At 61.9% G+C, this 57,671-nt stretch carries 49 protein-coding genes and 1 pseudogene (1 of these 50 running past the window's edge); 25 read left to right on the top strand and 25 right to left on the bottom strand.

The window, feature by feature from the left end; genetic code table 11:
- The 5 genes in view from EET67_RS10980 to EET67_RS10960 are tightly spaced (at most 23 nt apart) and all read left to right on the top strand, a layout consistent with a single transcriptional unit that may run on beyond the window.
- Window positions 1-777 carry the 3' portion of a UDP-glucose dehydrogenase family protein gene (locus EET67_RS10980; protein ID WP_128626224.1) on the top strand. Its footprint begins 612 nt before the window's first position, so 777 of the gene's 1,389 nt are visible here — the last part of the coding sequence; its start codon lies beyond the left edge, outside the window; its stop codon occupies window positions 775-777.
- 10 nt (window positions 778-787) lie between these two features.
- Complete coding sequence (locus EET67_RS10975; protein ID WP_128626223.1) at window positions 788-1,624, top strand: UDP-2,3-diacylglucosamine diphosphatase; 837 nt, start codon at window positions 788-790, stop codon at window positions 1,622-1,624.
- A 7-nt stretch (window positions 1,625-1,631) separates the two neighbouring features.
- Window positions 1,632-2,645, top strand: a complete 1,014-nt coding sequence (locus EET67_RS10970; RefSeq protein WP_128626222.1) for a glycosyltransferase family 4 protein — start codon at window positions 1,632-1,634, stop codon at window positions 2,643-2,645.
- A 23-nt stretch (window positions 2,646-2,668) separates the two neighbouring features.
- Entirely contained in the window at window positions 2,669-3,931 is a 1,263-nt protein-coding gene (locus tag EET67_RS10965) for a BtaA family protein (RefSeq protein ID WP_245450860.1), read from the top strand.
- Between the two features lie 2 nt (window positions 3,932-3,933).
- On the top strand, window positions 3,934-4,590 hold the full coding sequence (locus EET67_RS10960) for a class I SAM-dependent methyltransferase (RefSeq protein ID WP_128626220.1): 657 nt from the start codon (window positions 3,934-3,936) through the stop codon (window positions 4,588-4,590).
- A 52-nt stretch (window positions 4,591-4,642) separates the two neighbouring features.
- Here the strand turns inward: EET67_RS10960 and EET67_RS10955 are convergent, their stop codons facing one another.
- The 10 genes from EET67_RS10955 to EET67_RS10910 form a co-directional block, all read right to left on the bottom strand.
- Complete coding sequence (locus EET67_RS10955; RefSeq protein ID WP_128626219.1) at window positions 4,643-5,593, bottom strand: substrate-binding domain-containing protein; 951 nt, start codon at window positions 5,591-5,593, stop codon at window positions 4,643-4,645.
- Window positions 5,594-5,657: 64 nt separating this feature from the next.
- Window positions 5,658-6,662 carry an ABC transporter permease gene (locus EET67_RS10950; protein ID WP_128626218.1) on the bottom strand — a complete coding sequence of 335 codons (1,005 nt, stop codon included), beginning with the start codon at window positions 6,660-6,662 and terminating at the stop codon, window positions 5,658-5,660.
- A 10-nt stretch (window positions 6,663-6,672) separates the two neighbouring features.
- A complete protein-coding gene (locus EET67_RS10945; RefSeq protein ID WP_170313225.1) occupies window positions 6,673-8,208 on the bottom strand; it encodes a sugar ABC transporter ATP-binding protein in 1,536 nt (511 codons plus the stop codon).
- The gene (locus EET67_RS10940; RefSeq protein ID WP_128626217.1) at window positions 8,205-9,380 is read right to left on the bottom strand and encodes a Gfo/Idh/MocA family protein; all 1,176 of its coding nucleotides are present in this window, start codon (window positions 9,378-9,380) and stop codon (window positions 8,205-8,207) included. Before EET67_RS10940 ends, EET67_RS10945 begins: the two co-directional genes overlap by 4 nt.
- Before the next feature lie 2 nt (window positions 9,381-9,382).
- Window positions 9,383-10,444: a sugar phosphate isomerase/epimerase family protein gene (locus EET67_RS10935; RefSeq protein WP_128626216.1), complete on the bottom strand. Its 1,062-nt coding sequence runs from the start codon at window positions 10,442-10,444 to the stop codon at window positions 9,383-9,385.
- A gap of 29 nt (window positions 10,445-10,473) precedes the next feature.
- Window positions 10,474-11,799 (bottom strand): xylose isomerase, encoded by a 1,326-nt coding sequence (gene xylA / locus EET67_RS10930; protein WP_128626215.1) that lies wholly within the window; start codon window positions 11,797-11,799, stop codon window positions 10,474-10,476.
- Between the two features lie 79 nt (window positions 11,800-11,878).
- Window positions 11,879-12,904 (bottom strand): LacI family DNA-binding transcriptional regulator, encoded by a 1,026-nt coding sequence (locus tag EET67_RS10925; protein WP_128626214.1) that lies wholly within the window; start codon window positions 12,902-12,904, stop codon window positions 11,879-11,881.
- A gap of 63 nt (window positions 12,905-12,967) precedes the next feature.
- Window positions 12,968-14,206, bottom strand: coding sequence for an O-antigen ligase family protein (locus tag EET67_RS10920; RefSeq protein ID WP_128626213.1), 1,239 nt, complete (start codon window positions 14,204-14,206; stop codon window positions 12,968-12,970).
- A gap of 32 nt (window positions 14,207-14,238) precedes the next feature.
- Window positions 14,239-15,492, bottom strand: coding sequence for a polysaccharide biosynthesis/export family protein (locus EET67_RS10915; RefSeq protein WP_245450858.1), 1,254 nt, complete (start codon window positions 15,490-15,492; stop codon window positions 14,239-14,241).
- Between the two features lie 24 nt (window positions 15,493-15,516).
- Complete coding sequence (locus tag EET67_RS10910; protein ID WP_128626212.1) at window positions 15,517-16,200, bottom strand: sugar transferase; 684 nt, start codon at window positions 16,198-16,200, stop codon at window positions 15,517-15,519.
- Window positions 16,201-16,809: 609 nt separating this feature from the next.
- Here EET67_RS10910 and EET67_RS10905 point away from each other — a divergent pair.
- Window positions 16,810-17,103, top strand: a complete 294-nt coding sequence (locus tag EET67_RS10905) for an exopolysaccharide production repressor protein (RefSeq protein ID WP_128626211.1) — start codon at window positions 16,810-16,812, stop codon at window positions 17,101-17,103.
- A gap of 118 nt (window positions 17,104-17,221) precedes the next feature.
- Window positions 17,222-18,238 carry a glycosyltransferase family 2 protein gene (locus EET67_RS10900; RefSeq protein ID WP_165899863.1) on the top strand — a complete coding sequence of 339 codons (1,017 nt, stop codon included), beginning with the start codon at window positions 17,222-17,224 and terminating at the stop codon, window positions 18,236-18,238.
- Here the strand turns inward: EET67_RS10900 and EET67_RS10895 are convergent.
- Entirely contained in the window at window positions 18,235-19,179 is a 945-nt protein-coding gene (locus EET67_RS10895) for a polysaccharide pyruvyl transferase family protein (RefSeq protein WP_128626209.1), read from the bottom strand. The two genes, EET67_RS10900 and EET67_RS10895, sit on opposite strands and share 4 nt — an antisense overlap.
- A gap of 12 nt (window positions 19,180-19,191) precedes the next feature.
- Window positions 19,192-20,154, bottom strand: a complete 963-nt coding sequence (locus EET67_RS10890; RefSeq protein WP_128626208.1) for a glycosyltransferase family 2 protein — start codon at window positions 20,152-20,154, stop codon at window positions 19,192-19,194.
- A gap of 130 nt (window positions 20,155-20,284) precedes the next feature.
- Between EET67_RS10890 and EET67_RS10885 the strand changes: the two genes are divergently transcribed.
- The 8 genes from EET67_RS10885 to EET67_RS10850 all read left to right on the top strand — a co-directional run bounded on the left by EET67_RS10885 (window position 20,285) and on the right by EET67_RS10850 (window position 30,430).
- A complete protein-coding gene (locus EET67_RS10885) occupies window positions 20,285-21,757 on the top strand; it encodes a lipopolysaccharide biosynthesis protein (RefSeq protein WP_128626207.1) in 1,473 nt (490 codons plus the stop codon).
- A gap of 272 nt (window positions 21,758-22,029) precedes the next feature.
- On the top strand, window positions 22,030-22,851 hold the full coding sequence (gene exoK, locus EET67_RS10880) for an endo-1,3-1,4-beta-glycanase ExoK (protein WP_128626206.1): 822 nt from the start codon (window positions 22,030-22,032) through the stop codon (window positions 22,849-22,851).
- A gap of 11 nt (window positions 22,852-22,862) precedes the next feature.
- Complete coding sequence (locus tag EET67_RS10875; protein WP_128626205.1) at window positions 22,863-24,041, top strand: glycosyltransferase family protein; 1,179 nt, start codon at window positions 22,863-22,865, stop codon at window positions 24,039-24,041.
- Window positions 24,042-24,066: 25 nt separating this feature from the next.
- A complete protein-coding gene (locus tag EET67_RS10870; RefSeq protein WP_245450856.1) occupies window positions 24,067-25,065 on the top strand; it encodes a glycosyltransferase family 2 protein in 999 nt (332 codons plus the stop codon).
- The gene (locus EET67_RS10865) at window positions 25,062-26,015 is read left to right on the top strand and encodes a glycosyltransferase family 2 protein (RefSeq protein WP_128626203.1); all 954 of its coding nucleotides are present in this window, start codon (window positions 25,062-25,064) and stop codon (window positions 26,013-26,015) included. The genes EET67_RS10870 and EET67_RS10865 overlap by 4 nt, the downstream gene beginning before the upstream one ends.
- On the top strand, window positions 26,005-26,964 hold the full coding sequence (locus EET67_RS10860) for a glycosyltransferase family 2 protein (protein WP_128626202.1): 960 nt from the start codon (window positions 26,005-26,007) through the stop codon (window positions 26,962-26,964). The genes EET67_RS10865 and EET67_RS10860 overlap by 11 nt, the downstream gene beginning before the upstream one ends.
- A 54-nt stretch (window positions 26,965-27,018) precedes the next feature.
- The gene (locus EET67_RS10855) at window positions 27,019-27,912 is read left to right on the top strand and encodes a UTP--glucose-1-phosphate uridylyltransferase (RefSeq protein ID WP_128626201.1); all 894 of its coding nucleotides are present in this window, start codon (window positions 27,019-27,021) and stop codon (window positions 27,910-27,912) included.
- Between the two features lie 199 nt (window positions 27,913-28,111).
- Window positions 28,112-30,430 carry a polysaccharide biosynthesis tyrosine autokinase gene (locus EET67_RS10850; RefSeq protein ID WP_128626200.1) on the top strand — a complete coding sequence of 773 codons (2,319 nt, stop codon included), beginning with the start codon at window positions 28,112-28,114 and terminating at the stop codon, window positions 30,428-30,430.
- A gap of 117 nt (window positions 30,431-30,547) precedes the next feature.
- On the opposite strand, the gene EET67_RS10845 is transcribed toward EET67_RS10850, so the two are convergent.
- Window positions 30,548-31,327 (bottom strand): metallophosphoesterase, encoded by a 780-nt coding sequence (locus EET67_RS10845; RefSeq protein ID WP_128626199.1) that lies wholly within the window; start codon window positions 31,325-31,327, stop codon window positions 30,548-30,550.
- Between the two features lie 185 nt (window positions 31,328-31,512).
- On the opposite strand from EET67_RS10845, the gene EET67_RS10840 reads away from it, so the two are divergent.
- Entirely contained in the window at window positions 31,513-32,667 is a 1,155-nt protein-coding gene (locus tag EET67_RS10840) for an acyltransferase family protein (protein WP_128626198.1), read from the top strand.
- A gap of 136 nt (window positions 32,668-32,803) precedes the next feature.
- Here the strand turns inward: EET67_RS10840 and fdhF are convergent, their stop codons facing one another.
- The 3 genes from fdhF to EET67_RS10825 form a co-directional block, all read right to left on the bottom strand.
- Window positions 32,804-35,596 (bottom strand): formate dehydrogenase subunit alpha, encoded by a 2,793-nt coding sequence (gene fdhF, locus EET67_RS10835; RefSeq protein ID WP_128626197.1) that lies wholly within the window; start codon window positions 35,594-35,596, stop codon window positions 32,804-32,806.
- 1 nt (window position 35,597) lies between these two features.
- Window positions 35,598-37,271 (bottom strand): NAD(P)H-dependent oxidoreductase subunit E, encoded by a 1,674-nt coding sequence (locus tag EET67_RS10830; protein WP_128626196.1) that lies wholly within the window; start codon window positions 37,269-37,271, stop codon window positions 35,598-35,600.
- A gap of 286 nt (window positions 37,272-37,557) precedes the next feature.
- Window positions 37,558-38,814, bottom strand: a complete 1,257-nt coding sequence (locus tag EET67_RS10825) for a molybdopterin molybdotransferase MoeA (RefSeq protein WP_128626195.1) — start codon at window positions 38,812-38,814, stop codon at window positions 37,558-37,560.
- Window positions 38,815-38,988: 174 nt separating this feature from the next.
- On the opposite strand from EET67_RS10825, the gene EET67_RS10820 reads away from it, so the two are divergent.
- Together EET67_RS10820 and mobA are read left to right on the top strand one after the other, a co-directional pair.
- Window positions 38,989-39,882: a formate dehydrogenase accessory sulfurtransferase FdhD gene (locus EET67_RS10820; protein WP_128626194.1), complete on the top strand. Its 894-nt coding sequence runs from the start codon at window positions 38,989-38,991 to the stop codon at window positions 39,880-39,882.
- The gene (gene mobA / locus EET67_RS10815) at window positions 39,872-40,489 is read left to right on the top strand and encodes a molybdenum cofactor guanylyltransferase MobA (protein ID WP_128626193.1); all 618 of its coding nucleotides are present in this window, start codon (window positions 39,872-39,874) and stop codon (window positions 40,487-40,489) included. Before EET67_RS10820 ends, mobA begins: the two co-directional genes overlap by 11 nt.
- 86 nt (window positions 40,490-40,575) lie before the next feature.
- Here mobA and EET67_RS10810 read toward each other — a convergent pair whose 3' ends face one another.
- Together EET67_RS10810 and EET67_RS10805 are read right to left on the bottom strand one after the other, a co-directional pair.
- The gene (locus EET67_RS10810) at window positions 40,576-42,531 is read right to left on the bottom strand and encodes a molybdopterin biosynthesis protein (protein WP_128626192.1); all 1,956 of its coding nucleotides are present in this window, start codon (window positions 42,529-42,531) and stop codon (window positions 40,576-40,578) included.
- A 15-nt stretch (window positions 42,532-42,546) separates the two neighbouring features.
- Entirely contained in the window at window positions 42,547-43,671 is a 1,125-nt protein-coding gene (locus EET67_RS10805; protein ID WP_128626191.1) for a molybdopterin-binding protein, read from the bottom strand.
- Window positions 43,672-43,814: 143 nt separating this feature from the next.
- On the opposite strand from EET67_RS10805, the gene EET67_RS10800 reads away from it, so the two are divergent.
- From EET67_RS10800 to EET67_RS10775, 6 genes are all read left to right on the top strand, one after another.
- The gene (locus EET67_RS10800; RefSeq protein WP_128626190.1) at window positions 43,815-44,093 is read left to right on the top strand and encodes a metal-sensing transcriptional repressor; all 279 of its coding nucleotides are present in this window, start codon (window positions 43,815-43,817) and stop codon (window positions 44,091-44,093) included.
- 51 nt (window positions 44,094-44,144) lie between these two features.
- Window positions 44,145-45,047, top strand: coding sequence for a nickel/cobalt efflux protein RcnA (locus EET67_RS10795; protein ID WP_128626189.1), 903 nt, complete (start codon window positions 44,145-44,147; stop codon window positions 45,045-45,047).
- Window positions 45,048-45,210: 163 nt separating this feature from the next.
- Window positions 45,211-45,573, top strand: a complete 363-nt coding sequence (locus tag EET67_RS10790; RefSeq protein ID WP_128626188.1) for an RcnB family protein — start codon at window positions 45,211-45,213, stop codon at window positions 45,571-45,573.
- Window positions 45,574-45,836: 263 nt separating this feature from the next.
- Complete coding sequence (locus EET67_RS10785; protein ID WP_128626187.1) at window positions 45,837-46,139, top strand: hypothetical protein; 303 nt, start codon at window positions 45,837-45,839, stop codon at window positions 46,137-46,139.
- A gap of 150 nt (window positions 46,140-46,289) precedes the next feature.
- A complete protein-coding gene (locus EET67_RS10780; protein WP_128626186.1) occupies window positions 46,290-46,838 on the top strand; it encodes a formaldehyde-activating enzyme in 549 nt (182 codons plus the stop codon).
- A 130-nt stretch (window positions 46,839-46,968) separates the two neighbouring features.
- Window positions 46,969-47,496 (top strand): hypothetical protein, encoded by a 528-nt coding sequence (locus EET67_RS10775; protein ID WP_128626185.1) that lies wholly within the window; start codon window positions 46,969-46,971, stop codon window positions 47,494-47,496.
- A gap of 453 nt (window positions 47,497-47,949) precedes the next feature.
- On the opposite strand, the gene EET67_RS10770 is transcribed toward EET67_RS10775, so the two are convergent.
- The 5 genes from EET67_RS10770 to EET67_RS10750 all read right to left on the bottom strand — a co-directional run bounded on the left by EET67_RS10770 (window position 47,950) and on the right by EET67_RS10750 (window position 54,115).
- Complete coding sequence (locus EET67_RS10770) at window positions 47,950-49,665, bottom strand: MBOAT family O-acyltransferase (RefSeq protein ID WP_128626184.1); 1,716 nt, start codon at window positions 49,663-49,665, stop codon at window positions 47,950-47,952.
- Between the two features lie 8 nt (window positions 49,666-49,673).
- Entirely contained in the window at window positions 49,674-50,789 is a 1,116-nt protein-coding gene (locus EET67_RS10765; protein WP_128626183.1) for a hypothetical protein, read from the bottom strand.
- A 125-nt stretch (window positions 50,790-50,914) separates the two neighbouring features.
- Window positions 50,915-52,330, bottom strand: coding sequence for a class I adenylate-forming enzyme family protein (locus tag EET67_RS10760; protein ID WP_128626182.1), 1,416 nt, complete (start codon window positions 52,328-52,330; stop codon window positions 50,915-50,917).
- Window positions 52,331-52,573: a phosphopantetheine-binding protein gene (locus tag EET67_RS10755; protein ID WP_128626181.1), complete on the bottom strand. Its 243-nt coding sequence runs from the start codon at window positions 52,571-52,573 to the stop codon at window positions 52,331-52,333.
- Between the two features lie 21 nt (window positions 52,574-52,594).
- Window positions 52,595-54,115 carry a flavodoxin family protein gene (locus EET67_RS10750; protein WP_128626180.1) on the bottom strand — a complete coding sequence of 507 codons (1,521 nt, stop codon included), beginning with the start codon at window positions 54,113-54,115 and terminating at the stop codon, window positions 52,595-52,597.
- Window positions 54,116-54,512: 397 nt separating this feature from the next.
- Between EET67_RS10750 and EET67_RS10745 the strand changes: the two genes are divergently transcribed.
- Entirely contained in the window at window positions 54,513-56,180 is a 1,668-nt protein-coding gene (locus EET67_RS10745; RefSeq protein WP_128626179.1) for a D-glucuronyl C5-epimerase family protein, read from the top strand.
- Between the two features lie 94 nt (window positions 56,181-56,274).
- Here EET67_RS10745 and EET67_RS26625 read toward each other — a convergent pair.
- Window positions 56,275-56,415: pseudogene (locus EET67_RS26625) on the bottom strand (transposase); the annotation flags it as partial.
- Between the two features lie 284 nt (window positions 56,416-56,699).
- The coding region (locus EET67_RS10735) for a hypothetical protein (protein ID WP_210211116.1) at window positions 56,700-57,671 on the bottom strand (972 nt) is incomplete at its 5' end.

Here is a 57,671-nt window from a genome sequence, read left to right as displayed (position 1 = left end):
CTGATCAAATATGCAGCCAATGCCTTTTTGGCGGTGAAGATCTCCTACATCAACGAAATGGCCGATCTGTGCGAGAGCGTCGGCGCCGATGTCCGCGATGTGGCGTTGGGCATGGGCCTCGACCGGCGGATCGGTGCTTCATGCCTCAATGCCGGGCCGGGCTATGGCGGTTCCTGCTTTCCCAAGGATACGCTTGCCCTGCTGCGCACCTCGCAGGACCACGGCGTTGCGCTGCGCATCATCCAGGAATCGATCGTCGCCAATGATGCCCGCAAGCGGCGCATGGCGCTGAAGGTCATCGATGCGCTGGGTGGCCACGCCGAAGGCCGCAGCGTTGCCATTCTCGGCCTGACATTCAAGCCCGAGACCGACGACATGCGCGAGGCGCCGTCGATCCCGCTGATCGAGGCCTTGCAGCGGGTGGGCGCGCGCATACGCGCCCATGATCCGCAGGGCATGGCCAATGCGCGTGCGCTGCTGGACGAAGTCGAGTTCTTCGACGACCCTTATGAATGCGCGGCCGGCGCCGACATTGTCGTGCTAATGACCGATTGGAGGGCGCTGAAGGCGCTCGATCTCGGCCGGCTGGCCCGCGTGGTGAAAGAGCGCGTGCTGGTCGATTTCCGCCACGCCTTCGATCCAATCGAAGCTCGCAGGCACGGCTTCGTCCTGAGTGCGATCGGCGTGCCGCAGGACAAAAACACCGACATTTCGACAGGTCCGACGCCGGCAATTCGAAGCGCCCGCCGTCACTCGCCTGTCATGGAAAACAGGTGATATGCCGGCCATGAAAACTTCCGCAAACGACGATTCGACCGACAACCCGCAAGGCCGGAAATACCGGGCCCTGTTCATCTCCGACATTCATCTGGGCATGCGCGGAAATCAGGTCGAGGCGCTGCTTGAATTCCTGAAGCATCACGACGCCGAAACCATCTATCTGGTCGGCGATATTGTCGATGGCTGGCGGTTGCGATCGGGCTGGTACTGGCCGCAAAGCCACAACGACGTCGTCCAGAAATTGCTGCGCAAGGCGCGCAAGGGCACGAAGATCATCTATATCCCCGGCAATCACGACGAGTTTCTGCGCGAGTTCTATGGCTCGCATTTCGGCGGCATCGAGGTGCGCGAGACGGCGTTGCACGCGGCGGCCGATGGCAAGCGCTATCTCGTGATCCATGGCGACATATTCGACGTGGTGGTGCGCCATGCGCGCTGGCTCGCCTATTTCGGCGACTGGGCCTATGAGATCGCGCTGAGGCTCAGCACCCATATCAACCTGATCCGGCGCAAGCTGGGCTTTACCTACTGGTCGTTGTCGGCATGGGCCAAGCTGAAGGTCAAGAACGCCGTCAACTTCATCGGCAAGTTCGAGGAGACGCTTGCCGCGGAAGCGCAGCGCCAAGGCGTCGACGGCGTCATTTGCGGCCACATCCACAGCGCTGCCATGCGCGATTTCGACGGCTTCACCTACATCAATACGGGCGACTGGGTCGAAAGCTGTACGGCCGTTGTCGAACATGAAGACGGGCGGATGGAGATCATCCGCTGGGCTAGGATGAGCCGGCTGCTCAACGAGCAGCGGTCGCTTGCCATCGTGCCCTGGCGCCGCCGTGCAGCGTGACCCGTCTATGCGCGTTCTGATCGTCACCGATGCCTGGCGCCCGCAAGTCAACGGCGTGGTGCGCACGCTGGAAAGACTGGGCGAGGCGCTTGAGGAACGTGGCGTCGAGGTGACGTTCCTGACGCCCGAAGGCTACCCGACCCTGCCGCTGCCCTCCTATCCGGAGATCAGGCTTGCGCTTTCCTCCGTGCGGCGGATTGCGCGGCGGATTGAGGATGTCGCGCCCGACTGCATCCATATCGCCACCGAAGGGCCGCTCGGCTTGCTGGCGCGGCGCGTCTGTCTTGCCGGCGGCAGGTCCTTCACCACCAGCTATCACACGCGGTTTCCCGAATTCCTGCGCGCCCGCACGCCGGTGCCGGAAAGCTGGAGCTATGCCTGCATGCGCCGCTTCCACAATGCCAGTTGCGGCACGCTGGTGGCGACGCCCTCGCTGGCGGCGGAACTGGCGGCAAAGGGTTTCATCAATCTGCGGCCATGGACGCGCGGCGTGGACACCGAGCTTTTCAATCCGCGCAAAAAGGCCGATCTCGGCCTGAAGGGGCCGATCTTCCTCAATGTCGGAAGGGTGGCGGTGGAAAAGAACCTGCCTGCCTTTCTCGATCTCGACTTGCCGGGAAGCAAGGTAGTGGTGGGCGACGGGCCGGACCTCGCCCGGCTGAAGGCGCGCTATCCGCAGGTGCATTTCCTCGGCACGCGCACCGGCGAGGAACTGGCCGGCATCTATGCGGCGAGCGACGTCTTCGTCTTTCCCTCGCGCACCGACACTTTCGGCAATGTGCTGCTGGAGGCGCTGGCGAGCGGCTGCCCGGTCGCGGCCTATCCGGTAACCGGGCCGCTCGACATTGTCGGCGACACGCAATGCGGGGTGCTGTCGGAGGATTTGCGGCAGGCGGCGCTCGGCGCGCTGGAAGTGCCGCGCGAACAGGCCCGCAGTCGCGCCCTTGCCTATAGCTGGGACGAATGCGCCGCGCAGTTTCTCGCCCATCTTCGGCCCGCCGCAGACCAGGCGGCAGCCTGAATTCCAATAGGGATATGCAATCGATGTCAGGCGCTCTCACGCTCCGCAAGCCCGATGCCGCAAAGCCGGCGGGGCGCACAAGGCTCGACCGTGCCGTGCGGCAGAACCCGCTACTTTCCAGGGCCGGCCTTTCCGAGCGCCTTTTTGCCCATGTATTCAAGGGGCTGGTCTATCCGCAGATTTGGGAGGACCCCGATGTCGACATGCAGGCGCTCAGGATCAGGCCAGGCGACCGCATCGTCACCATCGCTTCGGGCGGCTGCAATGCGCTCTCCTACCTGATCGCCGATCCGGCGAGCGTCGAGGCCGTCGATCTCAATACGGCGCATGTCGCCTTCAACCGGCTGAAGCTTGCGGCGGTGGCCAATTTCCCGGAATACGAGACCTTCTACCGCTTCTACGGCAAGGCTGATGACCGCGGAAATATCGCGGCCTATCAACGCTTCATCCAACCGCATCTTGATGCGCAAAGCCGTGCCTATTGGGAAAAACGGACGCTGTCTGGGCGGCGCCGGATCTCGATCTTTACGCGCGACCTCTACCGGCACGGACTGCTCGGCTTCTTCATCGGCTGCGGGCACCGCGTGGCGCGCCTCTACGGCATCGACCCGCGCGACCTGCTCAAGGCCGAGACGCTTGACGACCAGCGCCGCTTCTTCGATGCCGCGATCGCGCCGCTGTTCGAAAAGCGGCTGGTGCGCTGGGCGACCTCGCGCAAATCCTCGCTGTTCGGTCTCGGCATCCCGCCGCAGCAATATAATGCGCTGGCGAGCGCCGGCGATGCGGGCATGGCCTCTATCCTGCGGGCACGGCTCGAGCGGCTGGCCTGCGATTTCCCCCTTTCGGAGAACTATTTCGCCTGGCAGGCCTTCGGCCGCAGCTACAGCCATGAAGAGGCCGGGCCGCTGCCGCCCTATCTGTCGCGGGGCAATTTCGCGGCGATCCGCGCCCGCATAGGCCGGGCGAGCGTGGTCAACGCCTCCTTCACCGAGTTCCTTGCCGCCAAGCCGGACGGATCCGTCGACTGCTTCGTGCTGCTCGATGCGCAGGACTGGATGACGGATGGGCAGTTGAACGAGCTGTGGCGCGAGATTACCCGGACGGCCGCTCCCGGCGCGCGGGTGATCTTCCGCACCGCGGCCGCCGAAAACCTCCTGCCCGGGCGGGTCGAACCATCGATCCTGCAGCGCTGGGCCTATCGCGAGACGGAATCGAAGGCGCTGCATGGGCGCGACCGCTCCTCGATCTATGGTGGCTTCCATCTGCATGTGCTGAAGGCGGATTAGGGATGGCGGTTGAGCTCGATCATGGCGGGTTGATGGATCGCGTCTACAGGCACCAGCGCCATGTCTATGACGCGACGCGGCGCTATTATCTGCTTGGCCGCGACCCGATGATTGCGGGGCTTAGGCCGCCGGCAAATGGCAGCGTGCTGGAGATCGGCTGCGGCACCGGCCGCAATCTGGTCAAGGCGGCGCGACGCTATGAGCAGGCGAATTTCCACGGCATCGACATCTCGCAGGAAATGCTGGCGACGGCCGGAAAATCGGTTGCTGCCGCGGGGCTTGAGAAGCGCATAAGGCTGGCGCGCGCCGACGCCTCCCGCTTCGACCCGGTGAAGGTGTTCGGCCGCGAGACTTTCGACCGGATCTTCATTTCCTATGCGGTGTCGATGATCCCCGGCTGGCAGGCCGTTATGCGCGAGGCCGTCGCGCATCTGGCGCCGGGCGGCGAGCTGCACATCGTCGATTTCGGCGACCAGCGCGAGTTGCCCGGCTGGTTCAGGGCAGCGCTCTACACATGGCTCGGCTGGTATCACGTGACGCCGCGCAACGATCTGTTCGAGGTCAGCGCCGGGATTGCCGGCAGCCATGGCGCGACAGTCGAGGAAAGGCGGCTCTATCGCGGCTTTGCCTGGATTTCGGTCATCCGGCGTGCCGCCTGAAAGAAAAAGGCCGCCCGGATAAGGCGGCCTCCCGTGTCAGTTGGCAAGGAGATCAGAAGGGCGAATCCGGGAAGTAGAAGCTTTCCGCATTGTCCTTGGTGATCAGGGTGGCGTCGAGGATATATTCGCCGCGCACCGGAACCTGGTCGTAGAAGCCGGCGGCGGTGAGTTCCATCGCCGTGCCGACCATTGCCGGCGGATAGAGCACATCGACCGGGATGAGCTTGTCGCCGTCCATGACCTTCTTGATCATGTCCTTGGAGCCGGCGCCGGCGATGACATATTGGATGTCGGTGCGCTTGGCCTGCTCGATCGCCTGCAGCACGCCGACGGCCATGTCGTCATCCTGGCACCAGACCACGTCGATCTTGGGATATTTGGTCAGATAGTCCTGCATGACCTTGAAGGCGTCGTCGCGGTTCCAGTTGCCGAACTGCTTTTCCAGCACCTTCACATTCGAGCCTTCGATGGCCTTGTCGAAACCGTCCTGGCGCTGCTGGTCGATGGGGATCGGCAGACCGCGGATCACCACCACTTCGGCGTCGGGCGTGTTGTCCTTGATATACTGGCCGGCGACCGCGCCGAGTGCCGGGTTGTTGCCGGCGACATAGAGATCACGCACGGAATTGTCATTGTTGGATGGGGCACGGTCGACCAGCGTGACGAAGGTGCCCTTGTCCTTGACCTCCTTGATGGCGTTGACCAGCGGGTCGGGATCGGATGGCAGGATGACGAGCGCGTCGATGCCCTGGATCGCCAGGTCCTGCAGCGCATTGGCCTGCGAGGCCGGATCGGGCGAGGTCTTGACGATGACGTTGAGGCCGGGGTGCTCTTCCATCAAGAGCTTGGCCGTACGCTCGGCGTGGTACACCACACCGGCGGTCCAACCATGGTCGGCGGCGGGGATTGACACACCGATGGTCACTTTCTTGTCTTGGGCGTAAGACACGCCCATCAACGCCGCCATGGCGACAGCGGCCAAGCCCAATATTCGCTTACGCATATTTTCCTCCCACGAGCTTTAGGTCAATTGAAACAGGGGGCCGGCGACCCGACGATCCGGCCATTCACGATTTCCGTACCAATGAACGTTGGACGAGCATCGCGATGATGATGATCGCGCCCTGGATGGCGACGATCAGATATTCGCTGATGAAGTTGGACAGCAGCATGATGTTGCCGACGATCTCGAGGATGAAGGCGCCGCAGACCGTGCCCCAGATGCGGCCCACACCTCCCCGCAGCGCTGTGCCGCCGATGACGACGGCGGTGATTGCCTGCAACTCCCACATCAGCCCAGTGGTGGCCGAGGTGGAGCCGAGACGCGGGATATAGAGCAGGCAGGCCACCGCCACGCACAGGCCCTGGATGATATAGGTGATGGTGCGCACGCGCTCGACCGGGATGCCGGAATAGCGCGCCACGTCTTCGTTGGAGCCGACCGCCAGCACATGGCGGCCATAGCGCGTGCGATGCAGGACGAAGGCGCCGATCGCCGCAGTGACGAGGATGGCGATGATCGGCACCGGGACGCCCAGCACCGAGCCGAAATAGGCCGGCCGGTAGAGCGTCTGGATTTCGGGTTCGCGCAGCGTGATGGCGCCGCCCTGCGACAGCCATGTGGTGAGGCCGCGATAGATGCCCATGGTGCCGAGCGTGGCGATAAAGGGTTCTATGCGCCAGGCGGTGGTGATGAGACCGTTGGCAAGCCCGCAGGCCGCCCCCATGGCGATCGTCAGGCCGAGCGCGGTGGCGAGCATGATCGATGAATCGGCGATGGCACCGCTGTTCATGAACAATATGGCGAGGCTGGCGACGAAGGCGACCATGGAGCCGACCGAAAGGTCGAGGCCGCCAGCGGCGATGACGAAGGTCGCGCCGACCGCGATGATGGCGATGAAGGCGCTGCGGGTCGCCACGTTGAGCAGATTGTCGATGCTGAGGAAATTGGGGTTGGCGAATGCCCCGAGCACCAGAAGCAAAGCGAGCGCCACAAAGGGGGCGACCGCCCTGAGGTCGATGTCTTTCCAGGACTTCCGGACTTTCTCGTTCGTTGCTGCAATATCGGTCATGCTCGCTCCGCTATGCGGCCTCCGCAGATTTGACGCCCGTCGCCAGCACGACGATCTCGTTCTCGTTCATGTGTTCGCCGCTCACCTCGCCGACGACATGGCCGGCGCGCATGACGACGATACGGTCGCAAATGCCGATCAACTCCTGCATTTCGGAGGAGACGACAATGATCGAGCGCCCTTCGGCGGCGAGTTCGGCGATGAATTTGTAGATCTGCTGCTTGGTGCCGATATCGATACCGCGCGTCGGCTCGTCGATGATGATGATGCCGGGATCGGTCATCATCATTTTGGCGAGCAGCAGTTTCTGCTGGTTGCCGCCGGAAAGCTGCCCGGCAAGCATGTCCTTGCGGCCGGCGCGGATGTCGAATTCGCCGATCGCCTTGTTAAGAGCTGCGCGCTCCCTGGCCCGGTCGATCTGCAGCCCGCGCTGGAATTTGTGCAGCGAGGCAAGCGTCAGATTGATGGAAAGCTCCTCGGCCAGAAGCAGGCCCTTGCCCTTCCGGTCCTCGCTGAGATAGGCGATGCCGGCCTTCAGGCTGGCATCGACATTGGGGAAGTGCGCGGCGGCACCATTGACGCGCAGGCCACCGCGACCGGGCCTGAGGCCGACAATGCCTTCCATGAGTTCGGTGCGGCCGGCGCCGACCAGGCCGGCAAAGCCGAGGATTTCGCCCTTGCGCAACGTGAAGGAAGCGTTCTGGGCAAAGCCGGGAACAGAGAAATCCTCGACCTCCAGCACCGCCTCGCGCGTGGCTTCGGCATGGCGGTCGGGATAGAGCTTGGCTACGTCGCGGCCCACCATCAGCCGCGCCATGTCGACCGGCTCCAATGTGCTTGCCGGATGGCTGGCGACCAGCCGCCCGTCGCGCAGCACGCTGACCTTGTCGGCGATCTCCTTCACCTCCGGCAGGCGGTGGGAAATGTAGAACACCCCCACGCCCTTGGCGCGGATGGCGGCGATCACCTTGAGCAGCGCCTCGGTCTCGATCGGCGTCAGCGAGGCGGTCGGCTCGTCGAAAATGACCACATGATGCGGGACGAGCAGCACCCGCGCGATCTGGACAAGCTGGCGCTGCGCGATGGAGAGGCGCCCCACCACCACTTGCGGATCGATGTCTGCGCCGAGATCGCGTACGGCCTGGCGCGCGCCCGCATTCATGGCGCGGTCGTCAACGGTAAGGCCCTTGCGCAATTCGCGGCCGAGATAGACGTTCTGCGCGACCGTGAGGTCGGGTGCGAGCAGGATTTCCTGATGCACCAGCACGATGCCGCGCCGCTCCGCATCGACCGGACCAGTCAGCGCCACGGTTTCGCCGCCGATGCGCATTTCGCCGCGCGTCGGCTGCAAATGGCCGGAGAGCAGCTTCATCAGCGTCGATTTGCCGGCGCCGTTCTCGCCGATGATGGCATGGACCTCGCCCGGATTGACGCCGAGGCTGACCTCCTTCAGCACCTCGACGGGGCCGAAGGACTTGGACAGCCCGACCGCTTCCAAAAGCGGCATGCCGGTCTTTTCGGGGGCCAAGTCGACGGAAGGGCTCATGCAAGCTTGATCCATATATTGTCGGCGCTGGACGAGGAGACGGCGGCTTCGATGAAGCGCATGCCGGCAAGCCCGTCTCGCACGGTGGGATAGAGCGTACCTTCCTCGGGCTCGGCGCCGGTGCGTGCGGCCCTTATGGCGCGCGCGGCCTCGGCATAGATGGTGGCGAAGCCCTCCAGATAACCTTCGGGGTGGCCGCTCGGTATGCGGGAGACGCGGGCGGCCTGCGGCCAGGCCCCAGCCCCGGCGCGGGTGAGCAATTGCTTGGGTTCGCCGAAGCGGGTGAACCAGAGATAGTTCGGGTCGGCCTGCGTCCACTCCAGCCCGCCCTTGGTGCCGTAGACGCGCAGCTTCAGCCCGTTCTCATTGCCGACCGCGACCTGGCTGGCCCACAGCATGCCGCGCGCCCCGCCCTTGTAGCGCAGCAGGATCTGCACGTCGTCGTCGAGCAAGCGGCCGGGCACGAAGGTGGTGAGCTGCGCCAGCAGCTCCTGCGTCTCCAGCCCGGAGACGAAGGCGGCGAGATTATAGGCATGGGTGCCGATGTCGCCGATGGAGCCGCCGGCACCCGAGCGCTTGGGATCGGTGCGCCATTCGGCCTGCTTCGAGCCGGCAAGCTCGGCGCGCTCGGTCAGCCAGTCCTGCGGATATTCGGCTTGAACCAGCCTTATGTCGCCAAGCTCGCCGGCCGCCACCATGGCGCGCGCCTGCCTGATCATCGGATAGCCGGTGTAATTATGGGTGAGCACGAAGAGTTTGCCGGTCTTTTCCACCAGGGCTACGAGTTCCTCGGCCTCCTTGACCGTGGTGGTCATAGGCTTGTCGCAGATGACATGGATGCCGGCTTCGAGGAAGGCGCGTGCGGCCGGCGCATGGACATGGTTGGGCGTCACGATCGACACCGCCTCGATGCCGTCCGGGCGGGCGGCTTCTTCCTTCGCCATCTCTTCATAAGAGCCGTAGGAGCGGTCGGGCGCAATGCCGATCTCGGCGGCGGAGGCATTCGCCCGCGCCGGATCGGATGAAAGCGCGCCTGCCACCAGTTCGAACTGGTCGTCGATGCGGGCGGCGATGCGGTGTACCGCGCCGATGAAGGCGCCATGGCCGCCGCCGACCATGCCGAGCCTGATGCGGCCGCCTTGCGCTTGCTGTTTGCTACCTTCGATCGCCATGGTCAGCTCCTGTCCAGGCCGAGCATCTTGCGGTTTGCCGCGTCGTCGGTGCCGGCGCCGGCGAAATCGTCAAAGGCGTGCTCGGTGACGCGGATGATGTGATGCCTGATGAATTCGGCACCTTCGCGCGCGCCGTCCTCCGGATGCTTGAGCGCGCATTCCCATTCCAGCACGGCCCAGCTGTCGAAATCATAGGCGGTCAGTTTGGAGAATATGGCGCCGAAATCAACCTGCCCGTCGCCCAGCGAGCGGAAGCGGCCGGCGCGGTTCACCCAACTCTGGAAACCGCCATAGACGCCCTGCCGGCCGGTCGGGTTGAACTCGGCATCCTTGACGTGGAAGGCCTTGATGCGCTCGTGATAGATGTCGATGTAGTCGAGATAATCGAGCTGCTGCAGCACGAAATGCGAGGGATCGTAGAGCAGGTTCGCGCGGCGGTGGTTCTTCACCCGCTCCAGGAACATCTCGTAGCTGACGCCGTCATGCAGGTCCTCGCCGGGATGGATTTCGTAGCAGACATCGACGCCGTTTTCCTCGGCATAGTCGAGCAGCGGCGTCCAGCGCCTGGCCAATTCGTCGAAGGCGGCTTCCACCAGCCCGGCCGGGCGCTGCGGCCAGGGATAGACATAGGGCCAGGCGAGAGCGCCCGAGAAGGTGGCATGGGCTTTCAGGCCAAGATGCTTTGACGCCCTGAGCGCGCGCCGGACCTGATCCTTCGCCCATTCGGTGCGGGCGGCCGGATCGCCGCGCACTTCCGGTGCGGCAAAGCCGTCGAAGGCCGCATCATAAGCGGGGTGGACGGCCACAAGCTGCCCTTGCAGGTGGGTGGAAAGCTCGGTGATCTCCAGCCCGTGGCTGGCGGCGATGCCCTTGATCTCGTCGCAATAGGCTTTGGAATCGGAGGCCTTCTTGAGATCGAACAGGCGGGCATCCCAGGTCGGGATCTGCACGCCCTTGTAGCCGAGCGCGGCCGCCCATTCGCAGATTGCAGCGAACGAGTTGAACGGGGCCGCATCGCCGGCAAACTGCGCCAGGAAAATCGCCGGACCCTTGATCGTCTTCATGTGACTTCCTCCCGATTTCCTGCCGGCCCTCAGACGTAGCGGTTGACGATATTTTCCAGATATTCCTGCCGGCCCGAGCGCGGCTGCGGCTCGATGCCCTCATTCACCACGCGCGCGGCGATGTCTTCCAGGCTGCGCTTGCCCGACAGCATGGCCTGCGCCTCGGCCGCCTGCCAGCCGGCATAGCGCTTGGCGAGCGGGTCGCTCAGCGCCTTGTCCTCGATCATTTTCGCTGCCGCCCTCAGGCCGCGCGCGCAGCAATCCATGCCGCCAATATGGGCGATCAACAGGTCTTCCGGATCGAGCGACTGGCGGCGCAGCTTGGCGTCGAAATTGGTGCCGCCGGTGGCAAAGCCGCCGCCCGAGAGAATCTGGTAATAGGCGAGTGCCATTTCCGGCACATTGTTGGGAAACTGGTCGGTGTCCCAGCCCGACTGGTAGTCGTTGCGGTTCATGTCGATGGAACCGAAAATGCCGAGCGCATTGGCCAGTGCCAGCTCATGCTCGAAGGAATGGCCGGCAAGGATGGCGTGGCCCTGCTCGATATTGACCTTCACTTCCTTTTCCAGCCCGTATTTCTTCAGGAAGCCGAAGACGGTGGCGACGTCATAGTCATATTGATGCTTGGTCGGCTCCTGCGGCTTCGGCTCGATCAATATGGTGCCCTTGAAGCCGATCCGGTGCTTGTAGTCGACCACGAGGCTGAGGAAACGGCCGAGCTGGTCGAGTTCGTGGCCCATGTCGGTGTTGAGCAGCGTCTCATAGCCCTCGCGCCCGCCCCACAGCACATAGTTCTCGCCGCCAAGCCGCTGGGTCACGTCCATGCAATGCTTCACGGTCGCGGCGGCATAGGCAAAGACGTCCGGATCGGGATTGGTGGCGGCACCCGCCATATAGCGGCGGTTGGAAAACAGATTGGCCGTGCCCCACAGCAGCCTGACGCCGGTCTCGTTCATCTTGACGGCGAAATAATCGGCGATTTCGTCAAGCCGCGCCGCACTTTCGGCGAAGGTCGCGCCTTCGGGCCGCACATCGGCATCGTGGAAGCAGAAATAGGGGGCGCCGAGCAGCGTAAACATCTCGAAGGCGACATCGGCCTTGAGCCGTGCATCGTCCATGGTCTCGACAACACCCGGTCCGGCAAACCATGGCCGCTCGAAGGTCTGGCCGCCGAAGGGATCGCCGCCGGGCCAGGTGAAGGAGTGCCAATAGGCGACGGCGAAGCGCAGATGGTCCTCCATGCGCTTGCCGAGCACGATTTCGTCGGGATCGTAATGGCGGTAGGCAAGCGGATTGGTGCTGCCGAGGCCTTCATATGTAACCGGGGCGATATTGCCGAAGAAGCCGGTGCTCATTTTGCGCAATCCCTAGCCAGGCATGTGCAGCCGGCAGGCCGACACGCTTCGTTCACGTACCTCAAGACAGGCCGACCGATCATGGCAGATTGTCCCGAAGATAGATTTCGATGCGGATATTCTCCTGCCCGTCGATGATGTCGGTACCGTCGATGCGGGCCTTCAGGAGCCTTATCGCGCTGCGGATTTCGTGGCCGGCATCCTGGTTGATGACGGCATCGAACAGCCCGTCACGCAGGGCTTTTCGCGAATGGTCGGTGAGTTCATGGGCGACGACGACGATGTCACGATAGGCCGGAGTGCCCGACAAGACCTCGATGACGCCGCGATTGCCCGCGCCGATGCTGTAGAGCGCGACGACACCGGGCGCGGCGGCGAGGCATTCGGCAAGCACCTTGCCGGTAATGGCGGCATCGTCGCGGCCCTCCAGCACCGGCAGGCAATGCAGATTGGGAAACTCGGCCCTTATCACCTGGTCGAAGCCCATGCGGCGCTCGACATGGTCGCGCACCAGCATCGAGCCGGCGACCAGCGCTATTCTGCCGGGCCGCGGCCCGACGAAGCGGCCGATGAGGCGCGCCGCCGTATGGCCGGCGGCGACATTGTCGATACCGACATAGTGATCGCGGCGCGAACCGGGCATGTCGGACACCAGCGTCACGATCGGGATATTGGCCTGCCACAGCCGTGCCAGCGCCTCGCGGGTGGCCGCCGATTCGGTGGCGACCAGCGCGACGCCGGAAACGACGCTCGTGTCCAGGCTCTCCAGAGCCGACGCGAGGGCGGCGCTGTCGAAAGGAGGAACCTTGAGGATGCGGATTTCGGTGCGGTCGAGCGCCGAGCGCAGCTTGAGCTGTTCCAGCTCATGTTCGAGGCCGCGCATGAAGGCGTTCGGCCCCTCGGGGATGATGAAGGCGAGGTGGTAGACGCGCTGCTTGGCGAGATTGGCGGCCGAGATGTCGCGTACGAAGCCGAGCCTGGCGATGGCGGCCTCGACACGGGCTACGGTCGCCGAGCGCACGCCGGCGCGCTTGTTCAGCACCCGGTCGACGGTGGCCAGGCTGACGCCGGCCTCGCTGGCCACATCGTGAACTGTCGGACGCACTCGAATTCCTCCCAGGCGCCAACCCTAGCGGTGATTTTGAGGTACGTAAAGCAGAAACTGAGGTCAGGCGGCGCCGGTCATCAGGCCCGGCTGTGGCCGGCGCACCGCAAGCAGGCCGGCGGCGTAATAGAGCAGGAAGGAGCCGACCACATAGGGCGTGATGACATCGACCTCGAAGAAGGAGCGCACCAGGAGCATCAGCGCGATGCCGAACAAGACATGGGCGGCGCGGTCGGTGTGATCGTCCAGTACGCGCATCAGGTGGCCGGCGGTTACCCGGATGATAATGAGGCACAGCAAGGCAAGACCGGCAAAACCGAGTTCCACCAGCACCTCGATATAGGTGTTGTGGAAATGGAAGCCGCTGCGCGTGCCGATATAGAATTCCTCCCACAGCCGCTCGGCTTCGGAGAACCCCTGGACCCAATAGGCCTGGTAGCCGACGCCGAAGAACGGCGCCTGTCCGGCAGCCGCAATCCCCTCGGACCACAGATAGGTGCGCCCGGTCAGCGTGGCGTCCTTGCCGAAGGCGCCGAGCAAAATATCCAGCCCGCCGAGATTGAGGCCGACCAAAGCGAGGCCGAGGCCGAGCAATAGCGCCGTCAGCAGCAACGCCTTGCGGGTGCGTGGCGCAAACAGGAACATGACGCCGAGCACGACCATGACGGCAAGCGTTGCCGCGACCGCGATGATGGAGGTTGCCGATTGGGAGGCGATCAGGGCGTAGCCGCAAAGGCCGGCGCAGGCGAGGCCAAGCAGGCACCAGAAACCGCGCTCGCGCAGGATGAAGATGCAGGCAAAGGCGAAATAGATGCCGAGCGAGGAGAAGAAGCCGAGCTGGTTCTTGGAGGCGAAGGCGCCCACGAAGCTGTATTCGCCGTCGATCGGATCATAGTGATATTCACCGAAGACGAGCGAATAGAGCACGACCAGGCAGATGCCGGCGAGCCCGCCGAGCGTCATGGTTCTGATATTGATTATGCGCGCCGCAATCAGGGCGCAGACGATGTGGGACATGTATTGCACGCCGGCGCGCGCGCTGACGCCGGGCGCATCCGACCAAAACAGCGACAGGACGGCAAGCAGGCCGAAGGCGATGATCCAGGAAAAGCGCGCGTAATTGCCGAGAACGTGACGGTAATCGACCAGCACCAGCGGCAGCCACAACGCGTAATAGGCGAGAATGGAAACCGGGCCGAAGCGCGTGGAATAGGCAAAGACGAAGATCGATATGGCGACCGCGACGAGGCCATAGACGAAATTATGGTCGGCGCTGACGAAATATGCCTTGGCGATCTTCATCCGTTGGTGTGCTTGCTGTCGAGCACCTGAGCCTAGTTGGCCGGGACCGGCGCGACGCCGACCTTGATGACGTCTCCCGGCAGCACCGGCGTGTTCTCTTCCGCGGTGATCTCGGTGGTCTTGCCGTCAGTCTCGCGGATGATCGAGAAACTCGTCAGAGGAGCGTTTTCCTTGCTGGAGCTCACCGCCGCCTGGGGATCGAGGGACGTGGCCTCTGCCATAAGATCCTTATACATGGTGATCTTCAGGGAAAGGCTCTCAATGTCGGCTTCCGTCTGCTGGCGTTCCTGCGCGATCTCGGCCTCGCGATCATTCTGCAGATTGGTGGCGTCCTGATCGGCCTTGGCGATGTCTTGCTTGGCGCGCAGCACCGCCGCTTCCATATCGAGGACCTTGCCTTCGAGTTCGGCTATGGAGCGCTCGATGGAAAGCACCCGGGCATTGACCACCAGCCCACGCTCGGCCAGCCCGCCTATGCCTTCCAGCTCCTGCTTGGAAAGCTCCATCTGGCGGTTCTGGCTGGCAATCTTCTTTTCCAGCGAGCCGACTTCGTTCTGGAGCAGGGTCTTCAGGTCCTTGATCGCCGCAAGCTGGACCTGCAGGCGCTTTTCACGGGCGGCCTTGAAGGCGGTTTCGTCCGCCATCAGCTTCTTGCCGTCGGCGCCTTGCTGCAATTCCTTGGGGAAGTCGATCTTCTCCTGACCGCCGGCCTCCGCAATCAGCCGCGCGCGGCGCGCGACAAGGCCGTTGCGCTGGGCGACGAGCACTTCGTAATTGCCGCGTGCGCTGATGAAATCGCGCTCGACCCGGATGCCGCTATTGGCGGCGCGGCGCAGGCCGCCGGCGAGGCTCACGGCCTTCAGTACAGTCAACTCCGGCGCATATGGGTAACGGCCCGGTGTCTGGACATCGCCGGAGACGAAAAGCGGGCGGAACTCGGCAAGCTCGACCGAGGCCTCGGGACGGTCGAGAAGGCCGAATTTCTGTTGCAGTTCATCTCCGATGGCGGTGGCGATCTCGGCGGTGGTCTTTCCCGTTGCGGGCATCTCACCGATGAAGGGCAACGAGAGATTTCCGGACGGGCCGACGATATAGTCGCCGCTGAGCGTAGACCAGTCGCGGATTTCCCCTTCGGCCGTCCGCCATTCGACGACGCGAATGCGCAGCCTGTCCATGGTGTCGAGGCGATAGTCGTCGGTCTGGCCGGTCGCGGGGAACAGCGACAGCAGCAGGACCAGTGCTGCCAGGCAGCGGCTTGCAGGGTGGCGGGTGAAGATGCGGGTCAAAGAATGTCTCTTGATGTTCGCCGCTCAATAGCTGCCGCGCGAGGACAGCACTGCCGGGAAGGTCCTGACGATGATCTTGAGGTCGGAGGAAAACGACCAGTTCTCGACATAGTGCCGGTCGAAGGCGACACGCGCGCAATAGGAAACGTCGTTGCGGCCGCTGACCTGCCAAAGGCCGGTGAGGCCGGGCCGCGACTTCAGATAGCACTCGGCAGCCGCGCCATAGAGCTCAAGCTCGTCCATCACCACCGGCCGCGGGCCGACGATGCTCATGTCGCCGCGCAGGATGTTGAAGATCTGAGGCAGTTCATCGAGGCTGAGCTTGCGCAGCACAGCACCGACGCGGGTGACGCGCGGATCGTCCTGGAGCTTGCGGGTTGCCTCCCATTCCGCGCGGCAGCGCGGGTTGCGCGCAAGATGCATCGCCAGCACCTCATCGCCATTTTCGACCATGGTGCGGAATTTCAGGCATCGGAACGGTTCGCCGTTGCGGCCGATTCGCCGGTGGCCGTAAAGCACGCTGCCGCCGCCATTGGAGAATTTGACCAGCATGGCCAAAAGCAGCAGCAGCGGGCTGAGCAGCAAGATGGCACTGAGCGCCCCGACAATATCGAATCCGCGCTTGGTGATTCCGCCGATGGGGGGCTCTGCCCCGGCTCTCGATCTTAGCTCGAAAGACCGGTCTGCCACTCGTGCGGCGTTCTTCATTGTCATGCTCCATGCTGAATGCGAGGCGATATGCGGTGGGTGCATGCTGCAGTGCAGCACACGCGCCAATAGAGCCTGCCAGATATGGCACCTGTGTGATAAAATTCGGGCACCTGAATTCACGCTGATCATATTTTATGACAAGCGGTTATAAATTAAGTAATCAAAGATGATTCTTTGGTATTAAGTGGAAGGTTGTATAATATCGTTTTGTATATTATTTGGCGAAAAACGTCATAATTTATAACTTCATTCAGGTAATTTAAGTCGGCGCTGTGTGAGATGGAATATATATTCCAAGGAAGCTCCAGGAGAATCCCGGAAGATATAATCATCTCAAGATCGGATATTCAGGAAAATCGGTTCAGCATGGAGATGCGGCTTGCCGGTGGAATCGTCTGCACGAATTTCCCATCCGTGTTGCGAGTCCTAAGCGAGTCCAATATATTTGGCGTCCGGAGTCTTCGGCGCATTGGCGGTCGGTTTTGAAAAGGATTTCAAAACTAGATTGTCGCGTCGGGGCCTGAATATAACTGCGTGCTATGATGAAAGCCGATTGCTGATGATTTTCGCTGCCCGGCAGCACGTAAATGACGTGAGAGGATAGAGATGTCCTTTCTGCTTTTCCTCCGTGGTCTTATTGGCGTTCTGCTGGTGTTTGCGATCACCAGTTATGTTCTGACTCAGTCGCTATGGACGGCTTTCGTCCAGACCGTAATCTGCGCAATCCTTATCCAGGTCGGGTATTTCGCGGCGGTGCTGTTCATGGTCTGGCGGTCGGATGGACGCAGGAGAGGCGTCGGCGAGGCAGGAGAGACGTCGCCCGACCAGCCGAAAACGGAAGACACGGCAGCGGCCAAGGCAGGCCGATTGCCCGGCGTTCCGCGCTCGCGGATACCCTGATCCTCCGATCATATTCCCGTCCTGTCATGAAATCGCCTTGCGCAACTGCGAAAGGCCGGTCCTGACATGGCCGGCAGCGCTGCCGGCATTCGGCTTTACACAATTCCGAAGGGCGCTCGTGACTTCATCCGATCCCAGTCTGTGTGTGATCATCGCGGCGAAGAATGCCGCCGGTACGATCCCGCGTGCAATCGGCTCCGCATTGCGCGAAAAGCGCGTCGCCGAAGTTGTGGTGGTCGATGACGGTTCGACCGATGCGACGGCGCAGGTTGCGCGCGCTGCCGATGATGGCAGCGGCAGGCTCGCCGTGCTCAGTCTTGACCGCAACCGGGGGCCGGCCTTTGCCCGCAACCATGCGATCGCCCATTCGCGCGCGCCGCTGATCGCGATTCTGGACGCCGATGATTTTTTCCTGAAAGGCCGGTTCGACCGGCTCGTCGATGGCGACGATTGGGATTTCGTTGCCGACAATATCGTGTTCCTCGATGCCCGCGGCGATCTTTCGGAGCCTGTCGTTCCGGGCTTTGCGGCAGAGCCGCGCCAACTCGACCTTGCCGGCTTCATCGAAGGCAATATCTCACGGCGCGGAGCCTCGCGCGGCGAGATCGGTTTCCTGAAGCCGGTGATGCGCCGCGCCTTCCTGGACAGTCACGGGCTTTGCTACAATGAGGAACTGCGGCTCGGCGAGGATTACGAGCTTTATGCGCGGGCGCTGGCGCGGGGCGCACGCTACAGGATCGTCCATCATTGCGGCTATGGCGCCGTCGTGCGGCCTGATTCGCTTAGCGGCCGGCATCGCACGCTCGACCTCAAGCGCCTCTATGAAGCCGACCGGGCACTGCTTGCCTCGACCGGCCTGCCGACGGTGGCAGCGACCTGGCTGCGCCGGCATGAACGCCATATTCGCGGCCGCTATGAGTTGCGCCAGTTCCTCGATGTGAAAGCCCAATCCGGGCTGTTGCGCGCGGCCGGCCATGCATTGGCCAATCCGGCGGCCCTGCCGGCCATCATTGGCGGCGTGGCCGCCGACAAGCTCGATGCGTTCAGGGCGCGCGGCCACCGGATGAGCGACACGCCGGCCCCGCCGCGCCTGCTGTTGCAGGCAAAGCCGGTGCGCCAGGGCCGGTCCAGCTAGAAATAATCTCGCCTTATTGTTTCCAGCACCTCGCCAAGACGCTCCTTGCGTTTGGCAAGGACGGTGTCATCGCTAAGTTGAGGCGCAGCCTTGCTTGCCTGCCACAAGGCCAGCGTCGCCGGCGCGGCCAGCGCCTGCTTGCTGAGGCTGCGAAGCCCCGACGGGGCCGGGTCGCTCCGCACCATCACGTCATCGAGGCTGGCGGCGTCCGGTCTGCCGGAATGTGGGGACTGGCGGGCAAAATCCACGCCCCAGAAGCGCGCGCCCTTGGTGATCGCCTCCGCCCGCGAGGAGAGGGGCACCCGGCGTGGCCGGTAATCGACGCCGACGCTTGCCGTCCAGTCCCGCCATTTGAAGCTGTTGATGCTGGAGGAGGTGGTGACGGCCACCCAAGGCACGCGGAAAGCATCGGCAAGGATGGCGGCATGCATGGATTCGGCCACGACGAGCCGGGCCTGCGCAATGGCGCTTATGACCGATCTCGCCTCGCCGCAGGGGTCGACATAGTCGAGGTCGGCCGCCTTGCAGACCATCGGCCAGAGGCCGCCAATGGTCGATTCCCAATGGGGAACGAAGAGCGCGCGGCCGGTGCCGGGCAGGTTCAGGAATTCCGGCATGTCGGCGACCATGACTGCCGGGTCGACGATGCCGAGCTTGGGGTCGAGGCCGAGCTTTGCGGCGGTAAGCGGGCCGCGCACGCAACGTATGTCCCATCCGGCCCTGTCGGAGAAATCCGGCAAGGTGCCGTAGCCGAAGCCGCTGCCGATGACGAGCTTGTGTATTGCGGACGGCAGCAGGGCCTGGTTGAGCACCGTGCCGACGCCGACCAGCAGCGTCTCGGCATGGACCTCGCGGAAGCCGGGGAGCAAAAAATCCCAGAGCCAGAGATTGAGGTCGTCGCCGAAATTGCCGTGCGCGGATTCCCAGTAGAAAGGCTGCATGATCTTTCCGGCCTATCGCGCGATTTTTGCCACGGCGAGCTCGACGGCGCTGCGCAGGATTTTCGGATCGCGCCAGGCCCATTCCGCCAGAAGGCCGATCTGCGGCAACCGGCGCCGGCGGATGAGGCGCATCTGGCCCCAGATCGCCTGACGTCGTGCCGTCTGCTTGTAGGATTCGATCGAGGCCTTGTCTTGCGGCCCATGCGCGAAACGGCTTTCGAGACGGTCGAGCGCCACCCAGGTGTTGAATTGCTGCTTCAGGAACAGCGGCGAATCGCTGTCCATGCCGTGAAAGATGTTGATGCCCTCGCCGCGCAGGGCGCCGGCCGCCTCGCAAAGCACGGTGCGGCGGGCGGCCCGCACGCAGTCATAGAAGAACAGCACATCCTCGGCGGCGAGCCGGAGCGAGGCTTCGAAGCGGATGCGGCGCAAAAGATTCTCGCCGATGACCATGCAGGACAGGTGCAGGAAGCTCCAGTTCTTCAGCATGACGCCGGCAAGGTCGGGAACCTCCACCAGCGGCGGGTCCTGGCTGAGCCGGTTGACGGTCGTGGTCTGTGCCAGTTCCTCCACCCCGAAGTGATAATAGAAGGCGTCGCCGCCGGTGATCGTGGCCCAGTAACAATCCGCATCAAAAAGTGACAGGGCGGCAACCGCATTCTTCAGGTGGTCGGGCGTCCATTCGTCGTCGGAATCGAGAAAGGCGGCACAGAAGCTGTCGGACGGCACATGGTCGAGGCCCATGTTGCGCGCACAGCCGGGGCCGGCATTGGCTTGTTTTATCACGGCTATTCTGGCGCGCTCGGCAAGCGGGAGCGCGTCGAGTTCGAGTTCCACCGGCGAGGGCGATCCGTCATCCACGACGATCACGTCGAAATCGGCATGGGTCTGCGCAAACACCGATTTCAGCGCGCGCTGCAGGATGCCGGGCTCACGTTGATAATAGGGAATGATGACCGTGCATTTTGTCGTCATTTTTTTGCACCTTATGACGTCTAGGAGGCTTCGCAGGCCATCGCCAGTCCCGGCGATGCTCCGATCCGGCGGCCCGCAACCCGGGCCTTGAGAAGAAAACACCTGCTCGCAAAACAAACGGTGCTTGTGAATGCCGCCTGCCATTAACCTGAAAATTGTGACGAATAATGTCGGCTGGAGCGTTCTTTCCAAGATCAGCACATTCGGGCTGAAATTTGTCACCGTGCCGATCCTGGCCCGCATCCTGTCGCCGCAGGAGTTCGGCGTGGTCGCGGTTGCGCAGACCGTGGTGATGTTCCTGACCATGATCGGCAGTGCCGGTCTTGCCGCCTCGCTGGTGCTGCAGCGCGAGGAGGACATGGAGACGGTGCATTCCGTGTTCTGGGCAAATCTGGCGATGGCAGGCCTGATGGGTGCTGGGCTTTATCTGTGGGCCGATCTGTTCGCCGGACTGCTGGGCGCGGCTGAAGCGGCCTATCTGCTCAAGATCATGGCGCTGCTGATCCCCATCCAGCTTTGCGGCGACGTCGCCTATTCGCTGCTGGCCCGGCGCATGGCCTTCGACAAGGATGCCGCCTGGAGCGTCACGTCCGAATCAATCGGCGCGATCTCGGCGGTCGGGCTGGCGCTGCTGGGATGGGGTATCTGGGCGCTGGTGGCGCAGCTTTTCATCTCGGCCCTGGTGCGGCTGGCCGGCCTGTTCTATGCCACGCGCTATCGGCCACACCTTGTCTTGTCACTCGGAAAACTTAGCCGGCTTGCCAAATTCAGCCTTGGCATCACCGGTTCGGAAATATTCAATTTCATCACCTTCCAGTCGCCTCTGGTCATCGTCTCGCGCTATCTCGGGCTTGCCGATGCCGGTGCCTATTCGGCCGCCAACCGGTTTTCCAGCATTCCCAATCAGGTCGTGCTTTCCGCACTGATGGGCGTGCTGTTTCCAGCCTTCAGCCAGATGAATGACGACCGCGAGCGCCGCACCCATGCGCTGATGCTGAGCACGCAGGTCTCCACCGTGTTCCTGGCGCCGATGATGTTCGGCATCTGGGCGATTGCCGAGCCCGGCATGCTGCTGATCTTCGGCCAGCAATGGGCCTATGCCTGGCCGGTGCTGGGGCTGCTTGCGCTTTCCAAGGGCATCATGTCGCCCTGCGGCACCTTCATCCCCTATCTGAAGGGGGCGGGGCAGAGCACGGTGCTGTGGTGGGTGGCGGTGTTTCGGGCAGCGCTGGTCTATGGCTGTGTCAGCTACGGCGCCATGACCGGCGGGCTGGTCGAGGCGATGATCTGGCTTTGCATTGCCAATGCCATCACGCTGGTCTTCTATTCCTGGGCGGTGTTCCGCAGCAGCGGCACGGCCTTCCTGCCGGGCTTTTATGCCACCAGCCGGCCGATGGTGACCGCGGTGATCATGGCGCTCGCGGTCCGTTTCCTGCTCGACCATATCAAGCACGACCTGCCCGGCGCGGCCATGCAGGTCATTGTCGGCAGCCTCGCCGGAGGGCTGATCTATGCAGTGCTGTTCGTGCTGACCGAAAGAGCGCTGCTGAGGAAGCTTCTGCAACTGGCGCGCGACCGGCGCGTGGCGGCCTCCGGGCTGTGAGCGCAGGGCGGAAAACGATATTTCGTTACCGGACCGACTGTAGGGGCCCCACGGATTCTCCGCGAGAACACAGGGCTGTCAGCCATGGCGCGCCGGCCCGTCTGGGGATGCTGGGTAATATGTGCTCATAAAAAGTTACCTTGCAGCGCAGCCATTTAGCCGCCCGCGTCACATTCTGATCTCCTGCCTGACCTATGTGCAACGCAGCATTCATTGTGCTCGATCCGACAGATGGCGTGAAAGCGCCGGCAGCAAAAGAGGGTGGCAACGACATGATTTCCAGGGCAATCCGCACGATGCGAGGGAACGTCAAACCCGCCTTTCTGGGCCTTGGCGCCCTGCTGATCTCAACGCCCGGTGGCATTTCCGATTCGCGTGCGCAGGAAGCGGCGACCGGCCCCTCTTTCGTCGAGAATTTCGACACTCTCGACCGCAAGCGCTGGTACATCTCGGATGGCTGGTCGAATGGCGAGCACCAGAACTGTGTCTGGTCGAAGGATCAGGTGAAGGTGGCGGACGGCGTGTTGCGCCTGGGTTTTGCCAAGCAGGCGGTGAAGGATCGCGAATATGCCTGCGGCGAGATCCAGACCAATCAGCGCTTCAGCTACGGCACTTTCGAGGTGCGCATGAAGGCGGTGGCGGGCTCCGGGCTCAACACCGGCTTCTTCACCTATATCGGGCCGGTCCACAAGCAGCCGCATGACGAGATCGATTTCGAAGTGCTCGGCAAGGACCCCTCGCAGGTCCAGCTCAATCAATATGTGAACGGGAAGAGCGTCGGCGACGGCAAGCTGGTGGATGTGCCCGGCGGCGCTGACCAGGGCTTCAACGACTATGCCTTCGTATGGAAGGAAGACAGCATCTCCTGGTACGTCAACGGCAAGCTCATGGGCGAGGCGACCGATCCGGCCAAGCTGCCGAGCCATGCCCAGAAAATCTATGTCAGCCTGTGGGGCAGCGACATATTGAAGTCCTGGATGGGTCCATTTGCCGATCCCGGAGCGCCGATCGCAGCCGAAATCGACCGTGTGGCCTTCACCGCAGCCGGCGATGAATGCCAGTTTCCCGAATCGATCGTCTGCAACCAGAAATAGACGCATCAGCCATGCTGCACATTCTCTATCTGGTGCATGATCTGTGCGACCCGGCGGTTCGCCGGCGCGTGATCATGCTTCAAGCCGGCGGGGCAAAGGTCACTCTGGCCGGCTTCCGCAGGGCGGAGCAACCGGTCGTGCGCGTGGAAAACCTGACGCCGATCGATCTTGGCCACACGCAGGACGGCAAATTCGCGCAGCGGCTGCTGGCTGTCGCCAAGGCGGCGCTGTCTCTCGGCATGAAGCTGAAAGGTGTCGGCAGGCCGGACGTGATCATCGGCCGCAATCTGGAGATGCTGGCGCTTGCGCAACGGGCGCGGGCGCAATTTCAGGGCGGCGACATTCCTGTCGTCTATGAATGCCTTGACATCCATCGGCTGCTTCTTGGCGAAACCACGGTTTCGCGCGCGCTGCGGGGGGCCGAGCGCCTTCTCGGCCGCCGCTCGGCTCTGCTGGTGACCAGTTCTCCGGCATTCCAGCGCAATTATTTCACGCGCTTCAGGCAGATCGATGCGCCGGTGGCGTTGTTGCAGAACAAGGTGCTTGAACTGGCGGAGCAGCCGGCGGACCCCGCGGCAGCCAACACTGCGCCGGCTAACAACCAACCCTGGCGCATCGGCTGGTTCGGCGCTCTCAGGTGCCGTAAGTCGCTGGAACTGCTTTCCGCTTTCACGCGGCGCATGGAAGGGCGCTTCGAGGTCGTGCTGCGGGGGCGGCCCGCCTATCGCGAATTCGCCGATTTCGACCGGCTCGTCGCCGCGGAACCTCATATCCGCTTCGAAGGTGCCTATCGCAATCCCGAAGACCTCGCCCGCATCTATGGCGAAGTGCATTTTTCCTGGGCGATCGACTTCTTCGAGGACGGGCTGAACTCGAGCTGGCTCCTGCCCAATCGGCTTTACGAAGGCTGTCGTCACGGCACGGTGCCGATCGCCATGCGCCAGACCGAGACCGGGCGTTTCCTTTCCGACCGCCATCTCGGGCTGCTTCTCGACGAGCCTTCGGTCGATGCATTGCAGGCTTGTGTGGGAGCGATGGACATCGAGGCCTATACGGCGGCACGCAACCGGGTCGGGGCCGAAGATCGCGGCACCTGGGTCTGCGATCTGCGCGATTGCCGCGCGCTGGTCGAGCGCCTGAGGGGGCTCACCTGCGTGAAGACTCCCGACGCCATCCTGCAGGCCGCCTGACGCGAGCGCCAGAACGGACATGACAATGACAGATGCGAGAGCCGCCATGCCATGCATGGTGATCATTCCCTGCCTCAACGAGGCCGCTCATATCGAGGCGCTGATCGACCGGCTTATGCCGTCGGCTGAGCGCCTCGATATGAGAATTATCGTGGTGGATGGCGGCAGCAGCGACGCGACGCCGGCAATCGTGAAGCGGATTGCGGCGGAAAACCCGCATGTGCGCCTGCTCGCCAATCCCAGGAAACTTCAAAGCGCGGCCATCAATCTGGCGGTGGCGGCCTATGGCGATGAATGCGCAAGCTTCATCCGCATCGATGCCCATGGCGACTACCCGGCCGACTATTGCGACCGGCTGGTCGAGGAAGCCGAGGCGACCGGCGCGGATTCGGTCGTGGTGGCGATGGCGACGCGCGGCTTCGGCACCTTCCAGAAGGCGACCGCGATCGCCCAGAATTCGCGGCTCGGTAATGGCGGCTCGCCGCATCGGCAGGGCACGAAGGGCCATTGGGCCGATCACGGCCACCATGCGCTGATGCGCGTTGCGGCCTTTCGTGCGGTCGGCGGCTATGACGAGAGCTTCAGCCACAATGAGGATGCCGAACTCGACTACCGGCTGCGCGCGGCGGGCTACCTTCTGTGGATGACCGGCAAGACCTATATGATCTACTACCCGCGCGCTTCCGTGGCGGCGCTTTTCCGGCAATATCTCGGCTATGGCCGGGGGCGGGCGAAGAATATCCTGAAACATCGCGCCATGCCGAAGCTGCGGCAGATGCTGCCGCTGGTGGTGATGCCGGTGGTGGCCGGTTCCCTGCTGGCCTTCCTGAACTGGACCGCCTTGCTGCCGGCCGGACTGTGGATGGCAGCCTGTCTCGGCTACGGCATCTGGATGGCCGTTATGCAGCGCAATCCCTATGGGCCGCTGGCGGCTTTTTCGGCGATGGTCATGCATCTCGGCTGGTCGTCCGGCTTCTGGCTGCAACTGCTCGATTTGCGCAAGCGCGAAGTGGAGCCATCATGATTGCGCCTGAGGATTTGCCGGCGTCACTTCGCATCGATGTGTGCATATGCACCTATCGTCGCCGCGAGCTTGAGGACACGCTCCTGTCCATCGGCGCGCTGGATGTGCCGCCCAATGCAACTGTTCGCGTCATCGTTGCCGACAACGATACAGAGCCCAGTGCGCGCGACCTTGTCTATGCGCTGGCGGCACGGCTGCCTTTCGACGTGATCTATGTCCATTGCCCGGCATCGAACATCTCGATCGCGCGCAATGCCTGCCTGGAAAGCGCCTCGGGCGATGTTATCGCCTTCATCGACGATGATTCCACCGCCTGCCCGCAATGGCTGGTCGCATTGTCCTCGGCGATGAGCGTCACCGGTGCCGATGCCGTGCTGGGACCGGTCGAGGCGGTCTATTCGGCCAATGCGCCGGACTGGATGCGGCGCGGCGATTTCCACTCGACAAGGCCGGTATTCGTGGAAGGCGAGATCCACACCGGCTATAGCGGCAATGTCATGCTGCGGCGCTCCTCGTCTCGGCTGCGCGGGCGGCGCTTCAACCTGGCGCTTGGCCGCACCGGCGGCGAGGATACGGAATATTTCACCCAGCTTTACCGCGCGGGCGGCCACATCGTCTTCGCGCCGCAGGCGATGGTGCATGAGCCGGTGCCGGAGAACCGCGCCCGGTTTTCCTGGCTTATGCAGCGCCGGTTTCGCAGCGGCCAGACGCATGGACGGCTGCTTGGCCAGACCCGGCACGGGGCGGCAGGCCTCGGCGCGATCGGCGTCGCTGTCGCCAAGGTCGCCTATTGCTTCGCGCTTGCCTCCGTCCATGTCGCCAATGCGCAGAAGCGTAATGGCTTTACCCTGCGCGGGGCGATGCATATCGGCGTCGTCGGCGGACTGCTGGGCGTTCGTGAAATCCGCCAATATGGCGAGGAACCGGCGGGGAAGCGCAATGTCGCCTGAGACCGGTCCCGATGTGAGCGTCGTCATTGCCGCCTTTAATGCGCAGGATACGCTTGCGCGCGCCGTCGACAGCGCCTTGCGCCAGGAAGGTGTTGCGGTGGAGGTCGTGGTGATCGACGATTGCTCGACCGACGGCACGCTCGAAATCGCCCGTTCCTTTGCGCCGGCTGCAGTGCGTGTGGTGGCGCTGGAGAGAAATCGCGGGCCGGGCGGCGCGCGCAATGCCGGGCTGGAGGCGGCGAGAGGGCGCTTTGTCGTCGTGCTCGATGCCGACGATAAGATGCACCCGCAGCGGCTGACCCGGATGATCGGCCGTGCCGAAGAAAAATCCGCGCAGATCGCCGTCGACAATATCGAGGTCGTGCAGGAAGAGGGCGGGACGAGCGCCGCGATGTTTCCGCACGAGATGCTGGAGGGCATGCCGGAACTCTCGCTTGCCGGCTTCATCGCCGCGAACCTGATGTTCGAGGAAACCTTCTCCTTCGGCTATATGAAGCCGATCTTCGAGCGGGCTTTCATCGAGCGACACGGTTTGCGCTACGACACTGGGCTGCGCATCGGCGAAGACTATATTTTCCTTGCATCGGCTTTGGCCGAGGGCGGGCGCTGCGTTGTCGAGCCTCAGGCCCTCTATGCCTATCACGTACGGGCCGGATCGATTTCCCGGGTGCTGGAACTCCACCATGTCGAAGCGATGCTGGAGGCGGATGCCGCCTTGATGCAGCGCTATCGACTGGAGGGGGCAGCCCTTGCCGCGCAGTCACGCCGCACCCGCAGCCTGGAGCGGGCCGCGTCGTTCCTGGCGCTGGTAGGCCATTTGAAGGATCGTGCGGCGCTCAAGGCATTGGGAACGGCCTGGCGCGATCCGGCGGCGCTCAGGCATCTGCGCATGCCGATCGCGGCGCGACTTTCGCGCCTGGCGCGGCCCTTTGCGGGCCAGGCGCGGTAGGGCGCGTCGAGTTTCGGGCGGGATAATTTTCAATAACCAAGTCAGGGATAGATGATGAAACAAGTGAAGAAGGCGGTGATCCCGGTGGCGGGGTTGGGAACGCGTTTCCTGCCGGCGACCAAGGCGATGCCGAAGGAGATGCTGACGGTGGTCGATCGGCCGGTGGTGCAATATGCGGTCGATGAGGCGCTGGAGGCCGGCATCGAGCACATCGTCTTCGTCACCGGCCGCAACAAGCATGTCATCGAGGACTATTTCGACATCCAGCCCGAACTGCTCGACACGCTGACGCGGACAAACAAGGTCGGCCAGATCACCGCCCTGCAGGCGCTGCAGCTGCCGGCCGGCGCGGTCTCGTTCACCCGCCAGCAGGTGCCGCACGGGCTTGGCCATGCGGTGTGGTGCGCCCGCGACATCATCGGCGACGAGCCGTTCGCGCTGCTGTTGCCCGACATGGTGTCGTTCGGGGCCCGCGGCTGCCTGGCTGGGGCGATGGAGCTTTACGAGCGTACCGGCGGCAATGTGATCGCGGTCGAGCAATGCGACCCGACCGAGACCGGCAAATACGGCATCGTCGGCAAGGGCGGCGAGGTCGGCTCGGGCTTTGTGGTGACCGGCATGGTGGAAAAGCCCGACCCGGCGCAGGCGCCCTCCAACTATTACATCAACGGCCGCTACATATTGCAGCCGGAGGTGTTCGAACTGCTCGGCACGCAGGAGCGCGGCGCCGGCAACGAGATCCAGCTCACCGATGCGATGCGCCGGCTGGCCGACAGCCAGGCCTTCCACGCCCATCCCTATGCCGGGCGCACCTTCGACTGCGGCTCCAAGGAGGGCTTCATCCAGGCCAATGTCGCCTTCGCGCTGGCACGCGCCGACATCCGCGACCTCGTCTTCGGCCCCATCGCCGAGATGATCGCGGGACAGGAACGGCGCGAAGCGGCGTGAGGCTGATTGCGCCTGTGGCTGGTGACGGCCGGCAGGCGCTCCATAGCGCAGACGTGAGGCGAGAACGCATTCTCGCCTCATGTCTATGGTTGATGCCGCCGCAAGGCATCGCAGACGAACGCAGATCGACGCCGCCGGAGCGCATTTCGGGCATTCGGCAAGGCGAAACGAAATTGGCGCAGGACGCCGCCTGAGTACCATGCATCAGAAAAGCATTTCGCCGGCCGCCAGGCTTTATACCCAATCCGACGACGCGGATCGCTTCATCGACCTGGAGCGGTTGGCGGCGATCGCATTGAGGCAGGCGCGCCTGATTGCGCTTTGCGCCGCTATCGGCGTCGGGCTCGGCGTCGCCTATCTGGTGTTCACGCCGCCTGAATATACCGCCGCCACGCGCATATTGCTGGACGACAGCCTGGCCAAATTCGCTGAGGAGAAGGACGCGCCGCCCGCCCGCGTCCAGGCCGATTCGATGATCCTCAGCGAGGTCGAGATCCTGAAATCGAGCCGGCTTGCCCGCACCGTGGTTGCCGCGCAAAAGCTCGACCGGAACGAAGCCTTCCTCAACCCGCCGGTATCGCCGGTGGGGTGGGCGAAGGACCGCATCAAGGGCGCGCTGCGGCCGTTTTCGTCTGCGCCGCAGCCGGCGGCCGGATCGGAGGAGAGGGCCAGGATCGGCAAGGCGGTGGCGCTCTTGCAGCAAGGCCTCGAGGCCGAACGCATCGGCCGCAGCTATGTGATCAATGTGTCGTTCCGGTCGCATAACCGCAAGCTTGCCGGCGCGATCGCGCGCGCCTATGCCGACGCCTATCTTTCCGATCAGCTGGATGCCAATTTCGATGCCACCCAGCGCGCCACCGTGTGGTTGCAGGGCAGGCTGACCGATCTGCGCGACAGTTCGCAGGCTGCAGCTCTTGAGGTCGAAAAATTCCGCGCCGCGCATGGGCTGACCTCGGCGCGCGGCGAACTGATTTCCGAACAGCAGCTTTCTGATCTCAACAGCCAGCTCATCCTTGCCCAGGCCGAAACCGCCAATGCACTTGCCCGCTACAGCCAGTTCAAGACGATCATCGACAGCGGGCAGGAAAACGCCGTCAGGAACGCGACCATTCCGGCCGACAAGGGCAACAGCCCGGTCATCAACGATCTCAAGGCGCGCTATCTGGCGATCAGCAAGCGCGAACAGGAAATCGCTGCGCGCTTCGGCGAGGATCATGCGCAGGCGGTGGCGTTGCGGCGCGAACAGTCCGACCTGGAGCGGCAGATATTCCTGGAACTGAAGCGGCTTACCGAAAGCTACCGCAACGAATATGAGGTGGCCAAATCGCGCGAAGAATCGCTGCGCGGCAATGTCGGCAAGATGGCCGGCCAGAGCTCGGATGCCGGCGCCTCGCTGGTGCAGTTACGCGAACTGGAACAGAAATCCTCCGCGCTGGCGACGCTCTATCAGGCCTATCTTGCCCGCTACGAGGAGGCATCGCAGCAGCGTTCCTTCCCGATCGCCAAGGCGCGCGTGATCTCCGAGGCAGGCGATCCGGTTTCGGCCTCCAGCCCGCGCAAGTCGCTGGTGCTCGGCCTGTCTCTGGTGCTGGGCCTGTTCGGCGGTGCGGCGGCCGGGGCACTCCGCGAGTTTCGCGAGCGCTTCTTCCGCACCGGCGAGGATGTGCGCTCAGCCCTCAATATCAACTTCCTCGGCTATCTGCCGAGTGTCGGCCCGCATCTGGCGGCGACCGCGCCCAGACCCGGCAGCAAGGCGGCCGACCCGGCCCAGCCGGTCACCCCGCGCATATTGCGGGTGGCGATCAATGCGCCGTCCTCGTCCTTTGCCGAAACTTTGCGCAACGCCAAGCTTGCCTGCGATGTCGTGATGCAGGGCAGGCAGTGCAAGGTGATTGGCTTCGTCTCGGTGCTGCCGCGCGAAGGCAAGACCACGGTGGCGGCGAATTTCGCCGGGCTGCTTGCGGCAAATGGCGCGCGCACCCTGCTGATCGACGGCGACCTCCGCAATCCGGGCTTGAGTCGCGGCCTGTCGCTTGCGCCTGAAAAGAGCCTGGTCGATGCGATCGTTGGCGAGCAGCGCTGGCAGTCGACGGTGCTGATCGACCGCACCACCAAGCTTGCCATCATTCCGGCTTCCGTGCGCGGGCGCCTGTCTCATACCAGCGAATTGATCTCCAGTCCCGGCATGCGCGACCTGATCGCGGAGGCACGCGAAAGCTACGACTATATCGTCGTCGACCTGCCGCCGCTCGGGCCGGTGGTCGATGCCAAGGCCTTCGCGCCACTGGCCGATGGTTTCGTGCTTGTCTCCGAATGGGGAGCGACGCCGCGGGCGCTGGTGCGCGCGACCCTGCAGGCCGAACCGCAGATCGCAGCGCGTACGCTCGGCATCATCCTCAACAAGACCGATATGAAGACGCTTGCGCGCTACGGCGCATTTGGCGGCTCGGAACAATATCTCGACCGCTACGCCTCCTATTATGTCGAACAGGCGGGCATGAACGGCAAGGGCGCGTGATCCCGCCTTAAAGCATGTTGCAGCCAAGTGGAATCACCTGGCGTCGCATACATGCAGCAAAATCAAACAGATGGACCATGATGCCGAAAACCGGCATCCACTTTTCGGCATCATGGTCTATCTGTTGCTGAGATAGCGGCCCATATCCTGCCAGATGCGCAACGCGGTGAGCCTTCCGGTGAAACAGGCGCCGGTGTCGATATTGATGCGCGCACCGTCGCGCTCGGCCTCCTCTACCGGCGTGTGGCCGTGCACGACATATTTCTTCAGCAGATGGGCGCGCTCGTAAAAGGCAGAGCGGATCGTGAGGAGGTCCTCGTCCGGCTGGCGGTCGAGCTCCATATCCGGCCTGAAACCGGCATGGACGAAGATATAGCGCGGTGCTTCGACCAGGACCGGCAGGGACCGCAGGAACGCCAGATGCGCTGCGGGGAATGTCTTGCGGATGATCTCGTCCGCTTGCCCGGCCGCGCGATAGACCTGATCAAGCCGCTGGTGATCGATGCCGTAGGAATGCAGGGTCGCCGCGGCTCCGATGGCAAGCCATGGCGGCAGGTCGCTACGGCCCTCGGCGTAGTCGAGCATCTGCATCTCGTGATTGCCGGCAAGGCAGATGCGCTCGAACCCCTCGGGCGGCGGCTGGGTCAGATGATCGAGCACCTGCGCGGAGGCCGGTCCGCGGTCGACATAGTCGCCGAGCATGATGATGAGCTTTCGGCCAGTAAGCCGGGCGGCGTCGGCAGCGATCACGCTTTCCAGCGCGAGCAGTTCGTCGAGGCAGCCATGGACATCGCCGATCGCATAGATAGCGGTATCGGCCGTGTCGAGTTGCAGCCGTGCCCGCCTTGGCCGCGCCGGAACCTTGCCCAGGCCGATGAGAGCAGCCAGTTTTTTCATCCGCCGTTCCTGATGCCTTTCATTAAGCCGGGTTGCATTTCGTGAACCGGCAGAGACCGGCGAATGCCACGGTCTTCACATTTGGACCATCCGTGCCGCCTAGAACGTGTGCAAGTGCATCGCCGCGCGGGTTTTTGCAACCTTGGCGATGGTTCATCCCGAACCCTTGAGGATAGAGATCGACCATGCGCGCGCTGCCGCCAAAATCCGACAAGTCCGTTTCGAAGGTGCCGGCAACATTGTCGGATCGTATCAGGATCGCCCGCACCCTGTGCATTTTTTTCATGACCTTCGTCCATGTCCAGCCGGGCATTGCCGAGAATGTCTATGATCGCGATGCCGGCTTTTTCGATATCGTCTATTTCATCCTGACGCGACTGGCCGGGCTGAGCTCGGTTTCGCTGCTCAGCGTCGTTTCGGGCTATTTCATCGTTTCCAGCCTGCTTAAGGCCGGGACGGGCGGGCTGGTGCTGTCCAAGCTGAAGACGCTGATGGTGCCGCTCATCGCCTGGAACGCGCTGATGCTGGTGCTGCTCGTGGCCTATGGCCTGCTTTCCGGCAAATGGCACGACATGCCCGAATTCACGGCACTCGGCATTGCCAACGCTTTCCTCGCGGTCACGCAATGGCCGCTGGTGGTGCCATTGTGGTTCCTGCGCGATCTTTTCGTCTGCTGCCTGTTTGCGCCGGTCCTCTATGTCGGGTTGCGGCGCTTTCCCATTGTCGTCATTGCCGCGCTCGTCGTCTTCACCTTGTTTGGCGAAGGCCTCTACATCCTGCAGCGGCCGCAATTGCTGCTGTTTTTCGGGCTCGGCATGTGGCTGCGCATGGGCGCGCTGGAGGAAAAGAGTATCGACCGCCTGGCGTGCTTCCTGTCTATCGGGCTCGTGGCGATGGTGGCGATCTTCCTGGCCATCCGCATCGAGCGCATCCTGCTCACGGAAATGGACGACACGCTGCGGCTGACGCTCGACACGCTGCTGCGGGTGACGATGGCGGCGGGTTTCTGGGGCCTGACGGGCTTCATCCGGCGCTCCTCTGCGGCCGAGTTGTTCATGCGGCTGGAGCCCTACGCCTTCTTCCTGTTCTGCAGCCACGCCATCCTGTTCAATTTCGCCGGCATCCTGTTCCGGCGCGTCTTCGGCAATTACGGCTCGGACCTGTTTTTCATTACATTCTTCACGCTGCCGTTGCTGGCGGTGATCGCGGCTGTCATCGGGTTGCAGATCATCAACCGGTCGCCGGCGCTGCTGTTCCTGTTCAATGCCGGCCATCGCGTTCCGCCCCTGATGGGGCGCAAGCCGGAGCGGGCTGCGGCGGCGGGAGGCGTGCGCAACTGATAGAGCAATTCCAGCAAAAGTGCTTACGGTTTTGCGTCCGGAATTGCGTAACAAAATGATCTAGCCCCGGATCAAGATGCAAAAAGGGGCGGAGCACTGGCGCTCCGCCCCTTTTCGATCGACATGAATATCTGCGTTACTCCGCAGCCTCTGCGTGTTGGGTCAGCGGCTCGACACGGGCGGCGCAATATTTGAACTCGGGAATCTTGCCGTAGGGATCGAGCATCGGGTTGGTGAGCTTGTTAGCCGGGCTTTCATTGAAGCAGAACGGCATGAACACCATACCGTCCGCGACTTCGCGGTCGGCGCGCAGGATTGCCTCGACGGTGCCGCGCCGGGTTTCGACCTGCACCATGTCGCCGATATGCAGGCCGCGCCGCTCGATCTCGTAGGGGTTCATGGCAGCGATGCCATAGGGCTCGATGGCATTGAGGACGCCGGCGCGCCGCGTCATGGCGCCGGTGTGCCAATGTTCGAGGATACGCCCTGTGGTGAGCACCAGCGGGTATTCCGCGTCCGGCACCTCGTCGGGCGGCAACAGGTCGGTCGGCACGATGCGGCCGCGCCCGTCGGAAGTCGGGAAGCCGGAGGTGAAGACGATCTCGTTGCCCGGCACGTCAGGACCGTCAGCCGGATAGATGACCGAGCCCTCACGCTCTATGCGCTCCCAGGAGATGTGCTTGAGCGAAGGCATCACCTGCGCCATCTCGGTATAGACCTCCGAGACATGGGCATAGTTCCAGTCGAGCCCCATGCGCTTGGCAAGGTCGATGATGAGGTCGAGATCTTGGCGCGCCTCGCCGGGCATGTCGAGCGCCGGGCGGCCGATCTGCACCTGACGGTTGGTGTTGGTGAAGGTGCCGAGTTTCTCGGCATGCGCCGAGGCCGGCAGCACCACGTCGGCATGCCAGGCGGTCTCGGTGAGGAAGATGTCCTGCACCACCAGATGGTCGAGCTTGGCAAGAGCGGCGCGGGCATGGGTCTGGTCGGGGTCCGACATGGCCGGATTCTCGCCCATGACATACATGCCCTTGATCTCGTCGGCATGGATGGCGTCGATGATCTCGACCACGGTCAGGCCGCGCTTGGGATCGAGCGTCTGGCCCCAGAAGTTCTCGTACTGACCACGAATGTCGATGTTCTCCACCGACTTGTAGTCGGGGTAGTACATCGGGATCAGGCCGGCATCCGAGGCGCCCTGGACGTTGTTCTGGCCGCGCAGCGGGTGCAGACCGGTGCCGGGACGCCCGACATGGCCGGTGATCAGCGCCAGCGCGATCAGGCAGCGCGAATTGTCGGTGCCGTGGGTGTGCTGGGAGACGCCCATGCCCCAGAAGATCATCGAGCGCTCGGACTTGGCATAGGTGCGGGCCACGTCGCGCAGCACCGAAGCCTCGATGCCGCAGACCTTGGCCATCTCCTCGGGCGAGAAGTCCTTGACCTTCTCCTTCAGCGCCTCGAAGCCGGTGACATTGGCCTGGATATATTGCTCGTCATAGAGCTTTTCCTCGATGATGACGTGCAGCAGCGCATTGAGCATGGCGACGTCGCTACCGGGCTTGAAGCGCAGCGAATGGGTGGCGTGGCGCATCAGGTCCTGGCCGCGCGGGTCCATGATGATGAGCTTGGTGCCGCGCTTGACCGCCTGCTTGAAATAGGTGGCGGCGACCGGATGGTTGGTGGTCGGGCGCGCACCGATGATGATGACGCATTCGGCCTTCATCGCATCCATGAACGGCGCCGACACCGCGCCGGAGCCGACGCCCTCCATCAGGGCCGCGACCGAGGAGGCGTGACACAACCGGGTGCAGTGGTCAACATTGTTGGTGCCGAAGCCCTGGCGGATGAATTTCTGGAACAGATAGGCTTCCTCATTGGAGCCCTTGGCCGAGCCGAAACCGGCAAGCGCGCTGCCGCCATCCTCATTGAGAATCTTCTTCAACCCGCTGGCGGCGCGTTCCAGCGCCTCCTCCCAGGTCGCCTCGCGGAAAACGGTGAGCGGGTCGACATTGCGCATGTCGGCATCGCCGGCCTTGGGCGCGTCGTCGCGGCGGATCAGCGGCTTGGTCAGCCGCTCCGGCGACATTGCGTAGTCGAAGCCGAAGCGGCCCTTGACGCAAAGCCGGTTTTCGTTGGCCGGGCCGTTGCGGCCGTCGATCTGGACGATTTTGTTGTCCTTGACCGCAACGCTGGTCTGGCAGCCGACGCCGCAGAACGGGCACAGCGAATCCACGACCTTGTCGAATTCCTGGATGGCGCGGGTCTTGCCGGCTTCATCCATGAGCGTCTTCTCGTAAAGCGCGCCGGTCGGACAGGCCTGTACGCATTCGCCGCAGGTCACGCAGGTCGAAAGACCCATCGGGTCGTGCATATCGAACACCGGCACCGTGTGGCCGCCGCGATCGGCCATGCCGATGACGTCATTGACCTGCACTTCCCGGCAGGCGCGCACGCAGGCGCCGCAGGCGATGCAGGCATCGAGATTGACGGCGATCGCCGGATTGGAGATGTCGAACTCGGCTACTTCGGCGGCGTCGAATTTGGACGGGAAGCGCGCGCTGCCCGAAATCCCCATCGAGGACGCCCATTGCCAGAAGGCCGACTGGTTGTCGGGGCCTTCCTCGGCCGGGCGCATATTGCTGGCGAGCAGTTCGAACACCATCTGGCGCGACTTCTCGGCCCGCTCGGTGCCGGTCTTGACCACCATGCCGGCGGTCGGCTTGCGGATGCAGGAGGCGGCAAGCACGCGTTCGCCTTCGATATCGACCATGCAGGCGCGGCAATTGCCGTCGGTGCGATAGCCCGGCAGGTCGACATGGCACAGATGCGGGATATTGGTTCCCTCGCGCTTTGCCACGTCCCAGATGGTCTCGCCCTCAGTCGCCGAAACCGTCTTGCCGTCAAGAGTGAATTCGATTCTGTCCGCCATCTCAGAGGTCCTCACGGAAATGCGTCAGCAAATGGTTGACCGGGTTGGGCGCGGCCTGGCCGAGCCCGCAAATGGAGGCGTCGCGCATCACCATCTCCAGGTCGCGCAGGCCTGCCTCGTCGAGTGTGCCGTCCTTCTGCAGGAGCGCCACCATCTTGCCTGTTCCCTCGCGGCACGGCGTGCACTGGCCGCAGCTCTCATGCTTGAAGAACTTCAGCAAGTTCAGCGTTGCCGCCTTGGCGCTGTCCTCATCGGAGAAGATGACGATCGCATGCGAGCCGACAAAGGCACCCTGCTTGGCAAGCTCGCCGCCGAAATCCAGCGGAATATCGCCCATCGAGGCCGGCAGGATGCCGCCCGAGGCGCCGCCCGGCAGATAGGCCTTGAAGCTGTGGCCATCAGCCATGCCGCCGCAATGCTCTTCGATGAGTTCGCGCACGGTGACGCCGGCCGGCGCCAGCTTGACGCCGGGGTTCTTCACGCGGCCCGACACCGACCAAGAGCGGATGCCCGGATGGCCGGGCTTGCCAAGGCCTGCGAACCAGTCCGCGCCCTTTTCTACGATGTCGCGGATCCACCACAGCGTCTCGACATTGTGGTTGAGCGTCGGCCGGCCGAACAGGCCGACCTCGGCGATATAGGGCGGCCGGTGGCGCGGCAGCCCGCGCTTGCCCTCGATCGATTCCAGCATCGCGCTTTCTTCGCCGCAGATATAGGCGCCGGCACCTCGCCGCAGCTCGATGAAGCCCGGCTTGGCAAGTCCTGCGGCCTCAAGAGCGGCAATTTCGGTGCGCAGAATGTGCAGTACGGCCGGATATTCGTCGCGCATATAGAAATAGATGCGCTCGGCCTCCACCGCGTGGGCGGCGATCAGCGCGCCTTCCAGCGTGCGGTGCGGGTCGCGCTCCAGATAGACGCGGTCCTTGAAAGTGCCCGGTTCGCCTTCGTCGCCATTGATCGACATCAGACGCGGCCCGGCATAGGAGCGCACGAACTCCCACTTCTTGCCGGCCGGGAAGCCCGCGCCGCCAAGCCCGCGCAGGCCCGCGCTCTGCATCGTGGCCATCAGTGTCTCGGCCGTGACCTTGCCGCTGCGCACCTTCTCCAGCAATTGATAGCCGCCTTCGGCGCGATAGGCCGCAAGGCCGGTATAGTCCGGCACCTTGATCTTGGTGTCGCCGCTTTTGGCCATCTCCAGCAGGCCTTCGACCGTGGCATGGTCGACCTCGCGGTCGCCGATGCGCGCTGCAGGCGCGCCGGCGCAGCGGCCCATGCAGGGCGCGCGCACCACGCGTACCGAGGCCGGGTCGGCTCCCTGTTGAAGCGCGCCGACCAGTGTCTCGGCACCGGCCAGCATGCAGCTTACCGAATCGCAGACCCTGATGGTGAGTGCCGGCGGCGGCGTCTCGCCTTCCTTGACGACGTCGAAATGGTCGTAGAAGGAGGCGACCTCATAGACCTCGGCCTGCGCCAACTTCATCTCATGCGCCAGAGCGCGCAAATGCCGCGCTGACAAATGTCCGTAGCGGTCCTGGATCAGATGCAGGAACTCGATCAAAAGGTCGCGGCGACGCTCGCGCGAACCCAGCAGCGCCTGGACCTCGCCAAGTGCGGTATCATCAAGTCCGCGGCCCTTCGGACCACGATCCCGCCGACGCCGATCATGAAATGTCATCGTCTCTCCCCTTGGCAGCTCATCTGTTCCGGCGATCCTGAAATTTGACTATAAGGCAAAAGATATTCCTCACGCTACACAAATTTCATATGTCGTCCAGGATATGTCCCATATGCACTAAATGCCGATATGGCAGCATCGGGCCGCGGTATCATTGCGGCACATGATCGCGCCGGTCCATTGGCCTTTCGATCAGAGTATTGTCCAGCTCACCGCATGACGCGACTTCGGATGCGAAAGCGAATGTCGCAATGGAGGCGGTGTTGGTTGCCTCGGCCCGCTGCCCTCATAATAGGCTGGAATAGGGCAGAAATGCCACGATCTCGCCCGGTGTGACATTTGTGGTTGTCTCGCCGAGTTCGACAAGCCCGTCTGTTTCGACCAGCGAGGACAAAAGCCCCGCCCCCTCGCGCGGAAATTTGACGGCCTCCAATGTGCCGTCTTCGGCCTTGCGCAGGCTTGCCCGGACATATTCGCGCCTTCCCTCTTTCTTACGGTAGGAAAAAGCGGCACGCAGCGGGACGGAAACGGAGGAGCCGGGTTGCATGCCCGCAAGCGCGGCAATTGCCGGGCGTGCGATATGGGCGAAGGTGACGAAGCTTGCTACCGGATTTCCGGGCAGGCCGATGAAGGGCTTGCCGGCGATCACGCCCATGGCGACGGGACGGCCGGGCTTGATGGCCATGCGCCAGAAGACCAGCGTGCCGACGCTTTCCACCGCCGCCTTGACGAAATCGGCCTCGCCGGTGGAAACGCCGCCGGAGGCCAGGATCAGGTCATGCGTTGCGGCGGCGTCACGCAGCATCGCGGCGGTAGAGCCCATATCGTCGCGCACGATGCCCAGATCATCGACCTCGCAGCCGAGCCGGGCAAGCATCGCCATGAGCATGAAGCGGTTGGAATCGAAGAGCTGGGCCGAGCCACGCGGCGTGCCGGGGGCGACGATCTCATTGCCGGTCGAAAGAACGGCAACGCGGATGCGCCGGCGTGCCTCGACATGGGTGAGGCCCAGCGCTGCAGCTAGCGCCACATCTTGCGGGCGCATGCGATGCCCCGCCTTGAGCACCGTCTGTCCGGCGGCGACGTCTTCGCCCTGCGGTCGGACATTTGCGCCGCGCCTGAGACCCGGCGGCAGGATGACCCGGCCGGCCTCGTCCAGCCGCACGTCCTCCTGCATGAACACCGTATCGGCCCCTTGCGGCATCGGCGCCCCGGTGAAGACGCGAACGGCCTGGCCGGCTTCCGCTGCGGCATTTGCGGCGGCCCCGGCCTGGACGCGACCGACGACTGCAAAGGCCTTTTCCTCGTCCATCGGCACGTCTACACCGCGCACGGCATAACCATCGACCGCCGAATTGGTGAAGGGCGGCAGGGACAACGGGGCGACGAGGTCGCGGGCGAGCACACGGCCATCCGCCTCGACCAGCTTCAGGGACTCGCTTTCCTCCACCGCGCTCAGGCGCGCGGCAAGCATTGCAATGGCGTCGTCGACGGGCAGCAACGGCCCGCCGAAGGCAAAGCAATCGTCAGTCAGTTGCGCCATTATCTCCTACCGTTTCGTCATCCCGACATTGGCCATTTGCGCCCTATCATTACATAAGGCTGACGCGCGACCCATTTCGTGCCAACGTCCCGACCCTAAGCATGAACCCGGAAAATGGGAACCGGCTTCGCGAAAAGATCATGCTCGTCAAAGAGATGGAAATGTGAGAACGCCATGCAGCATAGCAGCAACCCGCCCGGCCTTGCCGTCATCATGCCGGAGCCCGGCGATCCACGGCTGACGGAGCGGGTCGCCGGCGTCGACCAGAGCGGGCAGGCGGTGGAGATCAACGTGCCGGTCGAGCGGGCACTGACGCTCTATCTGAACTCGCAGGAGATCGTCACCATGATGACGATCAACGACTATCCGGAATATCTGGCGATCGGCTATCTGCTCAACCAGAACATGCTGAAGCCCGACGATGTCGTGACCGGGGTGGATTATGACGAGGAGCTTCAGGTCGCGGTGGTGCGCACCGAGCGCCACACCAATTACGAGCAGAAGCTGAAGAAGCGGACGCTGACATCGGGCTGCGCGCAGGGCACCGCCTTTGGCGACCTGATGGAGGCGGTGGCCGATATCGAACTGCCGGCGGCCGAACTGCGAACCTCCTGGCTCTACCAGATGACCCGCAGCATCAACACCACGCCCTCGCTCTATCTGGAGGCAGGCGCAATCCATGGTTGCGTGCTGTGCCTGAAGGGCGAGCCGATCTGCTATATGGAGGATGTCGGCCGCCACAACGCCGTCGACAAGATCGCCGGCTGGATGTACCGCCACAAGATCGATCCGGCCGACAAAATCCTCTATACGACCGGGCGGCTGACCTCGGAAATGACCATCAAGACGGTGCGGATGGGCATACCGATCCTGATCTCGCGCTCGGGCTTCACCGCCTGGGGCGTGGCGCTGGCGCGGGAGGTCGGGCTGACGCTGGTCGGGCGCGCGCGCGGCAAGCGCTTCATCGCGCTTTCGGGCGCCGAGCGGATCATCTTCGACCAGGATATGGCGGCAATCGAGGAGGAACCGGCGCGCCACCAGCGCAAGGGAGCCGAACATGACGCATGAGACACTGGGCGTGGTGCTGGCCGGCGGGCTGGCGCGGCGCATGGGCGGCGGCGACAAGCCGATGCGCGAGATCGGCGGCCGCACCATTCTGGACCATGTGATCGAGCGCCTTGCGCCGCAATGCGACGGGCTGGTGCTGAACGCCAATGGCGACCCGGCCCGCTTCGCCGCCTTCGGCCTGCCGGTGGTGGCCGACACGGTGGCCGATAATCCCGGTCCGCTGGCGGGTGTGCTGGCGGCACTCGACTGGGCGGCGCAGAACCGGCCGCAGGCGCAATTTGTGGTGAGCGTGGCAGGCGACTGCCCGTTCCTGCCACGCGACCTCGTCGGCCGCCTGCACGAAGCGCGGGAGCGCGACGAAGCCGAACTTGCGGTCGCCGCCTCGGGCGGGCGCTCGCATCCGGTGATCGGCCTGTGGAAGGTGGCGCTGCGCGGCGAGTTGCGGCATGCGCTGGTGGAGGAGGATCTGCGCAAGATCGACCGCTGGACCGCCCGCTATCGGCTCGCCACGGTCGACTGGCCGGCGGAACCGGTCGATCCCTTCTTCAACGCCAATACGGTCGAGGATTTGTCGGAGGCCGAGCGGCTGGCGAAGCTGGCGGGGTAGTGGGACGCTGGCGAGGCAAACACCCTACGTTGCCCCCTCTGCCCTGCCGGGCAGAAGGGGGTGCGAAGAAATAAAAACTTGACCAGTCAAGCCGGCCGGAACCCTGCCTTCTCCAGCACGTCGCGGCACTCGGCAGAATGCAGCGCTTCCAGAAACGCCTGCACCGCCAGTCGATCCTTGCGCGCCGAGACCAGCGCGAAATCATAATGCTCCTCGGCGAGCGCAATGAAGCCGAGCCCCGCGGCTTGCGCCACCGGCGCAATGGTGACGCCCCAGTCGGCGCGGTTCTGCTTGACCGCTGCGGCTACCGCATTGTGCGAGCGCGGCTGGTTCCAGTAGCCGTCCGGCCGTGCCTTGCCTAGCAGCCGGTCGATCAGGATGCGGGTGCCGGCGCCCTGGTTGCGATTGACCATCAGGCAGGACGGATCGGCAAGGGCGGCGGCAATGGCGTCTTCGACGGAGCGGCCCTCGAAACGTTTGTCGCCGGGGCGATAGACGATGCCCTGCATGCGCCGCCAGCCGGGCACCAGTTCCAGTCCGTCGGTAAGGAAGGGTCCGTTATAGACCTGCGTCTTCTCGTCGAGCAGATGGATCGGCGCCAGGTCGCATTCGCCGCGCCTTGCGGCCGACAAGCCACCGAGACTGCCAACCGCCAGCGAGCGTGCCGATAGGCCGGCGCGGGCAAGCGGCTCCAGCACAAGATCGAGCCCGGTGCAATGGCTGCCGATGATGACGAGATCGGGCACGCGCAGATGCGGCGTGAACAGCGTCACCTCGGCCTCGGTTCCGGCCGGCAGATGGTCGGCGAGCGCATCGATGCGCAGGAAGCCGTCGGCCTGCGCGAAGGAGGTGATGGCGCCAGACCCCTTGCCGGTCGGATAGGCGATCAGCCCTTCCGCGCCCTCCACCAGCGACACCATGACGAATTCGGCACGGCCGAGTTCGGAGGCGACGCGCAGCGGGACCTTGGTGGCCACATGGGTTTCGGCGCGCGGCGGCAGGCCTGCCATGCGCCGCAGCACCGGCACGATCATGTCATGGAATGTGAACATCGCCGAGGTCGGGAAGCCGGGCAGGATGACGACCGGCTTGCCGTCGCAAACGGCAAGGCAGAGCGGCTTGCCGGGCTTGAGCGCCACGCCATGGGCGATGATGCCGGGCTTGCCGAGGCGGGCGATGATGCGGTGGCTGACATCGCCGGCGCCTTTGGAGGTGCCGCCCGACAGGATCAGCATGTCGGAAGCTGCAAGCGCCTCGCGCATGGCCGCTTCCAGCTTGGCCTCGTCATCGGCGATGGCACCGTAAAACACCGCCTCGCCGCCATTTTCCTCGATTGCCGCGCAGACGATCGCGCCATTGGTGTCATAGACGGCGGCAGGCGGCAGCGGATAGCCCGGCTGCACCAGTTCGTCGCCGGTGGACAGCACGGCAACGCGCGGCCGGCACGCAACCTTGACGCTGGCCACGCCGCAGGCGGCGAGCATGCCGATCTCGCGCGAGCCGATCACAGTGCCGGCGCGCAGCAGCATCTCGCTGCGGGCGATGTCGGAGCCGGCATAGGAGACGAACTGGCCGGGCGAGGCACCGCGCCTTATTTCAATGGCATCGTCGCCGGCAGGCTGCGTATGCTCGACCATGACCACGGCGTCGGCACCGCGCGGCATCGGGCCGCCGGTGGCGATGGTGGTCGCCGTACCGGCCGCGACGGCCTCAGTCGGGGCGGTGCCGCAATGGATGGTCTCGCCATTCAGGCGCAGCCGCACCGAGCCTGCCTCCGAAGCCGAGACGATGTCGGCGGAGCGCACGGCAAAGCCGTCGACATTGGAGCGGTCGAAGGGCGGCACGTCGATGGGCGCGGTGACGTCCTCTGCCAGGGCCAGGCCGAGCGCATCGGCAAGCACCCGCTCTTCGCCGGGCACGGGACGCGGAAACAGCGCCGCCTGGAAGCGGACAAGCGCTTCCTCTCGTGACAATATGGTCAGGAACTGGTCCTGGCCGATGCCTTGCCGGGGGCGGGGGGCGGATGAAGGCGATCTGGTCATGGCCGCGCCCTTACATCACACCGCCCGCAGGGGGAAGGCCTCGACGGGGAATGCGGCGGCATGGCCCTCGCTGTCGCCGGCAATGGCAAGCCAGGCATCGCCATTTCGGATATGGTCGAGCGGTAGGCCTCCCACCGAAAGCACCTGCCAGGCGGCGGCTTCCCGGTGCAACAGCGCGATCTCGGCAACGCCGATGGAAGACGAGATCTTGCGGGACAAAGGCAGCGTGATGCCAGAGCGCACAAGCCGGCCGGACAGGCGGTCGAGCAGCGGCTGCACCAGCAGCAGATAGGCCGAGAGCGCATGGCCGGGCAGGCCGGGAAGCGCCACGACAGGCATATTTTCAAGCTTGCCGGTTGCTGCCGTCTGGCCCGGCCGCAGCGCGATGCCGCGGGCAATCAGGGCATTGCGCATGGAAAGTGCCTCGGCCGTGGCGTCACCGCGCCCGGCGCCGGTGCCGCCCACCAGCACGACGAGATCGGCGGAAGCCGCGTCGAGCGCGGCGGCGATCGATTGAGCGTCGCGGGCAATCGTTTCGACTGTGATGTTTGCGCCATCGGTGCGCGCCAATTCGGCGATGAATTGCGTGGTTGTGCTGCTGCCATCCACAGCAGCGACATCGATCAGGCGCAGCCGCGGTGAGCGGACCATGACCGCATCACAGCCGGTTGCGCGCAGGGCAAGACGGTCAGCGGGAGCCAAAGGGCGGCCGGGGATGACAAGTAGGCTGCCTTTGGCCATCTCCTCGCCGGCACGCCGCACGCCTTCGCCGGGAATGGCATCAGTCAGCGCCTGCGCCAGTGGCCCAAGCTGCTCGACCAGGGCGGCTTCCAACACGCAGTCGCAGCCATCGGGCAGCGCCTCGCCGGTCTCGACCCATGAAGGCGCATCGACCAGCGGAACGGGCGAATAGGCGGAGGCGCCGACGAGGTCGAGCGACCGCAATGCCCAGCCGTCGAGCGCAGCGGTGTTGCGGGCAGGGTGGGGTGCGCTAAGCATCGGCATCTCGGCGGCGATGCGCCCGCCGCAATCGGCAAGCGGCACTGATATGGGCGCAACCGGAACCACGCCGTCGAGCAGCTCGGCAAGCGCCGATTCGAGGCTGGTCAGTGCGCCGCTCGAAGGCTGCGTTCTGCTCATGCCATAATGATGGGCAGCGCCGCGGCACTTTGCAACAGCGGCGGTGTCGTCGCCAAGAGCCTCGTGGCAGCAGCGCCGCCAGCTTCAAGACCCGAATGATTTTTTATATTTACATATCCTATCCAGGGGGATAGGTGTTGAGCATGAGCGAACCCCATGTCCACCAAACGCATCCTGAGATCGCCAAGCGGCTGAAGCGCGCGGAAGGGCATCTGCGCAGCGTCGTCGCCATGATTGAGGCTGGGCGGCCCTGCCTGGACATCGCCCAGCAGCTTCATGCTGTGGAAAGGGCGATCGGGCAGGCCAAGAAGACCCTGATCCAGGATCATCTCGATCACTGTCTTGATGACGTCGTCGGGCCGCTGGCGCGCGAACAGCGCCAGACGATCGACGAGTTCAAGGAAATCACCAAATATCTGTGAGGTCGGCTGACCTCACGCCATTCGACTGGATTTGAGAGGTCCCGACCCCCGATGACTCCCTTTGCCGAACTGGTGCAGCAGGGTGCTGCACATGCCTGGCTGTTCATCCCCAGTGCGATCCTGCTTGGCGCACTGCACGGGCTGGAGCCGGGCCATTCCAAGACGATGATGGCCGCCTTCATCATTGCCGTGCGCGGAACCGTCACGCAGGCGGTGCTGCTTGGCCTTGCCGCGACGGTTTCCCATACGATGGTCGTATGGGGGATTGCGCTGGGCGGCATGTATCTGTGGCGCGGCATGGAGGCAGACGCCTTCGAGCCCTATTTCCAGTTGGTGTCCGGCATCATCATCATCGGCATGGCCGCGTGGATGCTGTGGCGCACCTGGCAGGACCAGCAGATGGCCAAAGCGGGTGCGCATGACCATGCCCACCCCCATTCCGACCATGATCACGGCCATCATCATGACCACGATCACCATCACGGCCACTCACATGCGGCGCATCATCATGACGGTCATTCGCATGGTCATGAGCACGCCGATGGGGACCAGCTCGTCCTGGAGCGCGACGACTATCAGGACGCGCATGAAATGGCGCATGCCAACGACATCCGCCGCAAGTTCACCAACCGCAATGTCACCACCTGGCAGATCATAGTGTTCGGCTTGACCGGCGGCCTCATCCCCTGTCCGGCGGCAATCACCGTGCTGTTGCTTTGCCTGCAGCTCAAGGAGTTCACGCTGGGCTTTGCCCTGGTGCTGTGTTTCTCGATCGGCCTGGCCATCACGCTGGTCACCGTTGGTGCTGCCGCGGCGCTGAGCGTGCGCCACGCAACCAAGCGCTGGTCATGGTTCTCGACCGCCGCGCGCCGGGCGCCCTATGTTTCGGGCCTGCTCATCGTCGCGGTCGGCCTCTATGTCGGCTATCACGGCTGGCTGGGCCTGCCGGCCTGATGGCGCGGCCTGCCTGCCCCAGAGGCAGGCAGGCCTTAAGGCATGATCGGGCGTTAACCTTAATTAACATATTGGTTTCATTACATAAATGTAATGGGGTGTTCAGTTTCGGTTCATCCGGCGGCGGCTAGGGTCCTCGCATCGACAACGAGGAACCACTGAAATGAAACTGTTTACCCGTTCTATCCTTGCAGCTGTCGCCCTGTCGGTGTTGACGGTGCCCATGGCGCAGGCCCAGAGCCGCTATGACGGGCCACGCCATGGCCAGCACTACAGCCAACCGAAGAAGCCGAATTTCAATTCGCAGCACAAGCGCTACAAGTTTGACCGGCGTGCCACCAACCACCACCATTGGTCGAAGGGTAAGCGCCTTCCAGAATGGCAGCGCAGGCAGGCCGTGCGCGACTATCACCGCCATGGGCTGAAGCGGCCCGGCCGAGGCCAGCAATGGGTGAAGGTGGATAATGACTATCTGCTGGTCAGCCTGGCGTCGGGCATCATCGCCGGCATCGTGGCAGGCCGGTAGCACGGCTGCCACAGGAAGATGGCCGCGACGCTGACGCCCCCTCTACCCGCTTGCGGGGAGGGCAAAGGGTGAGGGGCGTTTCCGTCAAAACTAAACTGCCTAAACCCGGCCGTCGTGCCGGGTTTTTCTTTGGTTGACACCGTATGGGGGCGCTATCCAATTCCTTGTCCGAGCGGCAGAATTCCCGAAAGCCGGATTTCCCCTTTCCGGTTCGATGCTACCCCGATCAGACGTGCCGGTAATCACTTTTCCCGACTGCCCTCATGGCGGTTTTTGCCGGAATCTATGCGCCTGGCCGTCAGTGGCAGAAGGTCAGCGTGAGGCTCGGCGTCCGCGCCGTTGCGCCGGGCCTCCAATCCTCGGGGGCAGGCATGAACGAGACCGCCGATATCGTCGATGAAATGCTGTGCATGGCGAAGGACCCTGAAACCTTCACCAAGGAGGATATGGCCGAAATGGTCCTTCTTGCTGCCACCGAGATCATAAGGCTTCGGGAATTCCCGCCGGTCTGGGTGAGGAACAAGGGCGGGCTGTCTCGCCGTCCTTCGACCGAAAGGCCGCGCTGACGAGCTAGCGCCCCTATGCCGCAGTCGCTTGCCGCAGATTAAGTTGCTAGCCTGCCTTCCGCGTGTCGCCTTTACAGGCACGCCCGGAGCACAAAGCGGCGCAGGGTCTGCCGCCCTCCACAAATTCCCAATGGTCAGGAAGGAACTCGAATGAGCAATCGTATCGTCTTGCGCACGGGCGAGGCATTGGCCGCCGGCGGCCCTCCCGGAACCGCGGCAGAACCGGAAGTCGTGATCGGCGAACTCGACGGCCCGGTAGGCACCGCGCTTGCCACGCTGGTCGGCGACCAGGTGGCTGGCCATACGCGTGTCTTTGCGCTTCTCAACACCGATATCATGGTGCGTCCCGTCACGCTGTGCGTGTCCAAGGTGACGGTCAAGACCACACGCTACACCAACATATTGATGGGCACGGTGCAGTACGCGATCGCTAATGGCGTGCTGGATGCGGTGCGTGCCGGCTTCATTCCGAAGGAAAAGGCCAACGACCTCGGCATCATCTGCTCGGTCTGGCTGGCGCCTTCGGTGATCGAAGCCGAAAATCTCGACCACAAGATCCTGTTCGACCTGCATCGCAAGGGCACCACCGAAGCGATCCGCAAGGCCATGACCAACGAACCCTCGATCGATTGGCTCCTGGAGAACCAGGACAAGATCATGCACAAATACCACCAGCTCGGCCTCGACGGTAAGCTCTGAAGCTTCCATCCGGGTCTGACGGATACGGATCGCGAAGGGCAGGCCGCCTTTCGCGATTCTAAGTCTGCATTCCCGGCACCGGATGGCGGGCCGTTTGCGCCTCCCCCCGCTTGTCCGCGATCGGCTTCTCATGTATTTTTTTGCCGGTTTCTGTTGGGAGGCGGGGATGAAGACTTACAGCATGGTCATGCTGGCTACGGGCGCGCTCATTTTCTCATATGCGCTCGGCACGCCGGCTCGCGCGGAAGGAACCCAGTGGGCGGGCAGCATCAATTGCTCATATGGTTCAGGCAGCCTGAAACTGGCGATCGACGGGAACGGCAACATCACGGGAAACGTCACGAACGGAACCGTCAATCATGGCGGAAAGCGCGGAACCCAAATCTACTTCGAAACATATAACGCGTTCGGCAACCGCGCGTTTTTCCGGGGGCAGCTGGACGGTTTCAACATGTCCGGCACCTATACCCAGACCTCCAACAGCGAGACCTGCAGGTGGCAGGCCAGCATGGTCGGCGTCTTTGCCGACAAGCCCAAGTCGCTCAAGCAAGACGCTTTCGACGTTCTTAAAAAGGGCGTGCGCAAATTGACGCCTGAAAATTCCGACAGGCCGAATCGGTCAGACGGCTTGGGGAACGGCGGCGGCGTTCGGGGCTAGCCTCAACCCATTGAACAGGTGGCAGTCTGCACGGTGTTCCGGCAGGTTATCCCTGACATGATAATAAAAATGCCAGGCCGGGACTTCAGGCCCTGCTTCGGCGGGTTCTTCTTTGCCACAGGACAAAGTGACTCCGTCACCAACCAACTATTCATTCTCCGGACAGCACGTCTTGAAGTCAGGAGAATGCAGTGAACTACGCTATCTATCTGGGTGTCCTGTCGGTGGCCGTGGTGGCCGTCCTGTCGCTTCTCGGGTTCAGATGATCGAGGCTGAAATCGAGCCTTCGGCGCCGCTTCAAGGCGCCGGAGGATTTTTTTTGCGTTACCTCCATATCGGAGGCCAGGTTCGGTTACCTGAAGTTCCCGGGTAGCGTTCGTCTTCTTGCTGTCACACCGAGCGGGAACGGATCAATCTCCTTGGGTGCCTGCGCCGATAGCGGGATGGGCCGGCTTACAAAAATATTGAAGTAACCGCTCGATGGATAAGCCAAATTGGCGTCGAAAGAGCAAGAATGTAGCTCCTCAACGCCACTTCGACAGACGCAAACAAAGTGAAACTATGACCCAGCGCGACCCACAGCCAGACGAAGACCACGCCAAAGCCATAGCTGATCCAAGAGCCAATGCGCCTGGCAGGCGAGCGCGTTATTTGCATCGCCGGTTTACCTGTGGACGGGAACAGCCAGCCTTCTGCGGCCATCGCAAGACCGTGGTGGAACGCCCATAGAGCCCATGGCAAGTTCAATGCATGCCAGAGCCCGATCACCATCATCGATGTCACCATCGAGAGAACGAGGGAGCGAGATTTCAGGAAGGCCGGAAGATAGACACGACGCATCACCCATTGGGACAGGGTGATATGCCAGTGACGCCAGTACTGTCGAATTCCGCTGCGCACCAGTGGCCAGTCGAAATTTTCCGGTATCCGGCGGCCTGCAGTTCTGCCAGCGCCGATAGCCAAGTCGCAATATGCCGAAAAATCAATATATACGTAAGCGACGTTGGCAAGCAGCATGGTTGCGACAACTTTTGGGCTGCTGCCCCAGCCAGCAATCAAAAACTCATCCATACTGGCCGCAACAATCGGCAACAGGAAGGCATCGGCAAGAAGCTTTTTTACCAACCCAATACAAACTCTTGCTGCCCCCGCGGAGAAATCAATCAGCGAATAGGAGCTGATTTGGCTGCGCAGGAAATCTGGATAAGTGAGGATTGGTCCCGCGGCCAATGTATGCGGCAGCAACATGAACGCGAGATAGTTACGGAAGTTCAGATCCTTGAGCGTGCCGCCATAGGCATTGAGCATCAGGTCGACTATTCTGATGGCGAAATACGAGACGCCCAATGGTAGTGCGAGCCAAAATCCGCCAGGATTTGCAAATGCTGCGGAAATCTGTGGAGCAACGAATTTCACGAACGAGATGATTGCAATGACACCGACGAGCGCGGCAACCAAGGCACGAGATCGCTTCTCGGTCACTCTGGCAATCCACTTCACCGAGATGTAGCCACCTGCAACAAATGCGACGGCAATCGTTAGACCAACAATGCCGGTTGTCGCTATCCATGCCGTTCCAAGCGCGACCAAGGCAACGCTCTCGACCTTCGGCCACCGCCTCAGCCAAACCAAAACAGGGCCGAGCAGAGTAAGCAGGAGAAAGCCGTACAGGACCTTCTCGCCGGAAGCCGCCGCATGGCGCTTTGCCGTCGCCGCCTCAAAGGTGACTTGCTCGATATAGGAAGTGTCGCTGGTCGGCTGGATCAGCAGAACTGTCTCCTGCTCGTTTCCCACCCTCAGGACAAGCCGGCATCTATTGGCTCCATCCTGAACGCTGGGCCGACAGATGGTCCGAGTTTCAAAATGAGACGCTGTTCGATTGATGACTTGGATGGGAGGCCCGTCAAATGTGAGCGCAATCACTCCCACATGATCGAACCCCTGTGACTGCAGCGAGAGCCGCAGACTTTCCGAGTCCTCGGCGCGCAATCGGACAGGAGACGAAAGCGGCAGGCTCACGATCTCCTTATCGACACCCCCAATAGAGTCGCCTGTAGAGAGAGGCCGATGAATTTCCATTGAGAGATCGATGGGTCGATCAAGTGAAAGTAGAGAGAATAATGCTGCCCCCAGAACAGCAATAAGCAACAAAGTTGCAAGCCTGTTCATATCTTACTTTATCTTCCGCAATTGGGGATTGTTTCCGAAAACAGCTTTAAAAGCTCTCCGCTCAATTTTTCACGACCAGAGCGCAAGAGATGCTGCTGGTCGAAAAAATCCTGCTCGTTCAACTCGGGTCTTATTCGCCAGTCCAGAACTCTTCCTCTGGAGGATTCCAACTCGCCAAGTGTTTTCTGAAGGTATTTTTCCGACCGCTTTCTGAATGGAATCAGAGAGCTACTTTCCGGCAAAACGAGGAATAAAACATTCGACCCGCCATTCGTCATCAAATTTGCGAATGAAGACCACATATATCCGCCGTCACTATGATTCGACTCGAGAAGTGATAGGCGTTCAGAAATCATCTGATCAACTATTCTTACTTTAGCTTCTATCGGTTTAGGAGGGTAATGATATCTATTTGAATAACCTTCAAAGGGGTCGGTGTATATTCCTGAATCTATACTTTCTGCAGAAGTGTGACCCCAGGTTAATTTCGTGAGATTGTTAACCAACCAGCCCGTCCATCTGAGAGGCGGGAACGAATAACCAACATTGATGCCATTTTCTGACAGCAGATGCCTTACCTCAGCGGGAATGCCAAATGGCATACGAGATGAGTTCGCGCGGCGCGCAACGTCCTCCATGGATTCTTCGAATCGAAGATAGTTCACCCCGACGACGACCGATGCGAGCCGTCCCTTGGGCATCGCCTCAGTGATTGCCCACGCCTCTGCAAGCGTTTGGTCGGAAGAGCCCCCATTGATGAAGCGAATTGCCCGGCCACAGCGATTGGACAGCTCGCTGGACACGTAGTCGTCAGATGGAGTCAATTCCCGCGAAGTTGACCCGCCGAGCAGCAGTACGATGTCCGCTTCTTCCTGGAAGGACCGCGCGATTTTCCACGGGATGTAGACCCATTCTGGCGCCTGCCATTCCGGGAACGGGCGCAAGGGCTTCGAAAGTTTCAGGGCTTCAAAAGCGCCGGTAGTTTCGAACGCGGCAAGCACACCGATTGCAAGCGTCAAGGCCACGAGAAATGCTAGCGCCCTTTCACGTGTGGTGATCCATAAGCTCTCTGCACCTTTGAGCCAGAGTTTGGCGAGACTAGAAACCAACGTAGCGAAATGCACTGGCATCCCCTTGCCTTGCCGCCACGTCAATCAGGATTGCCGCCATCCCGCCCAGCACTACTGAATATGCAACGACAAGCCAGAACTGCCGTAACCATCCACGCAAGATAAGAAGCGACATAGGCTTACTGCAGCCTTTGGAATGACAGATGACTGCTTCTCAAGGACTCTCGATCGATTTTTCCGCTTGCAAGCCGGGGCAGGGCGCCTTCCACCTTATACATCAAGCTCGGTATAAACCTTGGATGCAGCCGACTACGAAGGTGGGCAACGATCTCTGCCCATTTCGGCAGATCACCAGAACCGCTATCCACGACGAAAAGGGCAGCGCATTGCCCCAACAGGCGATGCTCGACAGCCAACACGCAATAGTCGATGGCGGGCAAGAGCGGAGCGAGTTCGACTTCTATGGTGTGACGGTCGACTTTCTCTCCGCCGACCTTGAAAACGTCATTCGACCGTCCATTCAGTGTCACCACACCATCCGCGTCGATCGATCCAACGTCCCCGGTGCTGAACCAGCCATCTTTCATCGGGGAAAAGTCGCCTCCGGGCAAATAATACCCGGCAGTAAGCAATGGCGACCTGGCTTCGATGACCCCCGTTTCAGCCGAAACTCGAGCCCGAAAACCCGGTAGTGGCAAACCGGCAGATTCCTTGCGCCCAAGAAGGAACTGGTGGGGCATGCAGCAGAACCTTCCGCCGAGTTCCGTCAGCCCATAGAGTTTGTGAACGAGCGTGTCGGGAAACCGTTCCAGTACCTGATCGATCATTGATGGCATCAAGAAATCGCCGGAACTCACCATCATCACAGGACATGAGGAATCTAACCTGTTCCCCATTCTTACCAGCTGGATTGGGCTCCCCCCAAATCCCACTGCCCCTGTAGAGAATGTCGTCTCATAGATATCGTCGCCACCGGCGCTTAGGTGATGGCATGGCAGGTCAAACTGCCACGCCATCAGCAGGTGGTTCAGGCCGGACATCAATCCGACATCAATGTCGATTGCCCAACCGGTGCATTTCCAGATCTCCATGACCGCCCCTGCCGACAGAGCGTTCAACAGGATTTGGTCAAGCACCAAGGCGACACCCTTCGGCTGCCCGGTCGATCCACTCGTCATCATGATGATGTCGCCATGGCGCTCACCGATGAAGGCATCGCTGTCGAGCATTTTTACACTGCAGCGGTCGATCACGCCTTCATCGAAGTGCAGCTTCAAGTCCGGCCGAACTGCATCTGCAATGGCGTCGGGCGGGATCACTGCATCGCGCCACGGGACACTGATAAATCCTTCCATGCGGGCAGCGATGAGCGCCGCCAAAAACGCAGCGGGCTGGGATGAAGGCAACAAAACGCAAGGAGGATTCAGCCCGATTCTCGCCGCCAGATTTTGACGAACTTGCGAGAACTGCTGAGCCAACGCTTTGGCGGCTTTCAAAATTTCCGCAACCGAATAGCTTTTCCCTCGCGAAGAAATTGCCGTTGCGGCTCCATTTCGTCGACGAAGGGAGGCCGATTGTACCACTGAGGCGGCCATCTACTTGCTCGAAAGCGCGCCAGCCAAGGTGCGGCAACTTTGAAACTGTTCGAATGTCAGATCCGCGGCACCAAGCTGAATGCCAAGGCGCCCTTCGAGTTCCAGGAGAATGTTGATCATGCTGGCGGAGTCGATCGCGCCGCTGTCGATCAATGCAAAATCCGGGGTTAACTCCAGGCTCGGATCGACGAAGGGCCGAACGATGCTGATGATCTCGTTGAGGATGTCTTCGTTGCTTGTCATTTGAGCACTCTAGGGCCGACGTTAACCAGCGGCCAGCCGGCGTTTTGCGTTTTGGGCGTGACGATCTGCGGCTGCACGAACAGCTTCTTGTGTCTTTCCAGCTACGGCATCTGCTTCAGCTTTATGGGCACTGATTTCGTAGCCGACGGGTTTGTAGACCAAATCATCTGCATGTTCGAGCACATGCCTGCCCAGTGCCAGTTTTCGCGCCTGGTCGACAAATGCACATCCCATCTCCACCGACTTTTTCCTCGCGAGGAACTCGCCATCATAGATCATGCCGATGATAGGATGGTGCAGCACCGTATGGTGCCTGATTGCAGAAGTTAACATTCGCAAATGGAGGTTCTGGCGGGCTGACAACTCGCTAATCACGAAGGGAGCGACGAGAATGTCCGTAAGTGCGTAGTTATCCCGACGCAAATATCGGGTTCTCTCAATGAATTGCTGGTAGACAGAAACGAGGTTGCTTCTGTCTTCCGGACTGTAACTGCATATCAGAACGGCGTCTGGCTCGATGATATCCTTGTGATGCTTTACAAAGAAGTCATCAGACGTCGTAATAATGCACCGGTAGTCCTCCTTCTTTCCGACATCGACAGGACAGACATCGCAGGCAATGCAGCGAACCACTTCCTCTCTAGCGACATCGACAACTGAAATGTCGACGTCCTCAACGGCTGCTTCGACATCCTTTGCCCATTTGTGGAAGAGTTCATATCCAGCACCATCGGCAGTATCTTGGAGTAACCAAAGCTGAATCTTCAGCCGGTCTTTGAAGTGCAAAGAAGTTTCACGAGCCGATTTGAAATAATTGGCCACCCGCGCGACACGTCGCCCAGTGCCCAGGCAAGTCTCTATGCCATATGCATCCGAATGAAACTTGCCGACATCCCCGGCAACCGCCGTGCCTCCGTATTGAGCCGTCGTTTCGCTGCTGTTTCCAACTGCCAGAAAATCCAGGTTGACCATATCCAGCATCTGGTAAATGAGAGTGGTCTCCTGGCCTCCGTTCCTTTTCGCGCCCACGGCAAGTCCACCGTAAACCTTGCCTTTGCATGCTGCTTTGAGTTTTGGATCAGACGCGATGAATTCTACAAGCGACTGCGCCAGCGACCCTCGGTCGCCAAAATAGACCGGGCCGGAAAGCACGAGGGCGTCAGCATTTTGTATTTCCTCAGCCAGCCTATCCAGATTCCTCCCCTTCCCCGTCACCGGGAAATGGGCCGATAAAGATACATGACTGATTTCCGCGCCCTCTTGCTGTGCAGCCCATAAAGCTGCCGCAAGCGCCGCCTCCGAATTACTGAGTCCACGCTCACCGCGCAGCTTCCTGAGCGCTGCGTAGATCTCATCGAATGGCTTGCCGTCAGCGCGACCTGCCGCAACGAAATCATCGAATCTCAGCTTCGTCTGTGCCTGGAGGAAAGATGCCAGCTCGTCCTGGGTTGAAGTTCGAGCCAATTCCTCAACCAGCGCCTTGCTTCCGAGACCGAATCTTGCGTTTCGTAAGCTGGACGAGATTCCCAAAACGCGCGTCATGCTACAATCTCCCGGCTCGCAGTCTTCTGACTGATCCGTTGTGGCTTATTGCAGGAACTGCAATGGACGACAAGGATCGGAACTCGTTTTCCGCTGAGCCCGAAACTACCTCGTCGAAAGGATATTTTGTGCCAGGATCCATCGCTCTTGTCTTGCAAAAGCGAGCGAATGCGATTTGGTGACCGGATATCACCAGCCCGCGCGGCACTGGTCCGGGGCAGGCACTGAGGCGAGCCGGGCCGATGAGCGGCCATGGTCGGCTTGGGCTGGAACGATGATTTTGCTTCACTGTCCAGCCGATCGAGAGCAGCCTCTTTGATGTGGATATGGGCAGAGGGCGGCTAGCGGCTTGCCTGGCCTGTTAGTAGAGTGCGTGCTTTACTGGCTTGGGTGAAACATGTTTCCGAAATTGGCGATCGTGGCAGTGGTTGCCGCGCTTTCTATGGTTTGCAGCGTCGCATCGGCATCCAACAGGATTGTCGACGCGCCGACCGAAAATTTGGGAACGTTTCTCTGGGACAATCGGCCATCATCCGAGATGACAGATGCCTACATCCAGGACGCAATCGGTAGGCACGACCCCTTTCAAATTTTCTTCGGATTGTTTCGCGCGATACGTGATTCCCACCTCAAGGGAGAATCGGCTCGGCTGGAGAGTGCCCTCTCGTTCCTGGATTTTATGATCGATGAATATGAGCCTGCCGTCCGCGATGGTCTTGGCGTGCGATATCGATACGGCTACGCGCACAACAAGATCGACCCGGGCTGGTGGTCGGGCATGGACGGGTTTTCGGCGCCGATGACCATGTACGCTGCATGGGAGATAACCGGTAAGGAGCGCTACCGGTCAGCAGCCTTGGCTACCGCAAAGCTTGCCCTTCAATCACCGCTGGACGGTGGCTCGGTGTGGAGGTCCGAAAAAGGATGTTGGATTTCTGAATATTCCTGGACCGGAATGAGCGAGGAGGATGAGTATCATGTCTTGAACGGACATCTGTTTGGCTTGCATGCCCTGCTGCTATTAGCCAATGCATCGCAGGACAAAGATCTGCTCGAAGCCTACGACTGTGCGGCTCGTGGCACAAAGACCATGGCCGATGATTTCATTCGCGCGGACCGGAAGTGGACATGGTACCAGAGTACGCCGAAGGTCATAATCCCAGTCAATTATCTCCTCTTCGAATCCGCCGAGTTTGAATCGTTGTTCAATCTCACCGGCGATCCGTTTTATCGTGAGCAAGTTGGATTAAGGCGTTCCTTGTTCGCTCAGGAATACCCGCTTGCGCTCATCTCAGGCGAGAAGGGCTTTAGGGTGGTCGCAAAGGCGCTGGGTGCACCGCATCCTTACCTCCCGGATGTCTACCCCTACCGCATCGAATGCGAAGTTCTGGGGCAAACCGTATCGGCTGATCACCGACAAATGCATTATAAAAATCTCGACCTTTCCCAGCGGCTAGTCACCTCGCTGCAAGTGCCCAGCCGGCCGGATAGATGCGACTATTCGATCCTGCGTGGAGACATGACGGTAAAGGTCTTTAGCCAGACCGAATTTCCAGAAGTGGCCGATCAGCCATTGACGCTGGACCTCAAGCCCGAGGCCCAACTCGATGCGGTTGCTATCGACGGCAATACAATAACCATCTCTCCGGAGTTCAAAGCTTCACCGAACAAGGAGACAGCAGCCAATGATGAGGCGAGAATCGTGTTCGATGCTCCTGCAGATTGGCAGCCAGGGTCATTATTCGCTTTCATCGCCCAGCCAGATTTCAATGCGGCGATCGCCTTTCTCCTGGTCGACAGCCAAGGAAACACTGCTTCGCGCGGATACCCGATGCTCAAAGCCGACTGTGAAAATCTTATCATGCTCGCTCCTGTCGGGTTTGAGAACGAAGGGACGATTGGAGGAGACCGAGAGCTGAAGTTCCGGATCTTCACCCAAGACCTCGACAGTGACAAATCGATAGTTTTGTCAGATTACGCACTACTTTCGGGACCGGCCGACGTGGCAACCTATATCGCTGCACACAAAGACGCCTGCTACCGGCAAAATACACTGATCGACTAACCTTATTAGGAGTTTATGGGGATTCGACAGCGAATGGCGTCTGACCATGGCGTATTCCCAATAATCAGGCTCGTCCCAGCGGCTTTGAAGAGCTTCACGGAGATATCGCCCCGCGCCGGCCGCTGAAGCGGCGAAATGCTGTGCTCCAGTTTCCCACATGTGCGGGCAGGTCACGCCATGCCAGCCGGGTTCGAACAATCCGGAGCATCGCTTGAATGAAGCGGCAACTGTCGTTGCCGCTGCGTCCCGGGGGGCAGCGGGTTTACCCAGGCAATGCGGGCCCATCGTCGTTCGCCGCGCGGCGGTTCATCATAGTGAATCCCCATAAGCCTGACGACATTGCTGGCTTCATCTCCATATTCAGTAAAAGGATATCGGCCAGACTATATTTCTATCCGATCGCCTTCCAATGGAGTTTACGAACTTACCGTCGCAGCACAGGTAATATCGTATCGATCTACAGGCGTCGGCAGCCTGAGAAGCAATTGAGCAGGAGCAGATACCAGCAAAGATCGACGGTTAGTTCAGGCTGACTTCTTCAATCCTTCCGACATCTGCCCCAAATTCCAGGCGGACAAACTTGGCACCAGGGATAGTCGCTTTCTCACCATTGACAGCAACGGTTCCTCCGCTACGCCATTTCTGCAAATCATCAGAGAATGAAAGCCGCAACGCCTTCCCAGCTCGTGCTTTGATGGAGATTGATGTGGCTGAACCGATCGGTAACACCAGCCAGCCATCACAGTAGACACGCATTGCTGTCTCTGGATTGCCATCAATGGCCAGATCGTAGTTGTAGTCTCCCTTCCCCATCCGATAGTTACATTCGTCGGAAACGGGTGCGAAAGCCGGCCATGCCGGGATTGGCATCACGGCTTGCAATGCGACATTGCGGTTTCCATTGTCGCTCTCGATATCTACACGAAACGCTGTCGTATAAATCGGCTCAAATTCTGCTTGGTATATTTTCGACGTATTGCCCTTGACCGTCGCCAAAACCTTCCAGCCGATGTCAGTCACCGCCGATACCGTGAAGTCTCTCGGTATAGCTTTGTCCCCATTTCCATGGATAGCTAGTCCCGAATATACCTCCCCTGGAGCATCAACTTGAATCCATGTAGGAAAATCGGCGTGCGACCAATAAGCATTGCCGTAGTGTCCTGCGGCACCGTCTGGGCCGTGCTTTACCGGGTCTACTGACCCTTTTGCGCTGTACGAGTAATTCGTTAGCTCATAGGCTTGGAATCGACTGGCCCATTCAAGAAATATCGGATCGCCAGCTACATCGTAGAGCCAAAGAAGTTGAGATACGTGGAGGGCATTATAGTCATATCTTGGTGCAAACTTGCGGTAACCTGGTGAGTAAAGAGAGTAGCGCTCGTGGACAAAGGTTGACTGCGGAATCCGGTTTTGATTCAAGGCTTCCATTTGGAGGCAGCTTTGGGCGAACGGATTGGGTTGACGGACGAGGAATGGACACTGATCGCCCGC

It is taken from the genome of Borborobacter arsenicus, assembly GCF_003934165.1.
Taxonomy (GTDB): domain Bacteria; phylum Pseudomonadota; class Alphaproteobacteria; order Rhizobiales; family Rhizobiaceae; genus Pseudaminobacter; species Pseudaminobacter arsenicus.
This window is presented reverse-complemented; position numbering and strand designations above follow the sequence as displayed.

Bases quoted from the DNA above. Each gene is read 5' to 3' on its own strand.
- EET67_RS10975 (WP_128626223.1), top strand. From the start codon at position 788: ATGAAAACTTCCGCAAACGACGATTCGACCGACAACCCGCAAGGCCGG.
- EET67_RS10970 (WP_128626222.1), top strand. From the start codon at position 1,632: ATGCGCGTTCTGATCGTCACCGATGCCTGGCGCCCGCAAGTCAACGGC.
- EET67_RS10965 (WP_245450860.1), top strand. From the start codon at position 2,669: ATGTCAGGCGCTCTCACGCTCCGCAAGCCCGATGCCGCAAAGCCGGCG.
- EET67_RS10960 (WP_128626220.1), top strand. From the start codon at position 3,934: ATGGCGGTTGAGCTCGATCATGGCGGGTTGATGGATCGCGTCTACAGG.
- EET67_RS10955 (WP_128626219.1), bottom strand. From the start codon at position 5,593: ATGCGTAAGCGAATATTGGGCTTGGCCGCTGTCGCCATGGCGGCGTTG.
- EET67_RS10950 (WP_128626218.1), bottom strand. From the start codon at position 6,662: ATGACCGATATTGCAGCAACGAACGAGAAAGTCCGGAAGTCCTGGAAA.
- EET67_RS10945 (WP_170313225.1), bottom strand. From the start codon at position 8,208: ATGAGCCCTTCCGTCGACTTGGCCCCCGAAAAGACCGGCATGCCGCTT.
- EET67_RS10940 (WP_128626217.1), bottom strand. From the start codon at position 9,380: ATGGCGATCGAAGGTAGCAAACAGCAAGCGCAAGGCGGCCGCATCAGG.
- EET67_RS10935 (WP_128626216.1), bottom strand. From the start codon at position 10,444: ATGAAGACGATCAAGGGTCCGGCGATTTTCCTGGCGCAGTTTGCCGGC.
- xylA (WP_128626215.1), bottom strand. From the start codon at position 11,799: ATGAGCACCGGCTTCTTCGGCAATATCGCCCCGGTTACATATGAAGGC.
- EET67_RS10920 (WP_128626213.1), bottom strand. From the start codon at position 14,206: ATGAAGATCGCCAAGGCATATTTCGTCAGCGCCGACCATAATTTCGTC.
- EET67_RS10910 (WP_128626212.1), bottom strand. From the start codon at position 16,200: ATGAAGAACGCCGCACGAGTGGCAGACCGGTCTTTCGAGCTAAGATCG.
- EET67_RS10905 (WP_128626211.1), top strand. From the start codon at position 16,810: ATGTCCTTTCTGCTTTTCCTCCGTGGTCTTATTGGCGTTCTGCTGGTG.
- EET67_RS10895 (WP_128626209.1), bottom strand. From the start codon at position 19,179: ATGCAGCCTTTCTACTGGGAATCCGCGCACGGCAATTTCGGCGACGAC.
- EET67_RS10890 (WP_128626208.1), bottom strand. From the start codon at position 20,154: ATGACGACAAAATGCACGGTCATCATTCCCTATTATCAACGTGAGCCC.
- EET67_RS10885 (WP_128626207.1), top strand. From the start codon at position 20,285: ATGCCGCCTGCCATTAACCTGAAAATTGTGACGAATAATGTCGGCTGG.
- exoK (WP_128626206.1), top strand. From the start codon at position 22,030: ATGATTTCCAGGGCAATCCGCACGATGCGAGGGAACGTCAAACCCGCC.
- EET67_RS10875 (WP_128626205.1), top strand. From the start codon at position 22,863: ATGCTGCACATTCTCTATCTGGTGCATGATCTGTGCGACCCGGCGGTT.
- EET67_RS10870 (WP_245450856.1), top strand. From the start codon at position 24,067: ATGACAGATGCGAGAGCCGCCATGCCATGCATGGTGATCATTCCCTGC.
- EET67_RS10865 (WP_128626203.1), top strand. From the start codon at position 25,062: ATGATTGCGCCTGAGGATTTGCCGGCGTCACTTCGCATCGATGTGTGC.
- EET67_RS10860 (WP_128626202.1), top strand. From the start codon at position 26,005: ATGTCGCCTGAGACCGGTCCCGATGTGAGCGTCGTCATTGCCGCCTTT.
- EET67_RS10855 (WP_128626201.1), top strand. From the start codon at position 27,019: ATGAAACAAGTGAAGAAGGCGGTGATCCCGGTGGCGGGGTTGGGAACG.
- EET67_RS10850 (WP_128626200.1), top strand. From the start codon at position 28,112: ATGCATCAGAAAAGCATTTCGCCGGCCGCCAGGCTTTATACCCAATCC.
- EET67_RS10845 (WP_128626199.1), bottom strand. From the start codon at position 31,327: ATGAAAAAACTGGCTGCTCTCATCGGCCTGGGCAAGGTTCCGGCGCGG.
- EET67_RS10840 (WP_128626198.1), top strand. From the start codon at position 31,513: ATGCGCGCGCTGCCGCCAAAATCCGACAAGTCCGTTTCGAAGGTGCCG.
- fdhF (WP_128626197.1), bottom strand. From the start codon at position 35,596: ATGGCGGACAGAATCGAATTCACTCTTGACGGCAAGACGGTTTCGGCG.
- EET67_RS10830 (WP_128626196.1), bottom strand. From the start codon at position 37,271: ATGACATTTCATGATCGGCGTCGGCGGGATCGTGGTCCGAAGGGCCGC.
- EET67_RS10825 (WP_128626195.1), bottom strand. From the start codon at position 38,814: ATGGCGCAACTGACTGACGATTGCTTTGCCTTCGGCGGGCCGTTGCTG.
- EET67_RS10820 (WP_128626194.1), top strand. From the start codon at position 38,989: ATGCAGCATAGCAGCAACCCGCCCGGCCTTGCCGTCATCATGCCGGAG.
- mobA (WP_128626193.1), top strand. From the start codon at position 39,872: ATGACGCATGAGACACTGGGCGTGGTGCTGGCCGGCGGGCTGGCGCGG.
- EET67_RS10810 (WP_128626192.1), bottom strand. From the start codon at position 42,531: ATGACCAGATCGCCTTCATCCGCCCCCCGCCCCCGGCAAGGCATCGGC.
- EET67_RS10805 (WP_128626191.1), bottom strand. From the start codon at position 43,671: ATGAGCAGAACGCAGCCTTCGAGCGGCGCACTGACCAGCCTCGAATCG.
- EET67_RS10800 (WP_128626190.1), top strand. From the start codon at position 43,815: ATGAGCGAACCCCATGTCCACCAAACGCATCCTGAGATCGCCAAGCGG.
- EET67_RS10795 (WP_128626189.1), top strand. From the start codon at position 44,145: ATGACTCCCTTTGCCGAACTGGTGCAGCAGGGTGCTGCACATGCCTGG.
- EET67_RS10790 (WP_128626188.1), top strand. From the start codon at position 45,211: ATGAAACTGTTTACCCGTTCTATCCTTGCAGCTGTCGCCCTGTCGGTG.
- EET67_RS10785 (WP_128626187.1), top strand. From the start codon at position 45,837: ATGGCGGTTTTTGCCGGAATCTATGCGCCTGGCCGTCAGTGGCAGAAG.
- EET67_RS10780 (WP_128626186.1), top strand. From the start codon at position 46,290: ATGAGCAATCGTATCGTCTTGCGCACGGGCGAGGCATTGGCCGCCGGC.
- EET67_RS10775 (WP_128626185.1), top strand. From the start codon at position 46,969: ATGTATTTTTTTGCCGGTTTCTGTTGGGAGGCGGGGATGAAGACTTAC.
- EET67_RS10770 (WP_128626184.1), bottom strand. From the start codon at position 49,665: ATGAACAGGCTTGCAACTTTGTTGCTTATTGCTGTTCTGGGGGCAGCA.
- EET67_RS10760 (WP_128626182.1), bottom strand. From the start codon at position 52,330: ATGGCCGCCTCAGTGGTACAATCGGCCTCCCTTCGTCGACGAAATGGA.
- EET67_RS10755 (WP_128626181.1), bottom strand. From the start codon at position 52,573: ATGACAAGCAACGAAGACATCCTCAACGAGATCATCAGCATCGTTCGG.
- EET67_RS10750 (WP_128626180.1), bottom strand. From the start codon at position 54,115: ATGACGCGCGTTTTGGGAATCTCGTCCAGCTTACGAAACGCAAGATTC.
- EET67_RS10745 (WP_128626179.1), top strand. From the start codon at position 54,513: ATGTTTCCGAAATTGGCGATCGTGGCAGTGGTTGCCGCGCTTTCTATG.